This is a genomic window from Paenochrobactrum pullorum (assembly GCF_041929845.1).
Lineage (GTDB): Bacteria > Pseudomonadota > Alphaproteobacteria > Rhizobiales > Rhizobiaceae > Paenochrobactrum > Paenochrobactrum pullorum.
The window spans coordinates 115,344-173,014 of the sequence record NZ_JBHEEH010000003.1; the positions used below are offsets into that span (position 1 = coordinate 115,344).

General features: G+C 48.6%; 54 protein-coding genes and 1 riboswitch (2 of these 55 cut by a window edge). Of the genes, 30 read left to right on the top strand and 24 right to left on the bottom strand.

What is annotated here, in order from left to right; translation table 11 throughout:
• The 5 genes in view from JNC77_RS08230 to JNC77_RS08250 are tightly spaced (at most 35 nt apart) and all read left to right on the top strand, a layout consistent with a single transcriptional unit that may run on beyond the window.
• On the top strand, window positions 1-165 hold the final stretch of the coding sequence (locus JNC77_RS08230; RefSeq protein ID WP_374831338.1) for an MATE family efflux transporter. The gene continues 1,239 nt to the left of window position 1, outside the view; 165 of the gene's 1,404 nt are visible here — the last part of the coding sequence; its start codon lies beyond the left edge, outside the window; its stop codon occupies window positions 163-165.
• A 16-nt stretch (window positions 166-181) separates the two neighbouring features.
• Entirely contained in the window at window positions 182-1,150 is a 969-nt protein-coding gene (locus tag JNC77_RS08235) for an ABC transporter substrate-binding protein (protein ID WP_374831340.1), read from the top strand.
• Between the two features lie 35 nt (window positions 1,151-1,185).
• Window positions 1,186-2,181, top strand: coding sequence for a FecCD family ABC transporter permease (locus JNC77_RS08240; RefSeq protein ID WP_374831342.1), 996 nt, complete (start codon window positions 1,186-1,188; stop codon window positions 2,179-2,181).
• Window positions 2,178-3,197: a FecCD family ABC transporter permease gene (locus JNC77_RS08245; RefSeq protein WP_374831344.1), complete on the top strand. Its 1,020-nt coding sequence runs from the start codon at window positions 2,178-2,180 to the stop codon at window positions 3,195-3,197. Before JNC77_RS08240 ends, JNC77_RS08245 begins: the two co-directional genes overlap by 4 nt.
• 6 nt (window positions 3,198-3,203) lie before the next feature.
• Window positions 3,204-3,989: an ABC transporter ATP-binding protein gene (locus JNC77_RS08250; RefSeq protein ID WP_374831346.1), complete on the top strand. Its 786-nt coding sequence runs from the start codon at window positions 3,204-3,206 to the stop codon at window positions 3,987-3,989.
• A 440-nt stretch (window positions 3,990-4,429) separates the two neighbouring features.
• Here JNC77_RS08250 and JNC77_RS08255 read toward each other — a convergent pair whose 3' ends face one another.
• Both JNC77_RS08255 and JNC77_RS08260 read right to left on the bottom strand, forming a co-directional pair.
• Window positions 4,430-5,212 (bottom strand): acetoin reductase, encoded by a 783-nt coding sequence (locus tag JNC77_RS08255; RefSeq protein WP_374831348.1) that lies wholly within the window; start codon window positions 5,210-5,212, stop codon window positions 4,430-4,432.
• A 219-nt stretch (window positions 5,213-5,431) separates the two neighbouring features.
• Window positions 5,432-6,853 (bottom strand): amino acid permease, encoded by a 1,422-nt coding sequence (locus JNC77_RS08260; protein WP_374831350.1) that lies wholly within the window; start codon window positions 6,851-6,853, stop codon window positions 5,432-5,434.
• A 559-nt stretch (window positions 6,854-7,412) separates the two neighbouring features.
• On the opposite strand from JNC77_RS08260, the gene JNC77_RS08265 reads away from it, so the two are divergent.
• A complete protein-coding gene (locus JNC77_RS08265) occupies window positions 7,413-8,810 on the top strand; it encodes an amino acid permease (protein WP_374831352.1) in 1,398 nt (465 codons plus the stop codon).
• A gap of 55 nt (window positions 8,811-8,865) precedes the next feature.
• Here JNC77_RS08265 and JNC77_RS08270 read toward each other — a convergent pair whose 3' ends face one another.
• The 8 genes from JNC77_RS08270 to repA form a co-directional block, all read right to left on the bottom strand.
• Window positions 8,866-11,526 carry a TonB-dependent receptor domain-containing protein gene (locus JNC77_RS08270; protein WP_374831354.1) on the bottom strand — a complete coding sequence of 887 codons (2,661 nt, stop codon included), beginning with the start codon at window positions 11,524-11,526 and terminating at the stop codon, window positions 8,866-8,868.
• 189 nt (window positions 11,527-11,715) lie between these two features.
• Window positions 11,716-12,696 carry a FecR family protein gene (locus JNC77_RS08275; protein ID WP_374831356.1) on the bottom strand — a complete coding sequence of 327 codons (981 nt, stop codon included), beginning with the start codon at window positions 12,694-12,696 and terminating at the stop codon, window positions 11,716-11,718.
• Window positions 12,693-13,229 (bottom strand): RNA polymerase sigma factor, encoded by a 537-nt coding sequence (locus JNC77_RS08280; RefSeq protein ID WP_374831358.1) that lies wholly within the window; start codon window positions 13,227-13,229, stop codon window positions 12,693-12,695. The genes JNC77_RS08275 and JNC77_RS08280 overlap by 4 nt, the downstream gene beginning before the upstream one ends.
• A 115-nt stretch (window positions 13,230-13,344) precedes the next feature.
• Window positions 13,345-13,734: a MobA/MobL family protein gene (locus JNC77_RS08285; RefSeq protein ID WP_510186617.1), complete on the bottom strand. Its 390-nt coding sequence runs from the start codon at window positions 13,732-13,734 to the stop codon at window positions 13,345-13,347.
• Window positions 13,706-13,831: a hypothetical protein gene (locus tag JNC77_RS17655; RefSeq protein WP_510186618.1), complete on the bottom strand. Its 126-nt coding sequence runs from the start codon at window positions 13,829-13,831 to the stop codon at window positions 13,706-13,708. Before JNC77_RS17655 ends, JNC77_RS08285 begins: the two co-directional genes overlap by 29 nt.
• A 169-nt stretch (window positions 13,832-14,000) precedes the next feature.
• Window positions 14,001-15,188, bottom strand: coding sequence for a plasmid replication protein RepC (gene repC / locus JNC77_RS08290; protein WP_374831362.1), 1,188 nt, complete (start codon window positions 15,186-15,188; stop codon window positions 14,001-14,003).
• Between the two features lie 202 nt (window positions 15,189-15,390).
• Complete coding sequence (gene repB / locus JNC77_RS08295; protein WP_374831364.1) at window positions 15,391-16,398, bottom strand: plasmid partitioning protein RepB; 1,008 nt, start codon at window positions 16,396-16,398, stop codon at window positions 15,391-15,393.
• Entirely contained in the window at window positions 16,395-17,576 is a 1,182-nt protein-coding gene (gene repA, locus JNC77_RS08300; RefSeq protein WP_374831365.1) for a plasmid partitioning protein RepA, read from the bottom strand. Before repA ends, repB begins: the two co-directional genes overlap by 4 nt.
• A 277-nt stretch (window positions 17,577-17,853) precedes the next feature.
• Window positions 17,854-18,046: riboswitch (cobalamin riboswitch) on the top strand.
• Between the two features lie 95 nt (window positions 18,047-18,141).
• Between repA and JNC77_RS08305 the strand changes: the two genes are divergently transcribed.
• The 6 genes from JNC77_RS08305 (at window position 18,142) to JNC77_RS08330 (ending at window position 23,940) form a co-directional block, all read left to right on the top strand.
• Entirely contained in the window at window positions 18,142-18,936 is a 795-nt protein-coding gene (locus JNC77_RS08305; protein ID WP_374831367.1) for a (2Fe-2S) ferredoxin domain-containing protein, read from the top strand.
• Window positions 18,937-19,000: 64 nt separating this feature from the next.
• The gene (locus JNC77_RS08310; protein WP_374831369.1) at window positions 19,001-20,491 is read left to right on the top strand and encodes an ABC transporter substrate-binding protein; all 1,491 of its coding nucleotides are present in this window, start codon (window positions 19,001-19,003) and stop codon (window positions 20,489-20,491) included.
• A 9-nt stretch (window positions 20,492-20,500) separates the two neighbouring features.
• The gene (locus JNC77_RS08315) at window positions 20,501-21,421 is read left to right on the top strand and encodes an ABC transporter permease (protein ID WP_374831371.1); all 921 of its coding nucleotides are present in this window, start codon (window positions 20,501-20,503) and stop codon (window positions 21,419-21,421) included.
• A gap of 2 nt (window positions 21,422-21,423) precedes the next feature.
• On the top strand, window positions 21,424-22,233 hold the full coding sequence (locus tag JNC77_RS08320) for an ABC transporter permease (protein WP_374831373.1): 810 nt from the start codon (window positions 21,424-21,426) through the stop codon (window positions 22,231-22,233).
• Between the two features lie 97 nt (window positions 22,234-22,330).
• Window positions 22,331-22,585 (top strand): helix-turn-helix domain-containing protein, encoded by a 255-nt coding sequence (locus tag JNC77_RS08325; protein WP_374831375.1) that lies wholly within the window; start codon window positions 22,331-22,333, stop codon window positions 22,583-22,585.
• On the top strand, window positions 22,585-23,940 hold the full coding sequence (locus JNC77_RS08330) for a type II toxin-antitoxin system HipA family toxin (RefSeq protein WP_374831377.1): 1,356 nt from the start codon (window positions 22,585-22,587) through the stop codon (window positions 23,938-23,940). The genes JNC77_RS08325 and JNC77_RS08330 overlap by 1 nt, the downstream gene beginning before the upstream one ends.
• Before the next feature lie 51 nt (window positions 23,941-23,991).
• Here JNC77_RS08330 and bioB read toward each other — a convergent pair whose 3' ends face one another.
• Window positions 23,992-24,969, bottom strand: coding sequence for a biotin synthase BioB (gene bioB, locus JNC77_RS08335; RefSeq protein ID WP_374831379.1), 978 nt, complete (start codon window positions 24,967-24,969; stop codon window positions 23,992-23,994).
• Complete coding sequence (locus tag JNC77_RS08340) at window positions 24,966-25,487, bottom strand: biotin transporter BioY (RefSeq protein ID WP_374831381.1); 522 nt, start codon at window positions 25,485-25,487, stop codon at window positions 24,966-24,968. The genes bioB and JNC77_RS08340 overlap by 4 nt, the downstream gene beginning before the upstream one ends.
• A 562-nt stretch (window positions 25,488-26,049) precedes the next feature.
• Between JNC77_RS08340 and JNC77_RS08345 the strand changes: the two genes are divergently transcribed.
• Entirely contained in the window at window positions 26,050-27,195 is a 1,146-nt protein-coding gene (locus tag JNC77_RS08345; RefSeq protein WP_374831383.1) for a calcium:cation antiporter, read from the top strand.
• A 36-nt stretch (window positions 27,196-27,231) separates the two neighbouring features.
• Here the strand turns inward: JNC77_RS08345 and JNC77_RS08350 are convergent, their stop codons facing one another.
• The 3 genes from JNC77_RS08350 to mtnK all read right to left on the bottom strand — a co-directional run bounded on the left by JNC77_RS08350 (window position 27,232) and on the right by mtnK (window position 30,236).
• A complete protein-coding gene (locus tag JNC77_RS08350; protein WP_374831385.1) occupies window positions 27,232-28,185 on the bottom strand; it encodes a succinylglutamate desuccinylase/aspartoacylase family protein in 954 nt (317 codons plus the stop codon).
• The gene (locus JNC77_RS08355; protein ID WP_374831387.1) at window positions 28,186-28,782 is read right to left on the bottom strand and encodes a L,D-transpeptidase family protein; all 597 of its coding nucleotides are present in this window, start codon (window positions 28,780-28,782) and stop codon (window positions 28,186-28,188) included. It abuts the gene before it with no gap.
• Between the two features lie 179 nt (window positions 28,783-28,961).
• Window positions 28,962-30,236 (bottom strand): S-methyl-5-thioribose kinase, encoded by a 1,275-nt coding sequence (gene mtnK / locus JNC77_RS08360; RefSeq protein ID WP_374831389.1) that lies wholly within the window; start codon window positions 30,234-30,236, stop codon window positions 28,962-28,964.
• A 244-nt stretch (window positions 30,237-30,480) separates the two neighbouring features.
• Between mtnK and JNC77_RS08365 the strand changes: the two genes are divergently transcribed.
• The 16 genes from JNC77_RS08365 (at window position 30,481) to JNC77_RS08440 (ending at window position 48,312) form a co-directional block, all read left to right on the top strand.
• Window positions 30,481-31,254: a FadR/GntR family transcriptional regulator gene (locus tag JNC77_RS08365; protein ID WP_374831391.1), complete on the top strand. Its 774-nt coding sequence runs from the start codon at window positions 30,481-30,483 to the stop codon at window positions 31,252-31,254.
• A gap of 115 nt (window positions 31,255-31,369) precedes the next feature.
• A complete protein-coding gene (locus JNC77_RS08370) occupies window positions 31,370-32,404 on the top strand; it encodes a s-methyl-5-thioribose-1-phosphate isomerase (protein WP_374831393.1) in 1,035 nt (344 codons plus the stop codon).
• 4 nt (window positions 32,405-32,408) lie between these two features.
• A complete protein-coding gene (locus JNC77_RS08375) occupies window positions 32,409-33,227 on the top strand; it encodes a CoA transferase subunit A (protein ID WP_374831395.1) in 819 nt (272 codons plus the stop codon).
• A complete protein-coding gene (locus JNC77_RS08380; protein ID WP_374831397.1) occupies window positions 33,224-33,970 on the top strand; it encodes a CoA-transferase in 747 nt (248 codons plus the stop codon). The genes JNC77_RS08375 and JNC77_RS08380 overlap by 4 nt, the downstream gene beginning before the upstream one ends.
• A 44-nt stretch (window positions 33,971-34,014) precedes the next feature.
• Window positions 34,015-35,238: a CaiB/BaiF CoA transferase family protein gene (locus tag JNC77_RS08385; RefSeq protein WP_374831399.1), complete on the top strand. Its 1,224-nt coding sequence runs from the start codon at window positions 34,015-34,017 to the stop codon at window positions 35,236-35,238.
• Window positions 35,239-35,295: 57 nt separating this feature from the next.
• Window positions 35,296-35,955 carry an L-fuculose-phosphate aldolase gene (locus JNC77_RS08390; RefSeq protein WP_374831401.1) on the top strand — a complete coding sequence of 220 codons (660 nt, stop codon included), beginning with the start codon at window positions 35,296-35,298 and terminating at the stop codon, window positions 35,953-35,955.
• 53 nt (window positions 35,956-36,008) lie between these two features.
• Entirely contained in the window at window positions 36,009-36,560 is a 552-nt protein-coding gene (locus JNC77_RS08395) for a TRAP transporter small permease (protein WP_374831403.1), read from the top strand.
• Window positions 36,557-37,819, top strand: a complete 1,263-nt coding sequence (locus JNC77_RS08400; RefSeq protein ID WP_374831405.1) for a TRAP transporter large permease — start codon at window positions 36,557-36,559, stop codon at window positions 37,817-37,819. Before JNC77_RS08395 ends, JNC77_RS08400 begins: the two co-directional genes overlap by 4 nt.
• Window positions 37,820-37,919: 100 nt before the next feature.
• Complete coding sequence (locus tag JNC77_RS08405) at window positions 37,920-39,470, top strand: acetolactate synthase large subunit (protein ID WP_374831511.1); 1,551 nt, start codon at window positions 37,920-37,922, stop codon at window positions 39,468-39,470.
• Between the two features lie 42 nt (window positions 39,471-39,512).
• Window positions 39,513-40,949, top strand: coding sequence for an NAD-dependent succinate-semialdehyde dehydrogenase (locus JNC77_RS08410; protein ID WP_374831407.1), 1,437 nt, complete (start codon window positions 39,513-39,515; stop codon window positions 40,947-40,949).
• Between the two features lie 27 nt (window positions 40,950-40,976).
• Window positions 40,977-41,981, top strand: a complete 1,005-nt coding sequence (locus tag JNC77_RS08415) for a TRAP transporter substrate-binding protein (protein ID WP_374831409.1) — start codon at window positions 40,977-40,979, stop codon at window positions 41,979-41,981.
• A 185-nt stretch (window positions 41,982-42,166) separates the two neighbouring features.
• The gene (locus JNC77_RS08420) at window positions 42,167-42,745 is read left to right on the top strand and encodes a peroxidase-related enzyme (protein WP_374831411.1); all 579 of its coding nucleotides are present in this window, start codon (window positions 42,167-42,169) and stop codon (window positions 42,743-42,745) included.
• A gap of 30 nt (window positions 42,746-42,775) precedes the next feature.
• A complete protein-coding gene (locus JNC77_RS08425; RefSeq protein ID WP_374831413.1) occupies window positions 42,776-43,771 on the top strand; it encodes an MDR family oxidoreductase in 996 nt (331 codons plus the stop codon).
• A 70-nt stretch (window positions 43,772-43,841) separates the two neighbouring features.
• Window positions 43,842-45,479, top strand: a complete 1,638-nt coding sequence (locus JNC77_RS08430) for an acyl-CoA synthetase (protein WP_374831415.1) — start codon at window positions 43,842-43,844, stop codon at window positions 45,477-45,479.
• A gap of 292 nt (window positions 45,480-45,771) precedes the next feature.
• A complete protein-coding gene (gene aztD, locus JNC77_RS08435; protein WP_374831417.1) occupies window positions 45,772-47,010 on the top strand; it encodes a zinc metallochaperone AztD in 1,239 nt (412 codons plus the stop codon).
• A gap of 108 nt (window positions 47,011-47,118) precedes the next feature.
• Window positions 47,119-48,312 (top strand): GTP-binding protein, encoded by a 1,194-nt coding sequence (locus JNC77_RS08440; RefSeq protein WP_374831419.1) that lies wholly within the window; start codon window positions 47,119-47,121, stop codon window positions 48,310-48,312.
• A gap of 6 nt (window positions 48,313-48,318) precedes the next feature.
• On the opposite strand, the gene JNC77_RS08445 is transcribed toward JNC77_RS08440, so the two are convergent.
• From JNC77_RS08445 to JNC77_RS08460, 4 genes are read right to left on the bottom strand one after another with little or no spacing between them, the layout of a single operon-like run.
• Window positions 48,319-49,866 (bottom strand): TolC family protein, encoded by a 1,548-nt coding sequence (locus JNC77_RS08445; protein ID WP_374831421.1) that lies wholly within the window; start codon window positions 49,864-49,866, stop codon window positions 48,319-48,321.
• On the bottom strand, window positions 49,863-51,767 hold the full coding sequence (locus JNC77_RS08450) for an FUSC family protein (RefSeq protein ID WP_374831423.1): 1,905 nt from the start codon (window positions 51,765-51,767) through the stop codon (window positions 49,863-49,865). The genes JNC77_RS08445 and JNC77_RS08450 overlap by 4 nt, the downstream gene beginning before the upstream one ends.
• Entirely contained in the window at window positions 51,751-52,803 is a 1,053-nt protein-coding gene (mdtN, locus tag JNC77_RS08455) for a multidrug transporter subunit MdtN (RefSeq protein ID WP_374831425.1), read from the bottom strand. The genes JNC77_RS08450 and mdtN overlap by 17 nt, the downstream gene beginning before the upstream one ends.
• Window positions 52,804-52,805: 2 nt before the next feature.
• Window positions 52,806-53,018 carry a YtcA family lipoprotein gene (locus tag JNC77_RS08460; protein ID WP_374831427.1) on the bottom strand — a complete coding sequence of 71 codons (213 nt, stop codon included), beginning with the start codon at window positions 53,016-53,018 and terminating at the stop codon, window positions 52,806-52,808.
• Window positions 53,019-53,477: 459 nt separating this feature from the next.
• Here JNC77_RS08460 and JNC77_RS08465 point away from each other — a divergent pair, with 459 nt between their 5' ends.
• On the top strand, window positions 53,478-54,290 hold the full coding sequence (locus JNC77_RS08465) for a hypothetical protein (RefSeq protein ID WP_374831429.1): 813 nt from the start codon (window positions 53,478-53,480) through the stop codon (window positions 54,288-54,290).
• 57 nt (window positions 54,291-54,347) lie between these two features.
• Here the strand turns inward: JNC77_RS08465 and JNC77_RS08470 are convergent, their stop codons facing one another.
• From JNC77_RS08470 to JNC77_RS08490, 5 genes are all read right to left on the bottom strand, one after another.
• A complete protein-coding gene (locus JNC77_RS08470) occupies window positions 54,348-54,878 on the bottom strand; it encodes a MarR family winged helix-turn-helix transcriptional regulator (RefSeq protein ID WP_374831431.1) in 531 nt (176 codons plus the stop codon).
• 162 nt (window positions 54,879-55,040) lie between these two features.
• Window positions 55,041-55,715, bottom strand: coding sequence for an ABC transporter ATP-binding protein (locus JNC77_RS08475; RefSeq protein WP_374831433.1), 675 nt, complete (start codon window positions 55,713-55,715; stop codon window positions 55,041-55,043).
• Entirely contained in the window at window positions 55,715-56,458 is a 744-nt protein-coding gene (locus tag JNC77_RS08480) for an ABC transporter ATP-binding protein (RefSeq protein ID WP_374831435.1), read from the bottom strand. The genes JNC77_RS08475 and JNC77_RS08480 overlap by 1 nt, the downstream gene beginning before the upstream one ends.
• Complete coding sequence (locus JNC77_RS08485) at window positions 56,455-57,387, bottom strand: branched-chain amino acid ABC transporter permease (protein ID WP_374831437.1); 933 nt, start codon at window positions 57,385-57,387, stop codon at window positions 56,455-56,457. Before JNC77_RS08485 ends, JNC77_RS08480 begins: the two co-directional genes overlap by 4 nt.
• A 3-nt stretch (window positions 57,388-57,390) precedes the next feature.
• A protein-coding gene (locus tag JNC77_RS08490) for a branched-chain amino acid ABC transporter permease (protein ID WP_374831439.1) crosses the window boundary here: on the bottom strand, window positions 57,391-57,671 show its end. The gene runs 619 nt beyond the window's last position; only the last 281 of its 900 coding nucleotides appear in the window; its start codon lies beyond the right edge, outside the window; it ends in the stop codon at window positions 57,391-57,393.

The window sequence follows — 57,671 nt, forward strand, 5'->3', positions numbered from 1 at the left end:
CCTGTCATGTTTATGAGCAACCATCTGACCCTGTGGGGTGCCTATGGCATCTGGGGCGGTTTATGCCTCAGTTTCGGCGTCACCAGCCTGTTACTGTGGTGGCAATTTTCACGACAATTACAAGAAATGAAAACATTTCCAACCACTATTTCATCGTTTATTTAAGCAGGATTTTAATCAAATGATATTTAAAAACTTATCCCCACTTGCTCTCGCTGCCATAACAAGCATTGTTGTTGCCACTGCCGCCCATGCCAATATTGAAAGGCCGGTGACCATTACCGATGATCGCGGCGTCAATATCACTTTTAGGCGCCAACCTGAACGCCTTGCCGCCGTTTCATATCTTGGCGTCGATATTGCTTTTGCTTTGGGCATCCAGCCTGTTGCTACCACTTATATGGAAAAAGGCCGTGAACCGGAATATCTGATGGGCAAAACCAAAGATATCCCGCAAATTGGCCAACGGGCAAAGCCCAATCTGGAATTGCTCTCGCAAGCAAAACCGGACGTGATTGTCGCCATGCGCCGTTACACAGTGGCCAATGCTGCCCAATTTGAAAAAATTGCACCTTACATCGCCTATAATATGGAACTGCTCGACGAGAGCTATAAAGAAGTAAACGATCTCGCCACCCTCTTTGGCAAACAGCCGCGCGGCGAAGAATTAAACGCCAATTTTAAAGCCCATTTGCAAGAATTTGTGGCGAAAGCACCAAAAGACAAACATCCGCGTTTTCAAATTATGTGGGCGGGTGATACGCCTTTTTCCTTCCATACTGAAAACACAGCCGCTTCAATTGTGGCCGCTCTTGGCGGTGATAATATATTGGGACCTATGACTACAAGCGGTAAATTTGGCGAGGAAGTCAGCCTTGAAACCATGCTGGAAAAGGATCCGGAAGTGATCTTTGTCTATGATAGCGGCCCTGACCGTCCGCATGAAAACAACCCGATCTGGAACCAGCTTTCTGCCGTCAAAAACCACCGTGTTTATTATGTCGGCGATCATTGGGTGGAAACAAACGGGCCTATTGCCCGTGAAATAGTTTTGCGGGAAGCAGCTCATTATCTCTACCCGGATACATTTCCCGCCATTGATGTGAAAGAAGAAGCCGCCAAATTGATGCCGGCCAAAGACGGATCATAATGTCCGCTCTCGCCCCAAAAACAGGACATGCGCATATGCAACTATGCGCAGTCTTTTTGCTGCTGGCTACCTTTAGCCTGATCATCATCACCGCCGGTTTGATGGTTGGGACGCGATCGTTAAGCTTACAGCAATTATGGCCGGTTCTGAACCGGCCGGATGGTCATGTGGAATCCATTCTGGTCTGGAAATTGCGTCTGCCGCGCTCTCTGGCGGCATTTTTCGCCGGTGCGGGATTGGCGCTTTCGGGTTATATCTTGCAAGCGCTTACCCGCAATCCACTGGCAGGTCCCGGTTTAACCGGCGTAAGCGCCGGCGCGATAACGCCGATCGTATTTTGTTTTGTCTATTTGCCCGCTATTTCATCCATTTATTACCCGTTTATCGGCATGATCGGCGGCTTGGCAGCTGCCAGCATTACTTTGCTGATCGCTCGTGGCGGCAACGAGCATCCCTTGCATCTGGCTCTTGGCGGCATCAGTGTCTCACTCTTTTTAAATGCGGTCATCACCTACATTATCCTGGCAAGCGGGGCACAAGTGCCTTCTTTATTATTTTGGCTCACCGGTGGCTTGCAAGGGCGCTCATGGCCGCAATTACTCTATATGCTGCCTTGGGTCATCATTGCGTTATGCGGCATATGTTGCTGCCAACGAATTTTAAGCCTGTTGTCACTTCCTGAGCAGGTGGCTGCCGGCATGGGTTTGCAAACAAATATTTGGAAACCTTTTCTGCTGCTTTTAGCCGTATTGCCTGTTGCAGGCATTGCGCCGGTTGCAGGGCCTGTAGCTTTTGTCGGGCTGGCGGCACCTCATATTGCCCGCCTCTTAAGCAGAAACAACCAAACCCAAACTATTCTTCTATGCTTTTTTCTCGGCGGCAACATGGTGTCTCTGGCCGATATTATTGCGCGCACAATTGCTGTCCCGCAGGAACTGCCAGTCAGTATTGTCACCGCTTTGACAGGCGGGCCCGTCTTTATCTATCTGGCTCAAAAACGCTCTGTTTCATCACAAGGAAATTGCCGGTGAAACAGCAAAATAATCCTTTATGGCTGCTTTTATTTTGGGGGCTGGCAGCAATTCTGACACCACTGCTGGCTGTTTTTCTAGGGGTTGCCGATATTCCTTTGATTGATGTATGGAGCGCAATTACCGGCAATGGTTCTGCAAACACGCATTCCATTATTTGGGACATCAGACTACCGCGCATCATTACAGGCGCATTAGCCGGCATCCATCTCGCTGTCGCCGGATTAATTTTGCAAAACATCACCCGCAATCCACTGGCCGATCCCTCCATTATGGGTATTTCGCAAGGTGCAACTTTTGCTGTCAGCCTGTTTTTGCTGCTGGCCATGTCGCAAGAGTATCATGGTTCCGCTGCATTACCCGCTCTGCCGCTTGAATATTTGCCGACAATCGGTCTTGGCGGCGGCTTGTTGGCCGGCCTCATCATTTATTATCTTGGTAGCCATGCAGAGTTATCCCCCTTGCGTCTCACTTTATGCGGCATTGCAGTGGGTGCCGTTCTGCATGCGCTCGCTATCGGCATGATTGCCGGATGGGGCTCAAACCGCATGGAAATCATGCTGGAGTGGCTGACCGGCAGCCTCTATGCCCGCAGTTGGGAGCATGTACGCTATCTCTTGCCTTATACAATCATCGGCCTTTGTGCCTTAATTTTCATACGCCGCCCGCTCAACTTATTACAATTTGATCCGCTAAGTGCCGCATCCTTCGGTCTTCCCTATCAAAAACACTTCACAATCGTGTTGGCGTTTGCTTGTCTGATGGCGGCCAGTGCTGTTGGCACGGTCGGACCAATTAGTTTTATCGGGTTGGTTGTGCCCCATCTTGCCCGCTTTTTAAGCCGCAAAAGCGGACAATTCATATTACCCCTCACCATTTTTCTCGGCATGATCACCATGACGCTTAGCGATCTTGCCGGGCGCCTGATCGGTCAGGCTGATGATATTCCGGTGGGTGTCATGTCCGCTTTTTTCGGGGCTCCGATTTTCATTGTTTTACTGCGCAAAATCCCGTGAGATATCATGCAATTAATCTGTGATCATCTGTCCATTCACTATAAAACCCGAAAAGCCCTGAATGCTTTCAATTTGCAGCTAAAAAGGGGAGAAATATGTACACTTATCGGCCCCAATGGTTCAGGAAAAAGCACGGCTCTCCAAGCGATTGCCGGTTTAATCCCCCCCACACAAGGCAAAAGTTTTTTAGATAATTATCCTGTTCAGTCCATGTCGCGGCGACTGCTTGCGCGCAAACTTGCTTTTTTGCCTCAACAGCCACTCGCACCCGATGAAATGCGCGTCTGCCAATTGGTGCGGCAAGGACGTTTTGCCCATGTCGGCTTGTTGCGCTCTTATAAAAAAAGCGACGAAGAAGCCATTGAATGGGCCTTGCACAGCACAGGATTGAGCGGCTATGGCGAACGCTTTTTAAACGAGCTTTCAGGTGGTGAACGGCAAAGGGCATGGATTGCCGCTGCCATAGCACAGGAAGCCGAAATTCTGTTGCTGGATGAACCGACGAGTTTTCTGGATATCGGTTATCAGGCCGAAGTGCTTGATCTGGTTTATCAATTAAGCCGTGAATACGGCACCACAATTTTAATATCTATCCACGATATCAATCAAGCAATGGCAATCTGCGACCGCATTGTGTTGCTTGACGGAGGCAAGCAGATTTTTAACGGCACAGCAGATATTTTGGCGCAAAGTGGACTGATTGAAAAAACCTTCCGTGTCAAAGGTCAATTTGTGTCGCTCAGAACAGATGCCCCACCGCATTTTGATATTGAGTGGTTAACAAGTAAATGAAATCATTGATTTAAAAAACGATAAGCTCGGCCAAGCTATGCTCACCCTTATCTTGTTCAATCGCAACTAATATCTGCCCCCTCATAATTGGAATTGGTCACGAATAAAAATCTAATATAATCAAGCCATATAGTTGATTTTTTTAAGAAAGGATCATTTTATGAAAAAGTTCGTAGCCTCTGCAATTATCGTAATGGCTGTCATGAGTTCTGGTTCAGCTTACGCTTTGACATGCGGAACGAATAAAGATTGTCTGGACAAATGCACCCAAGGTTTCCAAATTTTAATTCCGATTTGCCTCTAGTCAATTTTACCCATTATGACAGCCCCACATCCATAGCGGGGCTGTCAGTCAATGTTTATTACAAAAAGCACAGCCTTTAGCATTAACTGATCTTGTAAGGAAGAAATGAAAAAAACCATTACTCCCAATACAGAATTTAACGGTAGACAATACCACCATCGGTCAAAATAGCCTGACCTGTGATGTAATCGGAATCCGGACCTGCAAGGAAGGAAACCAACGAGGCGACATCATCAGGGGTTTGTGCACGGCCCAGTGCAATGCCTTCAACATATTTTTTGTAGGTTTCACCTATCGGTGCTCCGGTCAATTGGGCAAAACGTTCATCAATTTCAACCCACATATCTGTACCGACAATGCCAGGGCAATAAGCATTGACGGTAATACCGGCACTGGCATATTCCTTAGCGGCTGCTTGTGTCAGTGCACGTACAGCGAACTTGGTCGCAGAATATACACCCAACATTGCAAAACCATCATGCCCGGCGATCGAAGAAGCATTGATAATCTTGCCCTTCTGTTTGCGCGCGATAAATTTTGCGGCAGCAGCCTGAATACCCCACAACACACCTTCAATATTGACTTTGAAGATACGTTCAACTTCCTCAGGCTTCACCTCCGAAATAGGCTGTACCTGTGCGATGCCGGCATTATTGACAATCACGTCAAAACTGCCGAGATCTTTTTCTGCCTTATCAATTGCGGCATAAATATCATCACGATTACTGATATCAGCAGAAATGGTCGTTACTTTACGGCCAAGTTGCTCGACTTCTTTTTTAACACTTTCAAGTTTCTCTGCTTTCAAATCGACCAGAGCGAGATTGAATCCATCCTTAGCCAAACGCAAAGCAATACCACGTCCGATACCTTGGGCAGCTCCGGTAACCAGGGCAACTTTATTCTCAAGCGTTGTCATAATCTGATCCTTCTCATCAGTGTTTGATAGATAACCAACTCATAAAGCCGGATATTCAAATTATAGTTTAACGAGCATTTTACTAAAGGAGAATGATTACAATCAAGTGTGATACAAACATTGAAAGATTGCATCACATTTGATTGACAATGGCGATTATATTTCCACTTTCCAAAGCTTTGTTGTTTCAATTCTTGATTATTGGATTTTACAAGATTTTTATTTTGCCAGCCGATAAATACGATCACGCATATAATACCAACCAATGACCAGTGCCGGTATAATGATAATCAATGAACCAACCGTCCATGAGCCAAGCGGGTAATCGACCGCCATCAAGACCACAACGCCAAACAAAAACAAAAGCGTCAAAAGACCCGTGTAAGGCGCACCACACATCCGGAATTCAGTCGGGGCTATTACTTTTTTGCGCACCAAAAACCACAATTTGAGTTGGCATAAAATAATCACACCCCATGCCGTAATAATTCCAAGTGATGCCATATTAAGAGCAATTTCAAAGGCCGCTGCCGGGACAACAGCATTGAGCACCACCCCGATGGCTGTGACTAAAGCCGTCATGGCAATACCGACATAAGGAATGCCGTTTTTGCTCATTTTACCCAAAGCGGAAGGTGCAGAACCGGAAATAGCCATCGAATGTAAAATCCGCCCTGTCGAGTAAAGACCGGCATTGAGTGATGACAGAACTGCCGTGAGCACCACGAGATTCATAATAATATCAGCCCCGTCAACACCAATCTTGCCAAAGAAAGTAACAAACGGGCTTTCACCGGCGCTATAACTGCTAAAAGGTAACAGCATGGTCAATAACAGCACGGAACCAACGTAAAATATCACCAACCGATAAATCACTGTACGAATGGCGCGCGGCATAATTTTGCGGGGATCTTCCGTTTCACCAGCTGTTGTGCCGATCAGTTCCATCGAGGCATAGGCAAAAACCACCCCTTGTATCACCACAAGAGCAGGTAATATGCCGTGAGGGAAAAATCCGCCACCTTCAAGAATGAGGTTGAAACCAGGCTGATGTCCGTCAATAGGCGTGCCCGTCACAACAAAATAAATGCCGATGCCAAGAAACAAGACGAGCGAAAGCACTTTGATCAGGCTCAGCCAGAACTCCAGTTCGCCAAAGACTTTGACCGACAATAAATTCATCGACAGCACGAAAATAAGAGCTGTCATGGCAAACATCCATTGATCAATGCTTTGCAGCCAAGGTACATAATGTTTGAAGAAATTCATATAGAGAGCCACGGCTGTCACATCGGCGATTGATGTCATGGCCCAATTGAGCCAATACATCCAGCCTGCCACAAAGGCCATTTTCTCACCATAAAACTCGCGTGCATAAGAAACAAAAGAGCCGGAACTGGGGCGATGCATGATCAACTCGCCCAAGGCACGCAGAACCAAAAACGCGAAAAATCCGCATAAAGCATAGACAAAAACCAATGAGGGGCCGGCCTGTGCCAAACGCCCGCCAGCGCCCAAGAAAAGCCCCGTACCAATTGCGCCTCCCATGGCAATCATCTGGATTTGTCGCGGCTTCAGCGCTTTATGATAGCCGTGATCTTCTTCTTTAAAAATTTCATTTTTAATATATTCTCTTGTCATCAAGCCTCCCCGAAAGCCGGGTTTGATGACACCTTTTAGCAATATAGGTTGTATTTTTATTTTATACTTCAACAAGCTCAAGTAATAAACTGAAATGCTAATTGGTATCATTATCATTAATAAAAATATTTCAGTTTCTTTTATGCATTTAAAATGAAAATAAAAATCCTAATAAATTGCGGGTAATTTTATTTGTTACCAGTTTAACTAATTATTTCTTATGAAATTTCTTTTTATTTGGTGTAATCCAATTGAAATGCATATTTGCACGTCTTAGATTTCTGCACAGTGAAATCGATTAATTTTGCTGTGTCTGCTTTGTGTACGATATCTGACGCAAACAGCCAGAATATAACAAAACAATTTCAAGGTTATGCTACATTAGTCTAGCCTTATGCAAATTCTCTTTAACTCACCGGCACACAGGAGTAATCGCACAGAGTGTTTGTCTGTGCGAGAGAATCATATTTCACCGGCATGCATGCAGAAAACAAAACAGAATATTTCTTTAGATTTTGGAGGGGAAATATTCTGGCAGATGAATTGTGAGGCATACTGAATGGATACTGCATCAGGACACTCCCGTGCTCATTCCGGTGAGGAAGAACCACATCTGGCGCGAAATCTGAAAAACCGACATTTGCAATTGATCGCTATCGGCGGTGCAATTGGTACGGGGCTTTTCATGGGCTCGGGAAAAACAATTTCACTTGCAGGTCCGTCAATCCTGCTGGTTTACGCAATTATCGGCTCCATGCTGTTTTTTGTGATGCGCGCTTTGGGCGAATTGCTGCTTTCAAATCTGAATTATCGCTCTTTTGCTGACTTTGCCGGTGACTATCTTGGTTCATGGGCACAATTTTTTACCGGCTGGACTTATTGGCTTTGCTGGATTGTAACCGGTATTGCCGATGTGGTTGCTGTTGCTGGCTATATGTCCTTCTGGTTTCCGGAACTGGCATTATGGATACCAGCTTTAGGCCTGATTGTAGCACTTATTGCATTGAACCTGCCTAATGTACGCAATTTCGGTGAAATCGAATTTTGGTTCGCACTCATCAAGATCGTCGCCATCGTCGCTTTGATCATTACCGGGGTGGTTATGCTGACATCGGGTTATACATCACCCAATGGCACTAAAGCTTCCGTTGCCCATTTGTGGGATCAGGGCGGTTTCTTCCCGAATGGCTTCTTTGGTTTTGTAGCTGGTTTCCAGATTGCCGTTTTTGCCTTTGTTGGTATTGAACTTGTCGGTACTGCTGCAGCTGAAACTGAAAATCCGGAACGCAATCTGCCGAAAGCAATCAATTCGATCCCTGTTCGTATTGTGCTGTTCTATCTCGGATCGCTCTTCGTTATCATGACGGTAATGCCGTGGAACCAGATTGATCCAAGCAGCAGTCCGTTTGTTGCCATGTTCTCGCTGGCAGGTCTGGGCATCGCGGCTCATGTGGTCAATTTCGTAGTATTGACCTCGGCAGCATCAAGTGCGAATTCCGGCATCTACTCAACATCGCGTATGATTTTCGGTCTTGCCAGCTATGCTTTGGCGCCCAAAACACTTGGTAAACTGAACCGTCGCAAAGTGCCGGTCAATGCGCTGTTTTTCTCCTGCACCTTCCTGCTCGCAGGTGTTGTGCTGCTCTATGCCGGACAGAGCATTATTGAAGCTTTCACCATTGTAACCACAATCTCAGCATTGTTGTTTATCTTTGTCTGGTCGATCATTCTGGCGTCTTACGTACAATATCGCCGTAAACGCCCTGATCTTCATGCAAAATCAAAATTCAAAATGCCGGGTGGTTATGCTGCTGTCGTAATGGTGTTTGCATTCTTTGCCTTCATTCTCTGGGCCTTGACACAGCAAGCGGATACGGCGCAGGCTCTGCTGATTACACCGGTTTGGTTCGTGCTTTTGGCAGTCGTTTATTTCATAATGCCTAAGAAAAAAGCTTAAAAATAAAAAGGCCACTCAACTGAGTGGCCTTTTTAAATTGTACATGAAACAGCAATCAGAAATTCGCAGTCAACGACGCATAGAATGTGCGGCCGGGGCCTGGTTGCAATACAAGGCTGAGCGGATCAACATAATATCTGTCTGTCAGGTTTTCGATACGCAAACTTGCGGTGTAATTATCGTTGATTTTATATTCGGCGAATACATCCACAAGCGTATAAGGTTTCCAGTCAACCAATGTGATGAATTGAGACATGCCTTGTCCGGTAACATCGCCATGACCAACCGCACGCGACGACGTATATGAAATACGACCGCCAACGGTAAGCGCATCTTCAAGCAGTTTTTGCGACAGTGTCAGATCAATACCATATTTAGGCGGGATCTGGTTGGTTGCATAATCTGCATAAAGAGACTTGTTTTCGCATGTGCCTGCATCGCGACAGAATTCAACATTGAGATAATAATTGGCGGCCAATGTCGCTTCAAATCCGCCGACCGTGTAATTTGCCGACAATTCAAGACCTGCAAAACGGGCTCTGTCGATATTGCGGATACCAACATTTTGCGAATTGGCATATTTACGAAACTCGCGGGCGATATAATCTTTGACGTCCCAGTTGAAATAGCCAATTTTCACCATTGTGCGGTCATCATCGGCGAATATATCATCGTGGATGAAATTCGCTCCGATTTCCCAATTGCTGGAACGTTCCGCTTTGGTGTCTTCATTCACCGTCATATTGAAAGCAGAAACTGCTTCCATAATACTTGGTGCACGCAAGGTGCTTGAATAATTGGCATAAAGCTGAGTGCCTTTAAATGGCTCTACAGTCACACCCAATGACGGGCTCCAGCCATCCTGTTTGAGACGTGCTTTACCATAGACCATATCAGGATGATCCATATGCATCGAGCTTCGATCACGTGACCACATTGATGAATAACGTAAACCGCCATTGATGGTCAGCCAGTCAATCGGCTTATAGGCTGTTTTGATATAGGCTGCTGCTTCCTCGCGTTTGCCATCACGCAAATCCAGCCAGCTGTCATATTTTTTTGTATCCGCAGATGGCTTGGTGGATTCCATCTTATATGAACCGCCAAAAGTAAGATCAAAATCACCTAGATCTGTTTCAAATTGCGAGCGATTGCTGACATCACCACCCCATGTCCAAAGATCAGGCCCTGACTTGAACCCTGGAGGAGGATTGTTGCTGCCGCCATAAGCTGTCGGGCTTCGTTGTTTGAGCTTGGTGCCCCAAAGATTGGCCTTGAGATTGATCAGGTCATTACCTGCCGGATCCCACCGATATTTGAATGTACCCGTATGGGCATCAACATCTGTTGTAAGTTCTTGCTGGACAGCTTGCTGGGTTAGCCCTTTGAAATTTGATGCCATCCGGTCACCGGCTTCGCTTGAAAAGCCGGTATAGCCAAGTTGGATACTATGACCATCACCAAACATCACCTTGCCTTTAAGCAGGGTTGATTTGGTTTCGAGCTGGGTGTTGAGCACCTGCTCGCCAGCGCGGTAATTAGCTATTCCTGTATTCTCAATATAGTTTGGAAACCAATTGTGATTAGACGGATTATCGCAGTAATAGAGACACGCGACCATGCCGCCGCGATCAATTGCCTCTGCCGCAGGGCCATGCTTACCGGCATGATAATTACCGCGTTTGCGATAGGCATAACCGGCTAATAATTCTACATGCTCATCCTGCATGGCTGCAACAATGCTACCTGAGCCATTGGTTGGCTTGAGAAAAGCCGGACGGTTCATTGTTGCGTCAGATGCCTCCGCAGTTGAATGATAATATGGATCAAGGTCAGGATTTTGCGGGCCGGAATAGCCCCTGTTGTTGATTAAATATCCTGCTTTCGTGTCTGCTTCCGGCTTACTGGAATTTGTGCCAAAGCCGCCCTTAACACGCAGGCCGAAGCGGTTGCCTTCCTTGACAATATCACCCGCTTCAAGGGTGCGCATAGCAATTGTTCCGGCTATACCGCTGGAGGCAGCATCCGAGCCTTTTTGAATATCAATACCGCCGAGAAAATCCGGATCGACAAATGTACGGTTCGAAATGCCCTGATAGCCCTGATAGACATTGACAGCGTTTTCCGCACCATCAATCGTGGTGGCAACACGTCCCATGCCCTGCATGCCGCGAATATTGACGTCAATTGAGCCCGCACCATTACGCGATTCACCTGATGAAACTCCGGGTGTACCGCGGAAAATATCAGCAGGACTTGAACCACGGAAACGTTCAATATTCTGCTCTGAAATATAGGCTGTCGGTGCTGCGGTATGATAAGGGGCATCAACCGCTGCTGTTGCCGCATTTGTCACGGTAATTGTATTAAGCAAAAGGCTGCCGTCAGGAGCTGTGGTATTTTGCGCATTATCGGACGGATCTCTGACAGTGAGTGTTGATCCTTGTATGCGATACTGCAGATTGGAGCCGGATAAAAGTTGGCGCAATGCCTGATCACGGGTCAGATTGCCTTGCAGCGTGGGACTGCGTTTACCGGCAATCATATTTGACTGCATCAAAAGTTTAAGTCCGGCACGATCTGCGAAAGCAATCAGCGCTGACCCCATATCTTGTGAGCGGATATTGAAATTTATCGTTTGCGGTGCGGATGTTTGAGCATTTGCAATGCTTCCCGAACCAAATTGAAGAATTGCGATAAATGCAACAGAGGTCATAAGACCAATTTTTTTAGTCTTTTGGGATAGAGAAAACTGCTTTGCTTTTATCATGCCCTGCATAAAACTTACCGCCTTTTCATTATTATTTCCGGTCTCCGCACAAGCAGATTTTCCGGCCTCATAATTTAAAGACGAAAGGAGATGCAGAAGATGGAACCTTAAAAATAAAAAATTTGACCTTTTTAATCATATTTTTCTGAAAGCTGAATTCGGGCGTATAATTGTTACATATGGCAGACGTGTAACATAGACAGGAAGCGTGTTTTCAATTGCCTGAAGAATTTCTTCAGGCTGTGTCAAATCGAAGATACCCGTAATTTGTAATGCATATAATTGGTCACTGGCGAGAATGATTTTTCCAGAGCGGTAACGTTCCAATTCGGCAATAACATCACCAAGTGGCTTGGCATTAAAAATAAGTTTGCCTCTGCGCCAAGCCGTTTCCATTTCGACATCCACATAATCCTGTAAAGATACAGCACCATCTTCCAGATAGAAAATACGGGAATTGGCCTGCACGACCATCATATCACGGTCTTTGAAATGATGATCGACATTGGTTGTGACACCGACTGTCCCTTCAATAACAGTTACCGAAACCTGACGTGGACGAATATCGATATCAAATATAGTGCCCAATGCGCGGGTCTGCCCGTATAGTGCATCCACAATAAATGGACGTGTGCGATCCTTGGCAACGCTGAACAAAGCCTGCCCCTCATACAAGGTCAGGCGTCTCTCTTGCTCAGTAATTTTGACAGATAATGCTGAATTGGCATTCAGTGTAACAACTGAGCCGTCCACAAGCGTTACAGCACGTTGCTCGCCTGTGCCGGTGGTATAATCGGCAAAAAGGCGTGGCCCGATAAGACCGGTTTGATAAAGAGCCGCACCGCTCACAAATGCCATTGAAAGCCCAAGCAAGGAGCGTCTTGTCAAATGGCGCTGTTTGGCGGTTTTGTTGATGCGTTTACCGGCCGAGCCAATGCCGTACCACAAGCTTTCAGCTTCTTTTGCCGCCATTTCATGCTGCGGGCTTTGGCGACGCCAATTGTTAAATTTTTGATAGTCTTGTTCGGTTGCACGCCCGGAACTTAAATAAACAATCCAGTCGATTGCTTCATCGCTTAAGCCAATATCCGCTGAAGATTGATTATTTTTAATCATAATGCGCTGTTGATTTGGCGGAAATGATCGCGGCAATGACGCAAAGCTTGCGTCAAATAACGGGTGACCATTCTTTCAGATACATCCAAGCGCCGCGCAATTTCATAATGGGTCAGCAAATCACATCGCGCCATCAATAATGCGCTACGCGGTTTGGGTGGCAGTTGCAATAAAGCATAGACCAACTGACGCAATTGATCGCGGTCTATTGCATGTTTTTCAGGGCTCGGCGCGGTATCCGCGACTGTTACAAGAATTTCTTCATCGCTCAGACAGGCTTTGGTGTGGCGCTGCTCGCGGCGTAACAAATCAATGACAATATTATTTGCAACGCGCAGAATAAACGCGCGATTATCGCGAACCTCGTAAGGGCGGCTTTCTATATTTGACAACCTGACCCATATTTCCTGAATAGCATCTTCCGCCAATTCATGAGAATTGGTTCGTTTTTTCAACATGTCCCGAAGATATTTCAGCTGTTGAAAATAAACGGACATCAGATCTTCAGAATTTTCGGCGGATTGAATGCTCATCATATGGTCTGTTGTTCGATTCAGGTTGACCGAATAATACTAGACCAAAAAACTCAAATTTAATAGCGGGATTTTTTTATCAAAATAATCGGAATCATCACAGCTCCTGCCTCACTCAATTCCTACATAAATTCATATGATAACTCATCAGATGTGAAAAAAATGCGACACAATCGGCTTGCCAGCACATAAACGGTATGGACGGTTGCACCCTGACTTTTATGGATGGTCGCCGCATAGCCATAATCTGTTGACGGCGCTGCACCTCAATATCGGCATTACCCTTGATACGATCCGATTGCTCTCCCTTTCGATCGATACCATCAGCAGCCGGGCCGCGGTGCATCGCGGGTTTGATAGATATGCCACGTTCCGAATAGAAACGATGATCAACGCGGAAATCAAAACCATGCTGCGCAAGGTGTTGATTTTGTGTTTCCGCCCAAGACTTCCGAAGAGCTGGAATAAGCTCTTTGTCAACGCCCGAATTGCCGATAGAGCACATGTCCGTTCTTGGAGAATTTCGGATTGCCTTCAGCATCCAGCGAACGGATATTTTTAGTCCCATTGCCATGTTCGGCAAGAGGGCGCAATACCGACATTATGTGAACGTGCGGATTGCTTCGGAGGTGAGGTTCACAATTTTTTTCCACAGTTTGCCAGCACAACTGGCTCCATCATGGCAATTTCCAGAATTTCGCTGGAGGGGTGTTCATATCTAAGATATGAAAATTGTTTCGTGTTTCCATTCTTATTTTTAATTGAGTTTCACTAAGTTTTTTTGTTTATATTTGCCATCACCATTGCCTGAATGGATAACTCCCCTGCCCGCGCTTTTGATGTGAGTGTACGCAGATATCCGCCGGCTGATTGGATATGGTTGCAGCGTTGTAAAATGCACGCAATTGCAATTGCTGTGTCTTCATGCCCCATTTGATCCAGAGCATCCTGATAGGCTGATGTGGAAATATTCAAATAATTTCGTACTTGTGCGGTGGTTTTGATAAAATCACGCCAATTTTTAATGCCATCAACGGCATAATCTGCAATTTCAGGGCAAGCTTTTAAAACAAGATTGAGTGTTAAAAACGGATGTCTTGTTTGAGATTGAGGATTTAATCCAACTTCTGTTTCAATCTTTTCTAAAGCTGATTCAGATTCAATATAGTAATCAGTATTGGATTCATTATGCTGCCGCTCATTTTGGCAGTCATTGCCGCTCATATTTTTGGAATTTTCATTTAATTTCAGTGTTTTATCAACATCCGTCCGTAGTGCGTTCAATTCTGTCAGAATGGTTTCAAGCTGATTGAGTGTGGCGCGGCGTGGCAGAGCGTCTACAATTGCTCTAAATTTGTTGAAAAGCCCCTCCCAATTACCCGACATAGTTTCAGTCAATGCTACATCAATGAGCTTTCCGATGTCACGACGCTGAAGGGTAATGCGCTCTCTGGTGCGTTTCAGTTTGAGATTGCTTTCAGCAACACTTTCAGCTGCTTGCACGATTTCATCATAGCGTACCAGCAAAGGAGCCAGCGAAAAGCCGAAAGCTTCCTGGACAGCACCTTGTTTGTTTTTATGGGCATAGCGTTTGCCGTTCGGGCTGTCACGTCGAATGATAAGGCCTGCATTGACCAATGCTGCCAAATGACGGCGCAAAGTCGGGTCAGGCATGCCATGCGCGCGCAGCGACAATTGCTTGTTGGAAGGAAAGACGACGAGACCGCTTTCTTCATTCAAACTTATTTCGGGATAAAAAGACAATAGAGCGCTGAGCACTGATAAAGAACGATCGCTGATATTGAAATGCGAACGGCCTTCACAAAGCGCTTTATAAAGTTGCCATTTATCGACTTTTTTATCTTTTAAATTGGATTTGCGGGCAAAATGTTGCGCTGACAAAAGGTCAAACGACATCACCCGCCCCCCGAAAGGGGTCGTTGCAAACTGCACATCCATGGTTCTTTACCCTTTAAATTCAGGCAAAAGAAATTTGTTCGCCAAAATGACGTTCCCACACTTGACAGGGATTCATGGAAATGCGATTCTAAACGTGCTTAAGGTTTGAGAAGGGCTTCCATGACGGAAACGTTTTGGTGGCCTTTTTCTTTTGCGGTTGCGCTCCTGGTTACATCCTGATATTTAAACGATTTTCACCGTTTTATTGTCGCTTGAAGGCTTCGTATAAATCATCCAGCTGATTGGTTATAAAATCAGCGAATTTTGTACTGTCAGCGGCTTCAATCGATAATGTCGTTTTCTTCAGGCTCCTCTTCACCGACACATTCACGGCCCTATCTATAGCATCCCACCGGGTGCTGTTGGATAAGTTTTTTGGTTTTTGTATGGGTTGCGCCTGTGCTTTTTGGCGAGCAATGAGTTTGCTCGAGAGTTTCAGGAAGCGCTCATCAGAGCTAAGTGCTTTAAAATCACTGTGTGAAAGCAGAGTTTCGATTGTTTGATCGGGCGTGACTTGCTGCCATAATTTGGCAAATTCTTCCCAGCGGCCGCGGCCAATGCCCGGTGCTTTGCCAATCGCATATAAAACCGGTTTTGGCAGCGTCTGACCAATGCGGATCATCTCGGAAATATGTGATTTGCCGGTGGAAAGGGAAGCGCAAATGGTTTCACGCTTAAAGCCTGCTTCTTCCTGCGCCACCGCAAACAAACATTTTTCGATGAAAGAGAGATCTTCACGGGCGGTGTTTTCCTCACCCTGAAAGATCACCGCTTCTTCATCGCTTAAACTGCGAATGGCAGTTTTAAACTTGATGCCCAGTTGTTTAGCGGCGGCAAGACGCCTGCGACCATAAACAATCTGAAATTTACCTGGTTGATCATCAAGCGGGCGCACGAGTCCTGGAACAATCTGGCCGCGCTCTTCAATGGATGCCACAATTTCGGCAATGGCGGCATCATCATAGGCGCTGTCAAAGCGGTCATCGATGGTGGACGGCAGAATGCGTTCCGGCTCCATCTCGACGATCTGATCGGCGTTTTTCAGCAAACGTTCAGCCAGTTCACTGCGTTCTTGCATATGGCGTACACCGGCAGCCACTTTCATCAGATGTGGCGAAGCCGAACGCGCGGTAGCTTGTTCGGTTGTTGCTTCTTCATCCAATTTGCCAAGTACGGCGGCAAACATGCCTTTTGAATCTTTTCGGCTCATAATTCACGTCCCCATGCAGTTACAATGAGGTTTTCAATTTCTGCATTGGCAGCATTGATCGATTCAATTGCGCGGTCATAGGTTTTAGGTGCAGAGAAACGCGACCGCTGCACTTCATAAAGACTTTGCTTCCAAGTCAGAGCATCTGAAACGGCTGTGGATTTGGCGACAGCATTGAGCAGCAAATCCTCACCAAAGACCTGCCGCATCAAAGCCTGCATATTCGCTTGCGGATGATCATTGGCTTCAAATTTGGTGATCAGGAATTTAGCAAAATCCCATTGCGCCCCTGCCCCGGCTTCATCAAGAATTTGCATGTATGATGCAGCCAGCTCCAAAAACTTGGCGGTGGAATCGACATCCAGCATTTGCGCCGGCACTGGAATGAGAACACCGGTTGCGGCTGTCAGTGATGACAGAGTGAGGAAGTTGAGCGAAGGCGCACAGTCCAGCAGGATAACATCATAATCATGCGCCACTTGTTCCAGCGCTTGCGAAACGCGCAGCAAGAAACCGGTGCCGCCGCTTTTGCGCATTTCCAACGCCACAGATGTTTCAAACTCGGTGAGTTCCAGACCGGCACAGATGACATCAAAACCGGCAATATGGGTTTTGCGCACGATCTGTTGTGTCGGTATCGGCTCATCAAAGCGGATGGATGAATAAAGCGTATCGCCATCGCGATAATCAAAATTGGGCAAAGCACCATGCAGACTGGTCAGAGACGCCTGCGGATCCATATCAACGGCTAAGACACGATAGCCACGCAAAGCCAGCCAATGACCTAAATGGATGGTGGTTGATGTTTTGGAAGAGCCGCCCTTAAAATTGGTGACCGCAATGATCTGACATTCCTCGCCTTCAACGCGGCGCGGATTGATCCATTTTTTGCGACCGTTCTCGGCCAGATACATCCGCAGCTCCAACACTTGTTCCAGTGTATAAAGACGGCGGCCATTGGCGAGTGTTTCAGGTTCCGGCCCCTGCCCCTTTAAGGAGACCTGACGAATATAGGCTTCGGTGACACCCAAGAGCCCCGCCACTTCGGTGGAGGTGAATTTGCGCATAGTGCGGAAAGCATTTGGCGGGTATTGTGCAAGGGATAAATTATTCAGCGCCTTGTCGAGCTTGCTCGAAAAGGTGTTCATAAAATGCAAACTGCTTAAATGACGAGACAACCGATTTTCTCCTTAAACCGTATATTGCTCTAGACCAGATATGGTTAACAAGCAGTTAACGACCCTCAAAATACGCAAACTTTCCGAAATACGACAATTTAGCGTAGCTTCAATATGGCCGATTCTGATCATAAGTGCAAATGCCCATTTTCAGATCAGTTCCCAGCTGGGAACTTTTCAAATTCACCCTTCAATTTGCGCTTCCTCAATTGATAGTTCCCTGCTGGGAACGGTTTGAAAGACACTTCATTCTTGCTTGACTTATAACTGTCTCTCTATAGTTTCACACCGTCATGGTTTTCCGGTTGACGCCGGAAGCTTAAGAGGGAATCCGGTGCGAGACCGGAGCTGACCCGCAACTGTGAACGGCGAGCATAAAGCCAATATGTCACTGACAGGAAACTGTCGGGAAGGCGGCTTGAAAGCATTGACCCGTGAGCCAGGAGACCTGCCCTGACGCGATGAATTCTGTGGTCGGGGTGTGCCGCAAGAATGCGCCAATGGGTACAAGCAAACCATATGCGCATTTTCTGTCCGCCTCATTTGCATTCGGGGTGGAGATTAAATGGATCAGTGCAGTGTTAAAGACAATCAATCCCCTGCAGCGCCTGTCGCGCAAGAGGCGGTGATTTTGCTGGCTAAATCCGCCTTTGCCGCCGCCCCGCATCAGGACATGCAAAGATTGGCTGAACTTGCAGCCGTGCAATATCCGCAGGCTCACATTATCTATGCCTTTAGCGAGCAAGGCCGCCCTTCATTCAAACAAGCTTTGTTGGAACTTAGTCGCCAAAATTTCAAACAGATTTTAGTGCTGCCGCTTGTCTTGCCGATGGAGCCTAGCTTTCAGCTTTGGATCACCAAGATGCTGCGCCGTTGGCAGCAGGAAAGTGACCTGCCGTGGCCGGAAATCAAGTTGGGAGCAACGCTGGATAAAAGCCCGTATTGGGCAGCACTTTTGAAAGGCCTGTTGCATGAGACGGCGCAATCCGTTCCCCTCCCCCCAATGGAAAAACCATTTAATGAAGGTTCGCTGATACCGGCGCAAAAATATCGTATGCTGGTTTGCGAAGGACGCGCTTGTCAGGCGGCCGGTGCTGACGCGATATGGTGCCATTTGCGCAATGAGCAAGAGCGGCAAAAATTGCGCATTGTCGGCGAGGGCATGATGAGCGCGCAGACCAGTTGTCTGGGGCCGTGCAATTTGGCACCGGTGGTGCAGGTTTTTCCTGATGGTACTTGGTATGGCGGCGTCACTGAACAGGCGATTGACCGCATCATATCCGAGCATTTGCTGCAAGGTTTGCCGGTTAATGATTTTGCCTATAGCGCTACGGGTAAAAAACAACGCTTGCGCGGATGATGACAAGCACTTTGATTTTTCTTAACAACTTGATCCTGCAATCGCATTCTCAATGGAGATCTATATGCGTCTGACTTTAAAAAAATGGCTGGCTTCGCTATTGGTGGTGTCGGCACTTACGGCGGTCAGCACTGTTGCTTACGCGGCCGAAACTTTGCGCATTGGTCAAAGCTTTATGACCAATGGTCTTGATCCGGCGAAAGGCTCCAACGGCTGGGCGCTGGCAAGTCATGGTGTGGGTGAAAATTTGTACACCGTCAATCAGGCTGGTGAATTGGTGCCGGAATTGGCAGATAAAGCCGAGCGCATCGATGATCTGAACTGGAAAATCACGCTTAAAAAAGACCGGTTATTTTCTGATGGCACGCCGGTGACATCGAAAGCGATTGCGTCCGGTTTCGACAATACTTTTAAACTCAATAAAGCGGCACATGCCACCGGTGGTCTGATTGCTTTTGAAGCACCGGATGATTTGACCCTGATGGTTAAAACCGAAAAGCCGGTGGCGCTCATTCAGGCATTATTTGCCGAATGGCCGCTGATTGTTTATAAGCTCAACGATAAAGGCGAGGCGATTTATACCGGCCCTTATGCGATTAGTGATTTTAAGGCCGACACATCGCTTGATCTGATTGCCAATCCGCATTTTGAAGGCGCTGAAAAACGTTCACCTGTTCACTTGCAGAAATTCGGCGACAGTCAAAGCTTGGCGCTGGCATTTGAATCCGGCGAGCTGGATTTGGCCTTTGGTTTGCCGTCTGAAATAGTGCCGCGTTTGAAAAACAATACGGATTTGACCCTTAAACCTTTTGATGTCGGCTATCAGTATTTTGCTTTCCTCAATACAGGTCGCCCTGCTCTGCAAGATGTGCAGGTGCGTCGCGCCATTGATCTGGCGCTTGACCGCACACAGCTTATTCAATCGATCAATGCTGGCAATATCGCCACCGGAGCTTATGCGGCTTATTTCCCGTTTGCGTTGCAAGAGCCGCGCTTTACTGATTTGGATGAAGCCGAGAAAATTCTTGATAGCGCTGGCTGGGTTAAAAACGCGTCCGGTGTGCGTGAAAAAGACGGCAAGCCTTTGTTGTTGCTGGTTGCCACCTACTCGCAGCGTGCCGATTTTGTCACCATGTTACCGGTGATGAAATCAGCGCTGATGGCAATGGGTGCGCAGGTGGAAACAAAAATCGTTGAAAATGGCAATGAATATGGCGCCGAAGGCGATTTTGATGTCTTCTTATGGGCACAACATACCGCGCCAACCGGTGATCCGGCCTTTTTCCTTAATTCCATGTTGCGTTCTGGTGCATCGCTTAATTTCAGCCGCTACGCAAGTGCCGAATTCGATAGCATCATTGATGGTTTTGCCAACGAGACCGATATGGCAAAGCGTGTAGACATAGCACGTTTGGCGCAGGAGAAACTCTTTGAAGATGTTCCGGCCTCTTTCCTCGTTTCGCCGGTTTGGACAGTTGGCCTTTCCAAGCGGTTGGAAAACTACCAGCCATGGGGCTCGGATTATCATGTTTTGCGCGCGGATATGGGCGAGTAAAACAGGATCATGATAAAGGCAATCATCCACCGCGTGACGCGTAGCAGTTTGAGCCTGCTCGTTATTTCACTGTTGGCATTTTACATCATTGCATCTATGCCCGCCGATCCGGTGATGATTGCCATCCGCGCTTGGAACTTGACGGCGACTGATGAAACAGTCGCCGCATTGCGCTCCCAATGGGGGCTGGATCTGCCACTGTTCGAGCGTTATCTGATTTGGCTGAAAGGTTTTGTCAGTGGTGATTGGGGCCGCTCTTTCCGTACCGGCGAGCTGGTTCTGGATGAGTTTATGCGCCGCCTGCCCGTGTCATTGGCACTGGGTCTAAGCGGTCTGACACTAGCCATTTTATTGGCCATTCCTTTCGGTTTTTTTGCTGCTCTTAAACCAAAAGGCGCGGTTGATCGCGTCAGCCGTTTTTTATCCATCTTCGTGCAGACAATGCCGGGCTTCTGGATTGCGCTTATTTTATTATGGTTTTTCGGGGTTTATTTTAAAATCCTGCGTCCATTTTCTGGTAACAATAGTGCCTATATTTTGCCAATTATCATTATCAGCCTGCACTCGCTTGGTGTGCTGACGCGTGTTTACCGGCGTGATTTGATTCATACCCGTGAACAGGCTTATTTCACCACTGCGCTTGCCAAGGGGCTATCGATGCGTCAAGCCTGTTGGCATCACGGCCATCGCTCAGCCCTTTATGCGATGCTCAGCGCTGTTCGTTCAGAAGCGGGCTGGGTGATCGGCAGCACAGCGACAATGGAAATTTTGTTCAACCTGCCGGGCATTAGCCAGTTTTTGGTGCAGAGTATTTCGGCGCGCGATCATATGGTGCTAGTTGCCTATGTGATGGTGGTGGCACTTTGGATGATGGTGCTCAACGCGGTTATTCTCACTCTATTGAACCGCTTGGATCCGCGTGCCGCATGAGAGTGTCGCGTCTTATCCCTTACTGCCTGCTTGGTGCTTTAAGCCTGTTTTTTGTGCTTGGCTTTTGCTGGCAGCCTTATGATCCGGATATGGTGGATTTGGGCAATCGTTATGCTTCATCGTCATGGACACATTGGCTTGGTACTGATCATCTGGGGCGAGATTTGTTTTCGCGCATTATGGTGGGTGGCTGGCGCACCGGCAGTGTGATTGTCTGCGTCATGCTGGTGGGTTTTACGGGTGGTGCGTTGCTTGGCACCACCGCTGCGGTTTTGGGTGATTGGCGCGGCAATGCGCTTTTGCGGCTATGCGAAATGTCGATTGTTATCCCGACACTCATTATTGCGCTGACAGCGGCGGCGATCTTTGGCCTAACCCCATTAAGTGCGAGCTTGGCCTTGGGGTTTGCTGGTGTCGGCCCGCATGCTTTATTGGCGCACACACTTACACGGCGTATTTTGGGGCGGCCCTTTGTGCAGGCAGCACATGCCTTGGGAGTAGGGCGGATAAGGCTGATATTCCGGCATATTTTGCCCAATAGTCTGCCGGTGATGCTTACTTATGTTGGCAGTCAGGCAGGTATGGCGGTGGTGGCTTATGCCTCGCTTGCTTTTATCGGTCTTGGCGCTGATCCGTCAAAGCCGGATTGGGGTTCGATGTTGTTTGAATACCGGATGTTTATCTTTGATTATCCGATGCTGATGATCTGGCCGGGTGTGGCGATTGCGGTGACAACTGGTTTGCTCAATTGGATTTTTGATCCGGAAACGGATACAGAAAATAGCCTGAAGCCAGAGCATTCTATACGATAGATTGTATAAAACGACATTATACGGCAATTGGTATATTTTGAAATTATACGCTTAAACGTATATTGCTTGAATATCGCATTTAGCGTATAAATAACCGATGAAACAATTAGCCCGCAGTCCGGAACAGATAGGTAACCTTATTCGCCGCGCCCGCAAAAAGCAGGGGCTCAGTCAGGCAGAGCTTGGCGAGCGCACAGGTTTGCGTCAGGCGAGTATTTCGCTGCTTGAAAGCGGAAATCCGGCCATTCGGCTGGATAATTTGCTAAGCGTTTTAGCGGTACTTGATCTCGATATGAGCATCGGCATCCGCAGCCAAACAAGCCTTAGCGATCTGGAAGACTGGCTCGTTTAATGGCACGGCGCGCGCAATATCGCCCGCTTCGGGTGCTTTTGAACAATCGTCTGGTTGGTTTTTTACGCAAATTTCCAAGCAATGCCATTGAGTTTCAATATGATGTTTCATGGCTTGATCGCCCAAATAGTTTCCCGATATCGCTTTCGCTGCCTTTGCGCGAGGATGCTTATCGCGGCGAGGTGGTGAGTGCGGTTTTTGACAATCTTTTGCCGGATTCACCGCATTTGCGCCGTTTGGTAGCTGAAAAAACCGGCGCGCGCAGTGCTGATGCTTATGGGCTTTTACAAGCAATCGGCCGCGATTGTGTCGGAGCCTTGCAGTTCTTGGATGATGATGCTGATCACAGCCTTGAGCACAATATTGAAGGCGAGGTGGTGGATGACAGCCAAATCGAAGCGATTTTAAACAATCTGGCTTTGGCACCTTTGGGGTTGGGGCGCGACAGTGATTTTCGCATTTCGGTGGCAGGTGCGCAGGAAAAAACCGCACTTTTGCGCTATCAGGATCAATGGCTTAAACCCTTTGGCACCACGCCAACGACGCATATTTTCAAAACGCAAATCGGCACTTTGCCCAATGGCATCAATCTCAACAACAGTGTCGAGAATGAGTTTTATTGCATGAGCTTGTTTAAAGCTTTCGGCTTGCCGGTTGCCAATGTGGAAATGCAGCACTTTGGTAGCACAAAAGCTTTGGTGATTGAGCGTTTTGATCGCGCTTGGCGGGAAAATGCCTCAAGCAAGAGGGCGGGGGAGGGGAGAAGAGGGGAGCGCTTGTTGCGTCTGCCGCAAGAAGATATGTGTCAGGCTTTATCTTGCCCGCCGAGCCTTAAATATCAGGCCGATGGCGGGCCTGGCATTGTGCAGGTGCTCAATTTGTTAAAAGCAAGTGATAATCCGCAACGCGATCAAACGCGTTTTATGATTGCGCAAATCCTGTTCTGGATGATTGGCGCAACCGACGGGCATGCGAAAAATTTCAGCATTTTCATGCTGCCGGGCGGCGGTTTTAAAATGACGCCGTTTTACGATATTTTGACAGTCTTGCCCAATCTGGCGCAGAGGCAAATTGAACGGCGACAGATGAAGCTTGCAATGTCGGTGGGGCAAAATAAGCATTATCTCTGCCATGAAATCCAGCCGCGCCATTTTATGCAAAGTATTGCTAAAGCAGGGCTTGCAAAAATCATTGTGCGCGATGCGTTTGACTATATCATGGCCCATTTTGATCAGGCATTTGAAAATGTAGTGCTGGTTTTGCCGGATGATTTTCCGTTTAGCTTGCATGAATTGGTCAAAGCTTCAGCCATTGAGAAGCGAAAGCTGATTGAGCAATATTGCCAAGAACTTTGATCTAAAAACGGGCAATCGTGAAAGCGACAAATCTTTCACGATTGCAAAAGTTTATTCAGCCGCTTCTGCACAAAGTGCTGCATTGGCGGGTGCAAAACGCATGCCTAAACGGTCAATCATGGATTGATCCTGCCATGCTGCGGGATTGCCGGTTGTAAGCAAAACATCACCCACAAAGATGGAATTGGCCCCAGCTAAAAAGCATAAAACCTGCAATTCTTCGCTCATGCCGGTGCGGCCGGCCGATAGGCGCACCACGCTTTGCGGCATTAAAATCCGCGCCAAGGCAATGGTTCTGACCAGAGAGAATGGCTCCACCGGTTGCGCGCGTTTTTGCACCGGTGTTTTGTCGATCTCGTTCCAGAGATTGATCGGCACACTATCGGGATGGGCGGGCAGTGTGGCGAGTGTCACAAGCATGGAGATGCGGTCATCCAGCTTTTCACCCATGCCCAGAATACCGCCACAACAGACTTTGATGCCGCCTTTGCGCACCTGTTCCACGGTCTGCAAGCGATCTTCCATGGTTCGGGTGGTTGCAATTTCGCGGTAATAGTCGGGCGAGGTATCAATATTATGGTTATAGAAATCAAGCCCTGCGCTTTTAAGCTGTGCAACCTGCTCCGGCGATAACATGCCAAGCGTCATGCAGGTTTCCAAGCCCAACTCGCGCACACCTTTGACCATGGCGCAAAGCTTGTCCATGTCTCGGTTTTTGGGGCTTCGCCATGCAGCTCCCATGCAAAAACGCTGCGCGCCGGATGTTTTGGCGCGTCTTGCCGCCTTTAAAACATCATCGACATCCATCAGCTTGGTGGCTTTGACACCGGTATCGTGATGCACACTTTGCGAGCAATAACCGCAATCTTCCGGACAGCCACCAGTTTTGATCGAGAGCAGACTTGCTGTTTCAATGGTGATAGGGTCAAAATATTGACGGTGGGTTACTTGCGCGCGGTGCATCAGATCGGGGAAGGGCAGTGCATGAATGGCACGCGCTTCTTCCATTGTCCAATTGGTGCGGATCATGGGTTTGTCACCTTGGCGAGGTTTTTAAAGCCATAAAGAAGCGCGACACCTAATGCCACTTTAAGCAGATCACCTAACAAAAATGGTGTGAGGCCGATGGAAAGGAGATTGGTGGCTGGTACAAATGCTGTCAACCAGAGCAGGCCGCAGATATAGGTCACAGCCAGACCGCTCAACATGGCAGCGCTTGTGCGTAGGAGATTACCTTTGGCGGCAAGTGTTGGCGTGAGCCAGCTAGCCAATAAATAGCCAATCAGATAGCCGCCGGTTGGCCCCATTGCATAGGCAAAGCCGATGCCCCTCTCCGGCGATCCCGAAAAAACAGGCAGCCCGGCAAGGCCGGCTGCAAGATATGTGGCCATTGCCGCCAGCCCCAAACGCGGCCCAACAGCAACTGCCAACGTTAAAACCGCCAAAGTGTGCAAAGTCATAGGCACCGGCCAAAACGGGATCTGAATTTTTGCCCCGATTGTAATAATCGTCGCTCCACAGATGACGAGGGCCGTTTTTTTGACCATATTTGATGGCCGAAGCCGTGAATTTGCTGTTGCCTGCATTATTAAAAATCTCCAAGTAATTCGATTTATCTATAATAATGGAGTGAAATTTAAAATTGCAATAGTAATATAGATTATTTTTATAGATTTTATTATATTATAGATAATTTATTTAAGTATCTGTAATCGTTTGATTAATGCTGATGCCATTTTAAATGAAAATGAAATTTCAGCACCAATTCATATGGTTTTAATTTCAAAGAAACACAGCACTTAGGATGCAAGGCCAAAACAATGAGCGACTCAAATATTATTATCTATAATTATTAGTTCTTGATAAGTGGGATTTATCATAAAGGAAAAGAGAAATTGTAATGCTCATTGCTGGACATCTAGATGGTTGAAAACCGTGTTTGAAATGTGCGGCGTTTTTCTATATAGGCCTATAAAGGCTTGAGCCTTGCTCGGTTTATTGAACATTATCTCTGGCAGATAATAGATCACTGCTTTTTATGAAGCCGCATTCGGGACGACCCGAAACGTGTAATTCAGGCGGGGACGACCCCAAAAGTGGTTGTATAAAATGTCCCGACTGAAACATTCTCCTCAACTTGTTACTGCTTTCAAACTCATCGCAATTTGGTGTGTTGTAGCGGTGTTTTTAGCGTTTGGCACTGATTGGCTGAGCGCGCAAATGCCCCTTGGAACGGCGCTGATCGGTTTTGTAATTCTGTTCGCCACCATTTTGGCCGCATCTTTTGGTGTGGTGCATGAAGCGGATGAATTGGCGCAACGATTGGGTGAGCCTTACGGCACGCTGATTTTGACGCTTTCGATTGTTTTTATCGAGGTGATTTTGATTGTCTCGGTGCTTTTAGGGCCGGGTGAGGCGCCTACCATCGGGCGTGACTCGATTTTTGCGGTGATGATGATCATCATGAATTTGGTCACCGGCCTTTGTTTGCTTGCAGGCGCATTGCGCAATGGCGAGCAGGAATATAATGCCCAAGGCTCGCTGTCTTATCTTTCGATGATTATTGTGCTGGCTGGCATTGCGTTTTTGCTGCCCAATACATTGGCGCAAAATTCAGGCAGTTTTTCTGCCATACAGGCCGTTGTCATCGCGAGCTTGACGATATTGCTTTATGCGAGCTTTTTATATTTTCAAATGGGGCAATATAAAACGCATTTTCAACAGCCGCCAAAAGGGGCGATGTCGATAGCCCGCGTTGAAAGCACTCAAGTAGAACAGGCTGAAAAAGCGCCGCTTGATATGCGCAAAAACATCGGCCACGCTATCAAGCTAGTGGCTTTCATGGTGCCGATTGTATTGCTGTCCAAATATCTGGCAATCATCATTGATTATGGCGTGGCAACCAGTGGGGCGCCGATTGCGCTTGGCGGTTTGTTGATTGCGATTATTGTTTTCACGCCGGAGTCGATCACCGCGATTAAAGCTGCGCTCAACAATGAAACGCAGCGCGCGGTTAATCTCTGTTTGGGGGCTTTTGTTTCGACAGTCGGTCTGACAGTTCCGGCAGTTTTGGCAATTGGTCTTCTGACCGGAAAAACCGTCACCTTCGGCATTTCAGTCACTGAAACTGTGCTTTTTGCTATGACCCTAGTTTTAAGCACTTTCACCTATCTGGGCCAGAAAACCACTGCCATTCAGGGGCTTTTGCATCTGGTGTTGTTTGCGGTTTTCACGCTGACATTGCTGAGCGCATAAAACAACAAAGGCAGCATTTGATGCTGCCTTTTATTATTATTCTTTTAAACGATCGCTGTCTTTGCAGAGGAAACAAAGCTCCTCATGAGGATCGGCGGAAAGTGACGCGAAAATAATTGCGCCGTCATACGGCATGATAATATCGCGCCCATCGGCGCGCTTGCCGATAATCTCGCCAGCTTTCACCGCTTCGCCGGCGGTAAAATGTTTCACCAAACGGTCATCAGGATGCTGGCTTAAAATCGGATCACAAATTTCCAAGGTGCGCGGAGCGGGAACTTTGGGTTGCGTATCTTCTATCATGCCAAGGGTCATCATACCATTAACGACACAATCATAACCGACCTGCGGCCCTTGCGGATCAAGATGCTGGCCGCATTCAACTGTAATGGCATAGCCACCGGAAAAACGCATATATTCTGTAGTGCCAACACCATGCAAAGAGGCCAAGCCTTCGGATACACCTGCTTGGCGTTTCATTTCCAAGGCCTTTTCATGGGCGGGAAGCCAGCCATAGGCCACCATTGGCAGGCCGAAGGATTTGACCAGCTTTTCTTCAGCCTTTGCATGTTTGAAAGGCTCAAGTTCACCATCATTGTCATGCGGGCCGATCAGTGCAAAAGCATGGCCTTGTGAATTGAATGAATGAAGATCAATCAGCACATCTGCGCCACGGAAAAGCGGGCACAAGACATTGGCGACACGGTCTTCATTATCTTGCGGGATGGCGCTTTCGGCCAAGTTGCGGTTGAGATTACGGTCGCCGATGCGGGTATTATTATGACGCGCCAACGCATTGACGACAGGCACGAAAGTCACCTGACCATGCAACAATTGCCGTTTGCCGGAGCGAAATTCTTCTATCAGACGTGCAATCGCCAAAGGCCCTGCGGGTTCATTGCCATGCACGGAACCGGTGACAATCAGGCGCGGACCTTTATGCAATCCGTAAAAACTGACCGTTTCAATAGATGTGAGATTGCTTTGCATTTAGTTGCCTGCCTCATTATTTGCCGAATTGGCTGGCTGAATATCGATCATCATGCCTGGTTTTAAACGGCGGGCGAGTTCTTCCAGATGTTCATGTGCCACAACCACACAACCGGCAGTACCGCTATAATCAGGGCGTGCGGCATGGATAAAAATCGCAGAGCCTGCACCTTTAACCGGCACGGCATCATTCCAGCCCACTGGAATGAACATATCAAACAGCCTTTCGCCACGGCGTGAAGGCTGGCTTTCATCCGTTTCAAATACCAGCTGATTGTAAAATTCGCTCGAAGGATCTTCGCTCCAGCGATAATTTTCAGGCTTAGGCAAAAAAGGGAAATCAAAGCTGCGAAAAGCACCACTGAAAACTGTCGGGTCATAAAAACCATAACGCAGCGGATAGCGGCCAATTGGCGTTTTGGCGTCGCCCTCGCGTTTATCAGCAGGCTGAGCCAAGCCATTGCGACCGGTGGCACATTGCACGCTCCAATCACCAATGGACAATGTGCCGATATGCGGGTTTTGCGGATCTTGTCCGGTGCGTACAACAATAACCGGCTGTGAAAGCGTGGAGCTATTTTCTGAAACTGATGACATGGGTGCAAATCTTACAGGTTTAAGGCTGATATAAATTGACCTGACAATTACATGCTTTGGTTAAAAAACCAATCTATAAGAGAGACTGAAATGAAACTGGCTTTTAAATGGCAAAAAGCCCGCTGCATCGTAAAATTTCAATGCAGCGGGCTATCGTCTAAACTTTGGATATGAGCGGCTTATTTACCCTGTTTTGCCAGTTCCAAAAATTCGGTGATGGAGCCGTATTTCTTCGGGCTTTGCAAAACCTGAGTGGCAAATTGCAGGATTTTCTTCTCGATGCCTGCACGCTTTTCATCATCTTCAATCATATCAACATCAATGACATGGGCGCGGCCAATAGTGCGGCGGATCATTTCGGTTGCGGCATAGCCGACGCTATCCTGCAAGAGATTGTCGAGATAATCATGCAGCACCGAATTGAGCGCGGCAGTGGCTGCACCATTTGGTTGGGCAAAACCGGCATCTTGATAAGCGCCACCTGTGCGACCTTCATGCCAAAGGGCTGTAAATTTTTGGCTAAAGCCTGTCCAGATATCTTCAATCATTTTTAGCACTGCAAGACGATAGGCGGCGCGGTCATTTTCCGTTGATTGATACGCTTCCTGCGCATAATAATTGATCAGTAAATTGCCGATCAGAATGCCGATATCAAAACCCATTGGCCCGAAAACGGCAAATTCCGGATCAATCACTTTGGTTTCATCAGCCGTCAGCATGATGGAGCCGGAATGGAGATCGGCATGGAGCAAAGCTTCTGATCGAGTGAGGAACTTATATTTGAGATCCGCAACACGCAGTTTCAGCGCCAGATTATTCTGGATAGCGTGAACGGTTTCGTCCAAAGCCGGGCTTGTCCAGCGATTGTTTTCGGATGCCGTGAACGGCTCGTTGAAGATCAAGCGCTCTGTGATTTCGCACAGTTCAACATTACGCGCGAAATAGGCCACCATTTCGCGCTTTTTTGACGGATCAAGTGCAAAATCCGATGTGCCATAGAGGCATTTGGCCAGATAGGTGGAAATATGATCGGCAAATTTTGGATATTCAACACCATCAATCATGCCTTTGCGCATGATGATGTGGGGCGATAAAAATTCCATTACCATCAAAGATTGTTCGGTATCAAAATGATGGATATGCGGAATATAATCCGGCGCAAGGCGGGCAAATTCGCGTAAAGCCGCAGTTTCAAAAGCCAGCCGCTCGCAGGTTAATGCGCGCGCGCCGCCTGACATACGCGAATAAGGCAGCGCTTGTTTGAAGGCAAGAGCGGCCATTTTATTGGTGACAAAGAAAACGAAATTCAAATTGCCGTCGCCGATTTCATCAACGCGCACATCGCTTAAATCATTGCCAAATATTTGATGAAGATGCGGCTGCGATGCGATGTAACTTTTAAGCGTCTCTTCATTAAAAGCTTTCGCCAATAGCTGATTGGCTGCGTTCGTCATAATGCCTCAGTTTCCGGAAGAGGTTCTGTCAGATATTTTGCTTATGTGTTTGAGTTTCCTCCAAATGGTTTTCTCAAACAGCAGCAAAATGTGTTTGATCTGACTAGTCTCCCATTCGTCAGATCAAATTAATATACGCATTCGTCTAATTATCATATCACAATTTAGAAATTCGCTGTCAATATCTATTGTTATATCAAATATATTACGGCATGCTGCACCGGTGGGAACGAAGAAGGTAGCTATGAGTGATTTAAAAAACGACCTGACGGTTGAAAATTCTGCGGATACGACAACACCGCGCAATATCACGCGCCAGATCGCTGATGACATCCGCGATAGTATCTTGAACGGTGATCTCAAAATCGGTGAACGCTTGCTGACGGAAGAGGAACTGGCGGAACATTATGGTGTTTCGGGGCCAACCATCCGTGAAGTGTTGAAACGTTTGGCTGCCCAGCATTTGGTACGCTCCAAGCGGGGGCCGGGGGGCGGCACTTTTGTCAATCGTCCAAGCTTTGAGCAGGCACGCGAAAACATGGTCGGTATCATGATGCTGCTTAGCAGTCTTGGCTCGTTTTCCTTGGTCGATATTGCCGAATTTCGCCACGATACAGGGCTTATCTGCTTATCTTATGCGGTGCAAAGGCGCACCGATGAAGACCTGATCAATATGGAAAAACTGTTGCTTCAGCAAGAAGATGCCTCGATCAGCGATGTGGATTTTTGCGCCGCCGATGTTGGTTTTCATCAGGCAATTGCGGCCGCCACGGGCAATGGTGTCTATAGTTTTTTCCTGCAAGGTTTGCTGGAAGTGCTGATTCCGCCTGCCAATATGGTGATGTTTAAATTCCGCGACCGTATGATTATTTGCGGGCTTCATCGGCGTATTTTGATGGCAATTTACAGTCGCAATATTCGCGCTGCGGAAGAAGCGTTTATTGAATTAATGGATTATTTGCGCGTCAAATATGCAGAAGCGCAGGACTGGCGTTCCAGTCACGAGGCTGCCAAATAGCAATGAGCGACTTAAAAAAATTTAGATATTGCAATTATTAAATTTTGATATGATAATATCTTTCAAGCAGGCAAATAACATATCGGGAAAGATATGAGCCTGCTTGGAGGAAATTATGCAAACGATCACCATGCCTACCATTATGCGCGAAAGCGTTTTGCTTGAGCCGGATTGCGTCCGTATACTTGACCGGCGCGTTTTTCCTTTTGAGACAACATTCGTCACCTGCAAGACGGTTGAAGATGTTGCCGTTGCCATTGAGGAAATGGTGACGCAGAGCGGCGGCCCTTTTTATGCAGCAAGTGCTGGTATGGTATTGGCAGCGCGTGAAGCTGCAAAATTGAAGTCAGCTGACGAGCGTCTGGCCGCCATGCAAAAAGACGGGGCGCGCTTGGTTGCGACCCGCGCCACCAACAATCACATTGCCCATGTCATTGCGCAGCTTTTGAAAGATGCAAAAGCATTGGTGCTGGATGGCGACCGGTTCGTAAGCGCTTTTGAAGCGCGGGTGCAGGAAATTTGGGCGGCCAAACGTCAGACTGCGCGCAATTTGGGCGAATATGGTGGCCGTGTGATTGAAGATGGTGATGCAGTTTTGACCCATTGCTGGGCAGAATCCACCATTGTTGAAACCGCTGCGGCAGCGCTGCGGATGGGTAAAAAATTTCAGTTCTATTGCTCTGAAACGCGGCCCTATTTGCAAGGCGCTCGTTTGACCGCGCATAGTCTGGCCGAAATGGGCATCGAGGTGACTGTCATCACCGATAATATGGGGGCTCATGCGATGAGCCTTGGCAAAATCAGCCGTTTGATGACAGCTGCCGACCGTGTTTCGATGTCCGGCCATGTCATCAACAAGGTTGGTACTTTGCAACATGCGCTTTCGGCCAATCATTTTGGTCTGCCCTATTTTGCGATGGTGCAGACACCGGATAAATCCGCCAAAACGGCTGCCGATGTGCCGATGGAAGATCGCGACCCGCAGGAAAGCTTGCATTGCCTAGGTCAGCGCACCGCTTCACCATTGGCCAAAGGCTGGTATCCGGCTTTTGACGTGACGCCGCCGCATTTAGTGTCGGGTGTTGTTACCAGTCGCGGTATTTTTTCAGCTTTTGATCTCGCCGATTTTTACAGCGCGGATGAGGGATAAAACTATGACAGAGCGTCTCGAACTGTCAGAACTGATTGCGCGTATCCCGTCAGGCACGAAGCTGGCGGTGCCAGTGGATTATGCCGGTGTTTCGATGGCGGGAACTGCCGAGATCATCCGCCAAAAGATCGGTGGTTTGCATCTTATCTGTGTGCCGACCGGCGGCATGCAGGTGGATATACTGGTAGGTGCAGGTTTGGTTGCTTGTGTGGAAACCAGTGCGGTCAGCCTTGGTGAAGCAGGCGGTGCGCCCTGTTTCAACCGCGCGGTCAAGCAGGGCTCGATCAGGCTGGTGGATGCCACATGTCCGGCCATTCATGCCGGATTGATCGCCGCGCAAAAAGGCGTGCCGTTTTTGCCGATCCGTGGCCTTATCGGTTCTGATGTGTTCAATAATCGCGCTGATTGGAAGTTAATCGACAATCCTTTCGGCGAAGATGATCCGATTGTGCTGATCCCTGCCATTCAGCCGGAATATGCGCTGTTTCATGCGCCATTGGCTGACAAATTCGGCAATGTCTGGATTGGGCGGCGGCGTGAATTGGCGACGATGGCTTATGCAGCCAAACACACGCTGATTACGGTTGAAAAAATCACAGACGATAATCTGCTCGATGATGAAGTAATGGCAGCAGGCGTTTTGCCGTCGCTCTATGTGGATGCTATTGCTCATGTGGCCGGTGGTGCCACACCTTATGGTGTCTGGGGTGAATATCCTGCCGACAGTGAGGAAATCGCAAAATATGCCAAGGCTGCGCAAACGCAAGAAGGCTTTGCTGAATATCTAGCAAGTGCGGCTTGGATACAGGAGACATATTCATGAAACCTGTAACAGATCGTGAGCGCTTGATTGTCACCATTGCCGGATTGCTGCAAGGCGTGCGCCATGTAGCGGTGGGAGCTTCATCGCCAATTCCGGCGGCAGCATCAATGCTCTTGCGAGCGCGTGAAAAAACCGCCGGTAATGCGCCGGTTCGTATTTCCATCCTTGGTTCTGTCAAACATAATTTCTTCACCAATGGTAGTGTGGAACTGTTTGATTGTGCAGCACAAGGGCGCATTGATGCGTTTTTCTTAGGCGGTGGACAGATCGACGGCCAAGGCAATATCAATCTGGTGGGTGTGGGCGATTATCCGCAGAGCAAAGTGCGCTGGCCAGGTTCCTTCGGCTCCAGCTTTCTTTATTTTCAGGTGCCGCGCGTTATTTTGTTTCGGGAGGAACATAGTCCGCGCGTGCTGGTAGAGAAAGTGGATTTCATCAGTGCGCCCGGAACATCCGAACCGAATGTCGAGCGTCATGGCGGGCCGTATGCGCTGTTGACCAGCCGTGCCTTGTTTCATTTTGACAAAGATAAAGCGCGCTTTGTGCTGAAAAGCATTCATCCGGGGCAGACACTAGATGATATCCGTGACGCGACCGGTTTTACCTTTGATATCGCCGATGATTTGGGCGCAACGCCTGATCCGGATGCTGAGACTTTGAAATTGTTACGCGGGGAGGTGCTGGAGGAGCTGGCAGAAACCTATCCGCAATTTGCAGAACTGATGGCGGCTGATCTTCAGTAGCAGTTTCAGTTCGGCGATTTTTTAAAGAAATGTGAGGGGGCATAATGACCAATTCGGAGAATCAAAGCCAAGGCCAAAGCCAACATGAAAATCCGGTGCAGGGTGCGTTGGCAGGTTTGCGTGTGATTGATGTCAGCCGTGTTTTGGGTGCGCCTTACTGCACACAAATTTTGGCCGATCATGGCGCGGAAGTGATTAAAATCGAGCCACCGCAGGGGGATGAAACCCGTGGTTGGGGGCCTCCGTTTTTGGGCGATGCAGCCAGTTATTTTTTGGGGCTGAACCGCAACAAAAAAGGCATGTCGGTTGATTTTTCGCAAGAAGCGGGACGCGAACTGCTTCTGCACATGCTTGAAACCGCCGATGTGTTCGTTGAAAATTTCAAAACCGGCACATTGGAAAAATGGGGCATCGGGCAGGAGATGTTGACTCAACGCTTCCCGCGTTTGGTGCATTGCCGTGTTTCCGGCTTTGGAGCGGATGGCCCTTATGGCGGACGTCCGGGCTATGATGCGGCCATTCAGGCGCTCAGCGGTATTATGAGTGTGAATGGCGAGAGTGGCGGCGAACCTTTGCGTGTTGGTCTGCCGGTGGTGGATATGGTGACGGGCTTGAATGCTGCAATCGGCGTTTTGCTGGCACTGCAAGAGCGCAACACAAGCGGCAAAGGGCAGTTTGTTGAAGCCGCTCTTTATGATTGCGGCGTTTCATTGCTGCATCCGCATCTGCCGAATTTTTATCTCAATGGTAAAGTGGCAAAGCCTTCTGGCAATGCGCATCCCAATATTTCGCCTTACGACACTTATGCCACCAAAACCGGCGCTTTGTTTTTGGCTGTCGGCAATAATCGCCAATTCGTGAACTTATGCAAAATTTTAAATATTGCGCATGTGGCGGATGACCCACGTTTTGCAAACAATGCCGAGCGTAATAAAAATCGTGATGCGCTGAAAGTGGAACTGGAAGCAGCACTTGGCTCCCACGAATGCGCGGTGATTGCTGAAACTTTGGTGACATCAGGCGTGCCATGCGGAGCGGTGCGCAGCATTGATGAAGTGGTCAATGATCCGCACACGCATGCACGCGGTATGATTGTCGATATTGAAGATTATCGCGGCACGGGCAGTCCGGTGAAACTGTCACGCACACCGGCAAGCTACCGGATGAAACCACCATCATTTGCCGAACATACGGATGAATTGCTGGCGCAAGCAGGGCTGGATATTGAGGACTATGCAGCTGTTTTGCCACGCGAAATCATCAGCTGAGGCGTGCCACGAGAGTTTAAGCGCGTTTCAAATACAGACACAAAAGGGAGAGCGAAAATGTCATTTTCGCCGGAGGAGAGAGCACTCAGACAAGAACTGATTGATGCTTGTTGCAATATGAACAAGCTCGGCATCAATCGGGGAACGTCAGGCAATATCAGTGTGCGCAATGGCAATGGTTTGCTGATTTCGCCCACCGGTATTCCTTATGATCAGCTAAAACCTGAACATATTGTGCAGCTGGACTGGGAGGGGAATTTTGAAGGCGACATTCTGCCCAGCAGCGAATGGCGTTTTCACCGCGACGTTTTACAAGCGCGCGCCGATCTCAATGCTCTGGTTCACACCCATTCCACCCATGCCTCCGCTTTGTCGGTGATGGGAAAATCCATTCCGGCCATTCATTATATGATTGCAGCAGCTGGCGGCAAAGATATCCGCTGCTCCGGCTATGCCACTTTTGGTACGCAAGACTTGGCAGATGAACTTCTTATCGCGATGGAAGACCGCCGTGCCTGCTTGATGGCACATCATGGTGTGCTGGCGGGGCATGTTTCGATTGCCCGTGCTTTGGCATTGGCAGTGACAGTAGAAGAACTGGCAACGCAATATCTGCTTTGCCTGCCGCTTGGTGAACCGCCGGTTTTAAGCGACGAAGAGATCACTACTGTTTTGCAAAAATTCCGTAACTACGGACAACAACCACGCAAAATGTGAGCCGCGATCAATATACGTCAATATATTTTTCCGCAAAAATTTGAGATTGAGCGATGGAAAAAACAGAAAATCTATCATCAATGAGCGAGGCGGGCAGGCCAGTTTCTCCTGCATTGCGTTGCTTGTATAATCTGATTGTCAAAATCGAGACGATTGTTTGTTACGTCTTTTTTATCCTTGGCACTGTGGCGCTAGTGGTTGATATTTTCGGCCGCGAAGTGCTGGGGCAAGGGGTTTTTGGTGCTCAGCGCGTGGCCGTTTACTGCATGGCAGTTGCCGGTATCATGGGCTTTTCCTATGTGGTTTCGCATGGCGGCCATTTGCGCCCGACAGTGCTGGACAAATTGGTGCCGGAAAAATTCGATGCTTTTACTGCCCGTTTGGCCGATTTTCTGTCCTGTCTTTTGTGCTTCGGCCTTGCTTATGCAAGTTATCTCTTCATCTACAGTACCTATTCCATCGGCGAGCGCGACATGACGCTACCCGTCAATATCTGGACTATCCAGAGCGTGCTGATTTTTGCCTTTGGTTTTGCAGCGATCAAATTCCTGATGTTTGTTGTGTCTCCGGCTCTGCGTCCACGAGATGGTGGGGGTGATATATGACCGGTTTTCTGATTACAGCGGGCAGTCTCGCACTTGTAGTGTTGCGTCAGCCGATGGTGCTGGTGCTGGCCTTTGCGGTGATGTGTGTTCACCAGTTTGTGGCGCGCAATTCCTCCGTTGAATTCTTCATTCAGGATTTGTGGTTCACCGTCGACCGTGACGTGTTGTTGCCAATTCCGATGTTTATTTTGGCCGGTAATATTATGAGCCGCGGTGTGATTGCACAGCGCCTCATCGATATTATGATTGAACTGACCGCCAATATTCGTGGTGGTCTGGCGGTTGCAACCATTCTGGCTTGTGCGGTTTTTGCAGCGATTTCCGGTTCGTCCATCGTGACGCTCGCAGCTATCGGTTCGATCATGTATCCGGCATTGCTGCGTGAAGGCTATTCCAAATACCTGGCCTTGGGGCTTTTGTGTTCGGGCGGCACATTGGGCATTCTCATTCCGCCATCCATTCCGATGATGCTTTATGGCATTATCACCGATACTTCGATTGTAAAATTGTTCATGGGCGGCATCGGACCGGGTCTGTTGATGACAATTTTCTTCGTGGTTTATTGTGTGATTGTGGCGCCGATCAAAGCACGCGGAAAGTTCTCGTTCCGACGTTTGCTGACGGCCTTGCGTCGTGGCGGCCCTGCAATTTTCCTGCCAATTTTGTTGCTCGGCGGTATTTATACCGGTTATTTCACCGCAACAGAAGCTGCTGTTGTTTCGCTCGTATACGCATTGGCGGTTGAAGGTCTGGTCTATCGTGATCTGACTATGAAAGACTTTTCCGCTATGTTGGGCGAGTCTGTGCGCTTGTTTGGAACCTTGCTCCCGCTACTGGCGATTGCCGGTAGTTTCAACACCATTCTCGACTATGAAGGCATTCCGAAAATGCTGGTCGAGTGGCTTAGCCAGTGGATTACCAATCCGGTTTCCGCCGGTATCACCATGAACATCATCTTGCTCATTGCAGGTTGTTTCATGGATGTGGGTTCGGCTATCCTGATCTTGTCGCCATTGTTGCTGCCATTGATGGAAGCACAAGGTTTTGATCCTGTGCATGTGGGTGTGATCACCACCGTCAACCTTGAAATCGGCTATATCACCCCGCCGGTTGGTATGAACCTTTTCGTGGCGATGAGTGTCTTTAAAGAAAGCTTTGCGACCATTGTGCGCGGGGTTTGGCCATTCGTGCTCTTGATGCTGATCCCGCTATTGATCACCACTTTCGTGCCGCAAATCGTGTTCATGTTTATCCCTTAATTGGTACGGATTTTAACAATCAGACATGCCGCGAAAATATTGCGGCATGTCATCAAACAAGAAAAATATCTGCCTTGGTAAGTTAGGACATAAGATGAAAATGAACGGTGCTGACGCCCTTTGCGACACATTGCTTGCGCATGAAATTGATGTCTGTTTTGCCAATCCGGGCACATCGGAAATGCATTTTGTGGCAGCTCTCGACCGTAAACCGGAAATGCGCTGTGTTCTCGGCCTGTTTGAAGGCGTGGTGACCGGCGCAGCAGATGGCTATGCCCGCATGGCCGATAAGCCGGCGGCAACACTGCTTCATTTAGGCTCCGGCCTTGGCAATGGTATTGCGAATTTGCACAATGCGCGGCGTGCTTTTACGCCGATGGTCAATATTGTCGGCGATCATGCCACCTATCATTTGCAATATGATGCACCGCTGACAAGCGACATTGAAGGCATTGCCAAACCTGTTTCCGCATGGCTGCGCACCACCAAATCCGCCGATGATGTGATTAATGATGCAAGTGATGCGATTGAAGCGGCGAGTAGCAAGCCGGGACAAATTGCAACACTTATTCTGCCAGCCGATACGGCTTGGAATGAAGTGCAAAATACGAAGATCACGCCAAGACAAAAACGTTCCCCCCAGCAAGTGGGCGAAGAAGCCGTGCGTGAAGCAGCAACTGCAATTCGCAACGGCAAGCGCACAATGTTGCTGCTTTCGGGCATGGCGCTGCGCGAAGAAGGGTTAGCCATTGCAGGCCGCATTGCTGGAAGTACAGGTGCGCGCATTCTCGCCCAACAATCCAACGGTCGTATGCAGCGCGGTGCAGGGCGTGTGGCGATTGACCGCGTCAAATATCGAGCCGAAGATGCAACTGCAGATCTGGCCGATGTTGAGCAGATGATCTTGATCGGTGCGAAAGAACCGGTGGCGTTTTTTGCCTATCCGGGCAAGCCGAGCACATTTTTGAAACCGGAAGCAACGGTTATTCCATATGCCAGCAATGGGTGTGATCTGATCCATGCGCTGCAATGGCTGGCTGATGAGTTAGGCATTCCGGTAAATGCACCGGTGACGCTCAACAAACGTGAAACCGCAATCTTGCCGACCGGCCATTTGAACTCCAACAAAATCGCCACCGTGATTGGGGCGTTGATGCCGGAAAATGCCATTGTGGTGGATGAATCCATTAGTTCTGGGCGTGATTTTTTCAATTTCACCCATTCATCTGCGGCGCATGATTTTCTGCAATTGACCGGTGGAGCGATTGGTATCGGCCTGCCATTGGCAACCGGTGCGGCGATTGCCTGCCCAGATCGTAAAGTGGTGGCTTTGCAGGCTGATGGCAGCGGTATGTATACGCTACAAGCACTGTGGTCGCATGCGCGTGAAGAGCTGGATATTGTCACCGTTATTTTTGCCAATCAGCGTTATGCGATCTTGCATCATGAATTGAAAAATGTCGGAGCAGGGGTTGCCGGACGCAATGCCACCCATATGCTGGATTTGGTCAACCCGACACTGGATTGGGTGAGCCTTGGCAAAGGCATGGGAGTGGAAGGTGCACGTGCGACCACAGCTGAAGAATTTGCCGATCTGTTTTCTTATGCTTGCTCGCGCAAAGGCCCGTTCTTGATCGAAGCCTTTATCTGATTTTTTGCATGGAAATGCTCTTGAAATTGAGTGGAGATGAAAATGTATTCTGAAAAACTGCAACTTCTGATCAATGGCCGATGGATTGGTGAAGAAGGAGGCCGCAAGGGTGAAGATGTTTTCAACCCTGCCGATGAGCAGGTGCTGGCCCGTTTGCCGCATGCCACCCGCGATGATCTGGATGCGGCCTTGGAGGCTGCACAAAAAGCATTTCGTAGCTGGAAGAAAAGCTCGCCGATGGAACGTTCCAAAATCATGCGCCGTGCCGGTGATCTGATCCGCGAACGCGCGGATGAAATTGCCCGCAACATGACGCTTGATCAGGGCAAGCCGTTTGTGGAAGCGCGCGGCGAGATCATGGCTTGTGCCGATTTGCTTGATTGGCATGCCGAAGAAGGCCGCCGCATTTATGGCCGTGTTATTCCGGCAAGAACTGAAAATGTGCGTCAGCTTGTTGTGCGTGAGCCGATCGGCGTTTGTGTCGCCTTCACCCCGTGGAACTTTCCGGCTAATCAGGCGATCCGCAAAATTGCGGCAGCGATTGGTTCCGGCTGTACGCTTATTCTCAAAGGCCCTGAAGAAACGCCAAGTGCGGTTGTGGCACTGGCGCGCGCCATGCAAGATGCAGGCCTGCCGGATGGCTGTCTCAATCTGGTCTGGGGTGTGCCATCCGAAATTTCCAGCTATCTGATTGCCTCGCCAATCACCGCAAAAGTCAGTTTCACCGGTTCGGTGCCGGTTGGCAAGCAACTGGCCTCATTAGCATCTCTCCATATGAAACGCTCGACGATGGAACTTGGCGGCCATGCGCCGGTGCTGATTTTCCCTGATGCGGATGTGGAACGCGCTGCCGATATTATGGCTGCTTCAAAGGTCAGAAATGCCGGTCAGGTTTGTGTTTCGCCAACACGCTTTTACGTGCATGAAAAAGTGCAGGAGCAGTTTTTGGAACGCTTCAGCGCCAATATTGCCAATGTAAAAGTCGGTAATGGTCTGGATGTGGACAGCCAGATGGGGCCACTGGTCAATGCGCGCCGACTGGAAGCGATTGACGGTTTTGTGCAAGAAGCACGCGGCAATGGTTCCAAGATTATGTGCGGCGGTGAGCGTATCGGCAATCGCGGGCATTTTTATGCGCCGACTGTAGTGTTTAACCCGCCGGAAGATTCACGTTTGATGACCGAAGAGCCGTTTGGGCCGATTGCAGCCGTCACATCGTTTAATGATACCGATGATGTGCTGCGCCGTGCCAACAGCCTGCCTTTTGGTCTGGCGTCTTATGTGTTTACCCAATCCAGCAAGACAGTGACACAAGTGTCGGATGGTTTGGAAAGCGGCATGGTGACCATCAATCATTTAGGCCTTGCACTGCCGGAAACACCATTCGGCGGCATTAAAGACAGCGGCTATGGCAGCGAAGGCGGAACGGAGGCTTTCGACGGCTATCTGAACACCAAATTCATCACGCAATTTGAATAAAACCATCATAGTTCGGGAGGGACTTGAATGAAAAAACTAACAACTCTGGCCGTATTTTCGGCACTTGCTGCCACGGTGTCGTTCAGCGGCACCGTCCAGGCTGCGGAGAGCATGCGCATTGCAGGCTCGCTGCGTCCGGGTTCGATGATGGAAGGGATCATCCAGACATTCATCACCAATTTCAACGAAAAAGCCGGTGAAGAATATCAGATTAAATATCAGTTGGTTGCCAATGATCAGGAAATGACCCAGCAGGTTATCCGTGGGCGTCTGGAAATCGGTACCACCGGTCTTGCCGGTTCTGCAGTTTCCATTCCTCCGGCGGCGGTTCTGTCGTTACCTTATCTGTGGGATAATGATGCACAGCGCCGTTGGGCAACCGACAATGTCGTGCGTCCGGCTTTGGAAAAAATCTTTGAGGAAAACGGGCTCGTTGTTATTGGCCTTGGTGATGCTGGTTGGTCGCATATGTTTTGTAAAAGCACTTGCTCGACACCGGATGATATAGCAGGGCAGCGTTTCCGCATTCCGCCAGCCGCATCTGCTCGTGCCTTTTGGCAAAATGTTGGTGTAAACGGTGTTCAGCTTTCATTGCCGGATTTCTTCACCGGTTTGGAACAGGGCATGGTTGAAGGCGGCGATTTGCCATTTACATTCTATGTCACCACCCCTGCGGCGCAGTTTGCCAAAACCTATACAGAGACCCATCAATATCATCATGAGCAGATTTTTTTCGTCAACAAGCGGTTTTATGACAGCTTGCCTGCTGAAATTCAGGCGCTGTTGAAAAGCTCGATGCCTTCAACCGATGAAATGCGCCAACGTCAGGATGATGATGAAAAAGCGCAAGTCAGCAAGTTTGAAGCGGATGGCGGTAAATATGTGCCGCTGACCGAAGAACAGCAAAAAGTCTGGGCTGACAAGGTTGGCGACACGCATTCCGATCTTCTGAAAGACCTGCCTGCTGCCGCCACTACGCTTTATGAAGCGGTACAGGAAGGCAAACGCCAATATGCCGAGAAGAATAAGTGAATAGAGCATGTCTTCCAAAAGTGGATACCGTCTGCGCAGGGAAATCAGTTCACTGGATTGATTTCTGTTCCTGCTTCGATGGGACAAAGACATGCGTCAAGATAAACCCCAGTTTTGCGGGTGGGGTTATCACCCGCAAAAGCTGATTGTTTAAGCCTATAAGAGTGCTATGAATGGAGCCTGTTATGACTGATAAGCCTATCAGCCGCTTTCCTGTGCCTGATTTAAAAGATCTGCCGGAAGATATTGCTGCCCGCATCAAAGATGTAAGCGATAAATCCGGCTTTATTCCAAATGTGTTTTTAGTGCTGGCGCACCGCCCTGATGAATTCAGAGCTTTCATGGCCTATCATGATGCTTTAATGGAAAAACCGGGCAATCTTACCATTGCCGAACGTGAGATGATTGTGGTTGCCACCAGCACCGTCAATCAGTGCCAATATTGCGTGGTTGCGCATGGTGCAATTTTGCGTATCCGCGCTAAAAATCCGCTGATCGCCGATCAGGTTGCGCTTAATTTCCGCAAAGCCGATATTACACCGCGCCAAAAAGCGATGCTCGAATTTGCATCAAAAGTGTCGGCACGTGCTTATGAAGTTGGTGAAGATGATTTCGATGTTTTGAAATCACATGGCTTCACGGAAGAAGATATCTGGGACATCACCGCGATTACTGCGTTTTTCGGTATGTCAAACCGCATTGCCAATGTCACCAGCATGCGCCCGAATGACGAATTTTACATGCTTGGCCGTGTCCAGAAATAAGCCTGTAACATCAAGACGGAAGAGTACGATATGACAAATTCATTCAATGCGATGGTCATTGAGGATGTTGATGGCAAGCCTCGTGCTCACATCAAAACATTGAGCCTTAACGACCTGCCCGATCACGATGTGCTGGTGGAAATTTCTCATTCCAGCCTCAATTATAAGGATGGTTTGGCAATTTCCGGCAAGGGACGCATTGCACGTCGTCTGCCTATGGTTGGTGGTATTGATCTGGCCGGAACCGTGGTGGAAAGCCGCTCCGACCTGTGGAAAGCCGGTGATCGTGTGGTGGTCAATGGCTGGGGTCTGTCGGAAACCGAATGGGGCGGTTATTCTAAGTTTCAGCGCATCAAACCGGAACATCTGACCCGTCTGCCGGATGCTTTCACACCGGAACAGGCGATGGCAATCGGCACCGCCGGTTATACCGCGGCCCTTTGCGTCAATGCGCTGGAAGATTGGGGCATGATTGAAAGACAAGGTCGCGAAGTACTGGTTACCGGTGCCGCCGGTGGCGTGGGCTCGGTATCGGTCGCACTTCTGGCAGCCCGTGGCTATAATGTTACCGCTTCAACAGGGCGCCCTGAAACTCATGATTATTTGAGCAAACTTGGCGCTTCTTCTTTTGTTGACCGCGCGTCTCTATCAGAAAAAGCAGGTCCGTTGCAGAAAGAGCGTTGGGGCGGTGCGGTGGATTCTGTTGGCTCCACAACTCTTGCCAATGTGCTGGCACAGACTGTTTATGGCGGCGGCGTTGCTGCTTGCGGGCTTGCAGGTGGCGCGGATTTACCGGCAACGGTTCTGCCGCATATCTTGCGCAATGTCGCGCTTTTGGGCGTGGATTCCGTGATGGCTCCCACCAATAAGCGCGAACGCGCTTGGAAACTGTTGGCGGAAAGTCTCGATCATAAGCTCTTGGCTGATATGACAACGGTTGAGCCGATGTCTGCCTTACCGCGTTTGGCTGATGATATTTTGGCCGGAAAAACGCAAGGACGTGTGGTGATCAAAATTGATGGTTAGTTTATAATCATCAATATGATGCCCGAGCATGGCTTGTGCGGGCCTGGGGAGGGCCCAGGGGAGAGTATGAATGAACGCGTTTGAAATGAACTTGGATAGATGTGCTGCCAATTATCAGCCGCTGAGCCCGATCGGCTATCTGGAACGGGCGGCAATGACCTTTCCGGATCAGCTCGCTGTGGTGCATGGCAATACCAGACACAGTTATCGTGATTTTTGGAAACGCTGCAAACAGTTAGCTGCTGCCTTGCATCATCAAGGGCTTGGCAAGGGCGACACGGTTTCGGTCATGCTCTCCAACACGCCGCCGATGCTTGAGGCACATTATGGGGTGCCAATGGCAAAGGCGGTGCTGCACGCAATCAATACCAGACTTGATGCCGCTTCCATTGCCTTTCAGCTTGATCATGCGGAAACAAAAATTCTCATAGTTGACCGTGAATTTGCCGATGTCACCGCTAAAGCGCTGTCTTTGGCAAAGACCAAGCCGATTGTGATTGACTATGATGATGGTGAATATCCGTCTGATGCGCCGCAGCCCAAAGGGGCTAAAATCGGTACGCTTGATTATGAGGCTTTTGTCCGGGCAGGCGATCCGGATTTTATCTGGTTGCAGCCGGATGATGAATGGGATGCGCTGTCGTTAAATTACAGTTCCGGCACCACCGGCGACCCGAAAGGCGTTGTCTATCATCATCGTGGTGCAGCATTGATGTGTTTCGGCAATACGCTCAACACCAATATGCCCCGCCATCCGGTTTATCTCTGGACATTGCCGATGTTCCATTGCAATGGCTGGTCGTTTCCGTGGACGATAGCTTTGCAGGCAGGCACACATATTTGTTTGCGTTGGGTGCGGGCAAAAGTGATTTATGAAGCGATCGCCAAATATAAAGTAACGCATTTATGCGGCGCTCCGGTGGTGATGTCCATTCTCATCAGTGCCAAAGATGAGGAACGCACAAATTTCGACCATACGGTTATTTTCAATACGGCTGCTGCCCCACCACCCGAAACCGTGCTGACGCGTATGGCGGAAGCAGGCTTTAACGTCACCCATATTTATGGTCTGACCGAAACCTATGGTCCAAGTGTTGTCAATGAATGGCATGCAGATTGGGACCATCTGACCTCATCCGAACGTGCCAGCCTGAAAGCACGCCAAGGTGTGCGCTCGCCGGTGCTGGATGCTTTGTCAGTACGTGATCCGGAAACGATGGAAGTTGTTCCCGCAGATGGTGAAACATTGGGCGAGATCATGTTACGCGGCAATGTGGTGATGAAGGGCTATTTGAAAAACCCCAAAGCCACCCAAGAAGCTTTCAAAGGCGGCTGGTATCATACCGGTGATCTGGGCGTGATGCATAAGGACGGCTATGTGCAGCTGAAAGACCGCTCGAAAGATATTATTATCTCCGGTGGCGAGAATATTTCTTCCGTGGAAGTAGAAGAGGCACTTTATAAGCATCCCGCAATCAGCCTTTGTGGCGTGGTGGCAAAACCGCATGAGAAATGGGGCGAAGTGCCGGTGGCCTTTGTCGAGTTGAAGGCGGGTGTGACCGTGACGGAGGCCGAGCTTTTGAGCCATATGGCAGAATTGCTGGCACCGTTCAAACGGCCCAAAGAGATTTTCTTTATGGAAATTCCCAAAACTTCGACCGGAAAAATTCAAAAATTCCAGCTACGCTCTTTTATTGCACAGAAATAAACGAAACCAATTGTAGATTGATTTGAAGCCCGAGCTTTTATGCTCAAGCTTTTTCAGTTTTGTGGGTGCAATTCTGCCTTGACAACAAAGCACGATGTAATATTGTAACGTTGTTGAATGTAACGTAATAACATTATGTGCAGATGAGCGCACAGGCATTTCATAATGCCTGTGCGATTGAGAGATCGTGTCTGGAGGCTCCTTTTATCGCTCAATATGTAATGTTAGCACGTATCGATTTTAAATTTTGGTCATTGATGGCCAGTGACAGTTAATTATGGAGAACCCGCATATGGGCGTGCCCCTTATCCGCAAACATCTGCTGGCAGCAGCTGCATCCGTTTTTGTTTTTGCAGCGCCCCATGCGCTCGCACATGAGAGCCATGACAGTAATGAAGCATGGCGTTTGTTCATTGCTGATCATACTAAGCCGGTTGTCCGTGCGATTGATTTCAGCACTGGTAAAGAGCTTGGTAGTTTTGAAACCAAAGGCCCTGCCAGCCTGACGGCAAGTGCTTCAGGGCAGATTATTTATGGCACTCAATCCGACGATGATTTCGTCAATGTCATTCAATCCGGCATTAAATTTTCCGATCATGGCGACCATCGCGATCTCGATGTTTCCGATGTCAGATTGTCGGGCGTGACATTTGAAGGCAAGCGCCCGTTCCATGTGGTTCCGCATGGTGATCATGCGATTTTGTTTTATGATCGTGGCGGCAAAGCCGAGATCATCAATGAAGCCGCATTGCTGGAAGACAAAGCGGATGTGCGGGAACTGGATACATTGAAACCCCATCACGGCGTGGCAGTAACAATGGGACGCCATGTTTTAATGTCGGTGCCAAATACGGAAATTGAAACCAAGCCGGATGCCTTGCCGCCACGTGTGGGTTTACGTATCTTGGATGAAAATAACCAACAGGTTGGCGGCGTGGAAACATGCACCGATTTGCATGGTGAAGCCATATCTGCCCGTCTGGCCGCTTTTGGCTGTAAAGAAGGTGTGCTGATTGCCAAGCCAAATGGCTCGGATGCACCGAAATTACAGATGCTGACCTATCCGAAAGACTTTCCGGAAGGCTATACCGGCACATTGCTGGGTGGCAAGAGCATGCAATTTTTCCTCGGCAATTACGGCGAAGACAAATTGGTGCTGATTGATCCGGAAGATGCAAATCCTTATCGTTTGGTGGAACTGCCAACGCGCCGTGTGGATTTTATCCTTGATCCCGCCAATCCGAAAAATGCTTATATTCTGACCGAAGATGGCAATCTTCATGTGATGGATGTGTTGAAGGGTGAGATTGCCCGCTCCGCCAAAGTAACTGAGCCATACAGTAAAGATGGTCATTGGCGCGATCCGCGTCCGCGTCTGGCAGTGGCCGATGGTGAAATTGCCATCACCGATCCGCGTCATTCCTTGGTGCGGGTGGTTGATCCGGAAAGCTTGAAAGAAACGCGCACTATTGCCGTGGCAGGCATGCCCTTTTCTATCGTGGCAGTGGGCGGTTCCGGCGCATCGCATTGATATGACGATTTATAGCCTGCGCTCATCATATCTGATTTTATGTTGAGAGCAGCCGATTGGCCCCCGTTTATCGGGGGCTTAATATCTTTGACAGATTGAAGATTTGAAATGGTCAAAAAATTACCCGTAACTGTGCTTTCCGGCTTTTTAGGAGCTGGAAAAACCACTTTGCTTAATCATATTTTAGCCAACAGAGAAGGCATCCGTATTGCACTGATCGTCAATGATATGAGTGAGGTGAATATTGATGCTTCCCTTGTACGCAATGGTGAGGCCAATCTTTCCCGTACGCAGGAACAATTGGTGGAAATGACCAATGGTTGCATTTGCTGCACCTTGCGCGATGATCTTTTGACCGAAGTGCGCGGATTGGCGGAGCAAAACCGATTTGATTATCTGCTGATTGAATCCACCGGCATTGCCGAGCCTCTGCCTGTCGCGGCCACGTTTGATTTTCGTGATGAAAATGGTTTTAGCCTTTCTGATGTGGCAGAACTCGACACGATGGTGACGGTGGTGGACGCGGCCAATTTATTGAAAGATTATAGCTCTGCCGATTTTTTAAGTGATCGTGGCGAAACGGCGGGAGAGGGAGATGAGCGCACACTCGTTGACTTGCTGGTGGAGCAGATCGAATTTGCCAATGTGATTGTGCTCAATAAAGCCGGTCTTGCATCACCACAGCAATTGGATGCCGCGCGTAAAATTATCATCTCGCTCAATGCGGATGCACGTATTATCGAGACGGATTTTGGCCGTGTGGCGGTCAAAGATGTGCTGGGTACCGGCCTGTTTGATTTTGCCAAAGCCGAGCAAAACCCATTATGGTTTAAAGAGCTGCATGGCTTTAAAGATCATATTCCTGAAACAGAAGAATATGGCATCCGCTCTTTTGTTTATCGTGCCAAGCGGCCCTTTGATCCGGTGAGGTTTCAGGCTTTCATCAACCGGCCGTGGGCAGGTGTGGTGCGTGCCAAAGGGTTTTTTTGGTTGGCGACCCGGCCAAACCGGGTGGGTGAAATCAGTCAGGCGGGTGCCTTGGTACGCACAACAAAATTGGGGCTTTGGTGGGCAAGTGTCCCGCGCGAGCGCTGGCCGGATGATCCGCAATTTGAGCAATTGATGCAGCCATATTTACATCCTGTTTGGGGCGACAGGCGGCAGGAAATTGTCTTTATCGGTACTGATCCTATGGAAGAGGCTCAAATTTGTGCCGAATTGGATGCTTGCCTGTTGGAAACAGACAGTTTCACACCAGACTTGTGGCGTGATCTGCCTGATCCGTTTGGTAGCTGGAACTGATCCTGCTCAGCGTGAAGTCACACCGGGCAAGTGCGAAAGATTGTTGGCCTGATCGGATGAAGTAAGCGCACCGGCAAAAAAGCCAAGATTGGCGGCGGCGATCAAAGCCGCCGCTTTTGCATCTGCCTGCGCAAGTCGTGCATCCAGCAGCGCATTATTGGTTTCATTGACGACAGTAATGGTGCCGAGGCCGTTCTTATAAGCCTCCAATGAAGCGTCAAATGCAATATTTGATGTTTGTACAAGGGTATTGGCGGCAGAGTTGGCCGCGAGCGCTGTTTTCAACGCATTGGAAGCCATGACTATTTCGGCCACCGCATCAAGCTGCATTTTGCGGAATGTTTCGGATGCAACATTGGCAACGCTTTGAGCATTTTTAAGTTGGGCTGCGCGCAAACCACCATCGAAAATCGGCATGGATGCGCCGACAATCACACCTTTTGACGACGACTGGCTGTTGAGATCCGGCAGCGCGCCTATGTTGAAATCACCCGACGGCTTGGACAAGGTGGCGGCGATAAAGACCTTTGGCAAAAATTCGGCTTTCGCCACTTTAATCCCTGCCTGACTTGCTTGCATGGCGGCATAGCCTGCCTGAATATCCGGTCGGCGCGCCAACGCTGCCACGATGACATCTTGCGTCACACCATCAAAGCGGTTTGGAATTTTACGGTCAAGCGCGCCTTTAATTTTAAGATCAAGCGTTGCATTCACACCCATGCCTGCAAGCAGGATCTGATAGGTGTTTTGTTGTTGTCCGCTGGCACGCACGATGCGTAATTCTGCTTGTGCCACCTGCTGACGGGCAAGCGCCAGTTCAACCGTTGTGGCGCGCCCTTCATCAAGTTTTGCCTGCACGGCTGCAAGAACTGCTTTTGAATTGCGCAAAGTTTGTTGCGCAATTTGATGTCCGGTAACAGCCGCCGAATGCTCGTAATAACGGCGCGTGACATCAAAAATCACCTTTTGATGCAAGGCGTTAAAGGTAACATTGGCAGCAAAGGACATTTCACGCGCGGCCTCGCTCAAAGCAGCACGCTGACCAAAATCAAAAACCAGCCATTTCAATGCCAGTGCCGGCACGACACCTTTAACCGTCGTATTGATATCATTGTCACCGATAATCGGCACATCGACAGGCCGTTTGGATTTCTGATAGCCGCCGATCACATTGGCGGAAATCATTGGCAGCATGACGGCTTCCGACATGCCGACAGCAAGGGCTGCCTGTCTGGCGTGTTCCCATGCGTTGCGCGTGGTCGGATTACTCCGCTGTGCCAGATCAATCAGAGCCGGCAGATCGTAAACGCGGCGATTATCCACTTCAACCGGCGTATTGATCAGCGCCATCTCCGGTTTGGCAGCGATGCCGAAATCGGCCGCTCCGGATGATGTTGTTCCGCCTTCCTTTGCAGTTTTATCTTTGTCGGCTGCAACCCATGGCTTATCCGGCGCGCTTGGTGCCAGTTCCAACGCATCAGTAGCGCAGCCTCCAAGCATCAGTAATGCACAAACCGGCAAAAATGGAAAAGCTGAAAAACGTCTGCCGGTCATATACTGCTGCCTGTTACTAAAATTTCTAAATCGGCGAGTTGTGCCGCTATATGTGCATTTTGATAGTGACCAACGGTCTCTGCCGGTGGGGTCGGGTTTGGTGCAGGTTTCAAATTATAGTTTTGGAGGTGATTTGCCAATCGGTGCAAACGACTGGCCACTTCCGGCATGGTTGTATCTGTAAAATATATGGCCTGAGCAAGCGTCGAAAGTCCATCCGTATAATGCATGCCAACTTCAGCAACTTTTTGCGCGGGACGCAAATGATGCGGTTCAAAGGGTAAAAGATAATAGCTATAACGAACATCAGCTAAAATATTCTCGATTTGAGCAATCTGAGCGATATGTTGTTGACGTTGAGTTGGAGAAACGAGCGCCAAATCTGCTAATTTTCCGGTGGCTTTGACGAGGTTGTCGCGTGCTGTTTGGCTCACTGTTTTTGGCCATAAAAATACGGAAACCAGATAAACTGCAAAATTACCGACCAAAATACCGATGACACGGTCACGGGCGGTGTCAAGATCGGTTGTCGGACCGAACCCTTGTAAGACACTGAGGGTGAAAGCCAGGCCGATTTGCACCCCCGCATAAGAAATTTTTTCACTGCCCGCGGCGACCCAGGCCGCTATCCAGCAGACGATAAAAACCAGCACCATCAATCCGCCGACTGTTTCCATTTGCGGCAGCAGATAGATGATGGAGACAGCGCCTAAAAATGCACCGACCAGACAGCCGCTGATGCGAAGTGCAAGCTTGTGTACTGTATCACCGGCGGTGCCAAGTGAGGCGACATAACATGTCACCATGGCGGTATGGATACCGTTCCAGTTGAGGGCGGAGTAAAACATATAGCATGCAATGGCAGCCAGCGTGGTTTTCAGTGCAAATTGTTGATAAACCGGATTGGTGAAAGCATCAGTTTTGAAAAAGCCGTCATTGTCGCTTTTGCTGTAATTTGGATTTTTATTTCCGGTGATGGCATTGATAGCTTGCTGAATAACCGAGCCTTTTGATGTCACTTGATCATTTTGGGTGTCTGCCGTTAAGGGTTTGTCTTGGTCTAATCCTTCTATGATCGTGGTGACTTGGTCGGCATAGTGCAAACACTCGGCTTTATTGCCTTCTTGCGCAAGCGCTGCGGAGGCATAAACCAGCTGATAAGAAGCGGGAATATCTATAGCGATTTGTGCTGATTTACTTTTTGATGTCTGGTGCAGAATCTTCGTCAATAATAATTTTTTCTCGGAATCCTCATTCCCTTCAGCCAGAAACTTGGCATATTTTTCTTGTGCATCACCGTTTTTGCCAGCGAGCAATTGTTGAGCCAGCATCAGGCGTTCACGTAATTGCTGACGTAATAAACTCACACTCCACTGGCCGAAAAACAGGCTGAAGCCGGCAATGCAAAACATCGGCAAAATTGACATTTCCCATGCATAGCGCAATGCCATCGAAATCACGCCATTGATCGGCACCATACTGATCAGCGTCAGGATAAAAGCAATAATCAATCCGACGATGCTGCCGCCTTCGCCCAGTTTGCTGGCAGCACCAATATAAATAAAAATAAAAGAAGAGATAATCATAACCAGAATACGCACCAAGGCGGATTCAACGGTTGCCTGTAAAAGCGGTATCATCAAAATGACGAGAATGGTAATCGCGATTACTGCGGCTGTTGCAACAATAGTATTTTCTGCACCATCTGGTTTCATCAAAAAGATAACCAGATAAACGGAGATTGCTGCTTCGGGAATGTGAAACAACATGGCGACGCCGCTAACGAGCGCGCAAACACAGGCCACGCGCCATGTGGTGGCGGCGCGTCCGGGAAACGGAGCGAGATCCGCTAAAGTTTGTTTAATCGCTGTTGTCAGCGAGGTTTCAGCACGCGTTGCCATTATGCACTGTCACAACTGCGGACGCACCGACGCGGGTTAATTCTGCAGGCGGATCAATTAGTTTTATCCGTACCGGAAAACGCTGGGCAATGCGCACCCAGTTCAGATTTTTGGGAATAAAGGGCAGATTGCGTGGGATATTGATCATATCTTCCGAGCTGACACCCCAACCGATGCTCTCGATTTTGCCTTTCACAACGAGATTATTGTTGGCAAGAATGCGCACACTGGCACAATCACCGATGCGGATACGATCAAGCTCTGTTTCAGGGAACGAAGCAGAGGCATACCATTGCGTTGTGTCGATCAGTGTGAAAAGCGATTGACCGGAAATGACGATTTGACCACTTGCATTGATCAGGCCGACCACTAGACCGTCATGCGGGGCATAGGTTTTGCTGTTATCCAAATTGTGCTGGGCAAGGGCAAAAGCTGCCTGACGGGCGCGCACCAAAGCCTCGGTACTATCCATATTCCCTACAAGCGCATTGGCGGCATCTGCCTGCTGTACGGCTTGGGTCAGGCTGATGCGGGCATCATTACGCAGCGTTGTGGCGTCATCAACTTGTTGTTTGGTCACATAACCTTTGGGGCTGAGCGCTTCCAGACGTTTAAGGCTTTTCTCGGCCAGTTCCAGATTGGTGCGGGCACGCACCACTTGGTTGTCGGCAATCAGTGCATTTTGGGTTTCCGCCTTCAAGGCGCGGCGCTGCGTATCCAATGTCGCTTCTGCTATTTGCAGATCTGCGGCCGTTTGCTCAAGAAGTAAAGTTAATGGTTTGGGATCAAGAGTAAATAATAAATCGCCTTTTTTGACGCGCTGATTTTCAGTTACATTGATTTCGATAATGCGTCCGGGCATCGTGGACGCGATATTGACAAGATTAGCACTGATGACAGCATCATCCGAATAAGGATTTTCTTGCGATTTGCGCAAATAAAACCAGGTCATCAAAACCGCTGCCGCCACAGCCAGAAGAAATATGATCAGGCCGACAGCGTTGATTGGTTTTTTAACGTAACTGTTTGTTTCCATTTTCAATGACCGTAAATCAGAAATGCGAGAGCAAATGCAATCGCCACAACCATGGCGGTGTAAGTTATCAGACGAAATGTGAGCAACTCTTCAAGTCCGGTGCGGATAAAGATCATTCGTATAATAAGCACAATTGCGATCGCTCCGGCCAAACATATCATCCAGGTGGGGAAAAATGCACCTACCATATAGAATGTCGGGCTATGCACCATCATGTTCGCTTTCAGCAATTATTATGTTTGATCAGGCAAAAGTTTCATGCAAAAGCTTCAGATCAAAGCCTTTGCATATACAAACTTTATTCCAATTATTTCAAACAAAGTCCATCCTTAAAGCTCGACGGATGTCAAACTCTACATAAGAATTTCACAACAGGCTTAACAGACAAAACAATCATTGCCTTATTTAAGGAACATTGGCGCGGGTTGACCCAGTTTTCATTGGAATAAAAACTGGATATGTTGATAAGAAAACATCAATTAAGATGATTTTCTTTATTTTATCAAGCTGTCAGGATGACTATTATTTTTGTCGGTTGCCAATTGTCTTTTCTGCATTAATAGTCATCGTACCATCTATAAAAATTTCTGTTCACAATAATCGCATCCAAATGCAGTTCCATAAATAACAAGAATTTACTATAGAAAAACAACGGATGATTTGAGAGAGACTAAATGCACAAGAAATTCCTTGCAGCTGCTGTGCTGACAACCGTTTTTAGCGCAAATGCTTTTGCGGCGGATGCTATCTTTATCGATAATCAGCCAGCAGCGGATATTGATCATCAAATCGCACCAGACTGGTCTTTACTAGTCACACCTTATCTCTGGGCTTCTGGTATCAAAGGCAATATTTCGCCTTTCAAGCGTGCGCCAAGCATTGAGGTTGAAAAAAGCTTTAAAGATATTGTCAAAGATTTGAATTTCGGTGGCTTTCTTGATGTCAGAGGCCGTTATGAAGATTTTATTTTCGCCGGTGATCTGATGTATATCAATACCACTGATATAGAAAATATCAGTAAATTGCCGGTTATCGGGCCTGTACAAGGTTTGAGTGCGCAAGTAGATTCAGCACAGTTTACTGCAACTTTAAAAGGTGGTTACCGCGTCTATAATGATGAAACATGGTCGCTTGATCTGTTGGGTGGCTTGCGTATCTGGCACATCTCGAATGATGTGACCATTCGGTATAATAATTTCTCGGAATCCCATAATGAGAGCTTTAGCTGGGTTGATCCGATCATCGGTTTCAGAGCTTTTATTAACTTTACGCCTTCTTTGTCATTGCAATTGCAAGGTGATGGCGGAGGTTTCAATGTCGGTTCCAAGGAAACATGGCAGGGCTTGGCGACACTGAATTATACGTTCACTAAGCATCTTTCGACATCGGTCGGTTATAAATATTTGCGTGTTAATTATAGTGATAAAGGCCATACTTTTGATACGACCCTGAAAGGGCCTGTCGTAGGTATGACCTATCGTTTCTAAGGATTGGAACACTATAGTTATAAGCTTTGCAGATGTGAAATTTGCAAAGCTTTTTTTCTATTCTGCGGCTTGGTTGCGTCGGCGTTCGTTGAAATAGTTTAACAGTGCCAGACCTTCATCAGTGCCGATCAGCAGTTTTTTGATGATATCGGCAAAACTCGCGCATTGATCCGCATCCAGTTTTGAAAAAATAGCATCATTAACTGGTCGCTGTGTGGCTGCCAGCTTTGCAAGCAGATCAGTTGCTTTTTGGGTGACCGACAGGCTGACACGGCGACGATCATGCCGGTTCGGTACTTTAATGATCAGCCCTTTTTTGACCAGTTTTGCCACTTCCAATGTTACAAAAGCGCCGGATTGATGCAAATGCTCGCTGACATGGGAAATGCCGATATCATCCTGTTTGGTTAGATGGTCAATCGCAATCAGAATGGAAAAAGCCGGACCGGTCAGGCTGATGCTTTCGGCAAAGCCATTGCGGATTTCGAGCAAACGAACACTGAAACCCAATGCGTCATGGATTGTCTGGCGAAAATTTTCATCTTTGCCGTCATGTAATAATTCGGGTCTGTTGACGGTCAATGCCATTTGCACGCTCCTGTTTGGCGTCAAATTAGCTTTGTTGGTTAGCTAAATCAACAGGAGAAACTTTCGAAACCGTGATTAACTGATTGATTTAACAGCACAGGAAATGGCGCAGCTTGCTGAATACAAGTAGCGCCGTTTGAAGGTGCGGTATGTATTGGCTTTTTATGCTCTTGTTTCCTGATCTTGGACTGTCACTGCACCGCGCTCGATCAGCAAGGTAACATCGGCAATCGCTTTGAGAAGATTAGGGCTTGATTCCGTAATCAACAGGGTCAGATCGCGCATGTTTTCGCGTAACTTGCCAAGGGTGCGGGCATATTCCAGTGCCAGTGCCGGAGCAAGCCCTTGAAAAGGTTCGTCGAGCATCAACACTTTCTCGGCCACCATCAGTGCACGCCCAAGCGCCACCATCTTGCCCTGACCACCGGAAACACCATTGCCCGGACGATCGCGCATCACCTGCAATTCCGGCAAAAGACCGTAGACTTTTTCAAGTCTCTTACGGATTTCGCTTTGGGAAAGTTTGATTGCCAGCCCCGGCAGAACGATATTGTCTTCGACAGAAAATTCAGGAATGAGCCTGCGATCCTCTGGCGCGTAGCCGATGCCGAGCGGGGCACGTGCAAAAGAGGGGAGCGGCAAGAGCTCGGTGCCGCTTAAAGCAATCGAGCCTTTTTCAGTCGGGATCAGCCCCATGATTGCGCGCAATAAGGTTGTTTTACCGGCACCATTGCGCCCGATCAGAACAGTTGTGGCGCCCGATTTCAGTTCAAAACTGACATCACGTAAAATAAGCGCACCCGCCAGAGAAACATTGATGGAAGAAACGGTCAGCATCATGCAACTCCGATCACATTCTGGATTACACGCTCATCTTTAAAGACGGTTTCCGGCTTGCCTTCCACCATCACTTTACCTGCTTCCCACACCACAACGCGGTCGGCATAACGTTCCACTACATCCATGTCATGCTCAACAAACAGAGCCGACACTTTGGCTTGGCGCAGCGCATGCATCAATGTTTCCATCAATTGGAAACGTTCGATAGCACTCACACCGCTTGTTGGTTCATCCAGCAAAACAAGGCGTGGTTTCAAGGCCATCGCCATCGCAATATCGACAAGCTTACGGCGACCTTCCGGCAGGGTGGAAGCCATATCTGTCGCGCAATCAGCGAGATTAAACATGCTCAAAAGCTCCATGGCTTCTTCGCGATACTCTTTGCGATCAAGTGCTTTAAGCGGTTGCCAAAGGCCTTCACGCGAGGCGATTGCCAACATCAGATTATCCAGTACCCGTTGATCGAGAAAGAGTTGCGGGATCTGGAATGCGCGCGCAATACCTTTGCGTGCGATAGTCCGTGGCGGCAATTTGGTGATCGGTTGTCCGTCAAGGTAAACTTCACCTTCGACTGGGCGGATATAACCGGTGCAGAGATTAAGGAATGTTGTTTTACCTGAACCATTTGCGCCGATAATCGCCAGAAATTCACCTTCATTGATGTGAAGATTAACGCCATTGGCGGCCTTTACACCACCAAAAGCGATGTGCAGATTTTCAGCTTTGAGAAGAACGCTCATGCGGTTTCTCCTTTATGCTTGGATTTAACAAGGCCGATCAATCCTTTTGGCAGGAAAAAGATCACGCCAAGCAATGTGGCCCCGACAATCATGTTCCATGCATCGGTAAAGCCTGCGGCCAATGTGTGAACGATTTCAAGGAAAACCGCACCAACAATAGGGCCGGCAACGCCACCAACACCACCAAGAACGGCAACCAGCACCAGATGGCCTGAATTTGTCCAGTAAGCCATATCGGGGAGAACATGACCGATAGTCATTGCGGCAAGCGAACCGCCAATGCCAGCCAGAAACGCTGAGACCGTATAGGCCACCAGCAGCACGCCACGCACCGGCACACCTAAATATTCAAGGCGAATTTCATTAGTGTGGACGGCAGAGAGAGCTTCACCGAGCGGACTTTTCAGATAGGCATGTACACCAATACCAACGATAATCATTATGACGATGGAAGCGTAAAACAGGAAGTTTTCAAACTGTGATTTTTCCATCAAAGTGCCAAAAACGGTAGGTGCTGCTACGCGCAAACCGTCTGTGCCGCCGGTAAAACCATAAAACTTCGACAAGAGCGAATAAAACACCATCGAGATTGCCAGATTAAGCATGGCGAAGAAGATAGCGCGATAACGCACAATGAAAGCGCCGATTAAAAGTCCTGCCAGAATGGAGACGAGGCCAGAAATAATCAGTAGGCCGAAGAAGTCGGTAATGCCGTAATCTCTGGCTAAAAATGCCGTTGCATAGGCACCAACCGCAAAGAACATGGCATGACCGAGCGAGATCAAGCCGCCACGCAGCAAAATGGCAACGCCGAGGGCGGCCAAGCCTTTGGCGATGGCGAGGGTTAAAATGAATTCAAGCCACGGGAACATTAAAGCGGCAATGACAAGCGCGATTATGGCTGCGGCGCCTGCGAGCAAAATACGCATGGATCAGATCTTTCTTGTCGAAGAGGAGCCGAACAAACCGTAAGGCCGAACCAAAAGTACAAGGAGCATCACGAGATAAGGAGCAACGGCATCGAGTTCCGGCGCATAATAAATGGCGAATACTTTTGCCAATGCGACAATGACGGCTGCAACTGCGGCACCTTCAATTTTGCCCAAACCACCAATTGCAACAACGGCAAAAGCAAGCACCATGGAATCTGCACCTAAGCCCGGTGAGACACCGGCTTGCGGGGTGGTCAGGGCACCGCCGAGCGCTGCCAAAA

What these genes read in the sequence shown, in the direction of transcription:
- JNC77_RS08235 (WP_374831340.1), top strand. Translation starts at nt 182, where the DNA reads ATGATATTTAAAAACTTATCCCCACTTGCTCTCGCTGCCATAACAAGC.
- JNC77_RS08240 (WP_374831342.1), top strand. Translation starts at nt 1,186, where the DNA reads ATGCAACTATGCGCAGTCTTTTTGCTGCTGGCTACCTTTAGCCTGATC.
- JNC77_RS08250 (WP_374831346.1), top strand. Translation starts at nt 3,204, where the DNA reads ATGCAATTAATCTGTGATCATCTGTCCATTCACTATAAAACCCGAAAA.
- JNC77_RS08255 (WP_374831348.1), bottom strand. Translation starts at nt 5,212, where the DNA reads ATGACAACGCTTGAGAATAAAGTTGCCCTGGTTACCGGAGCTGCCCAA.
- JNC77_RS08260 (WP_374831350.1), bottom strand. Translation starts at nt 6,853, where the DNA reads ATGACAAGAGAATATATTAAAAATGAAATTTTTAAAGAAGAAGATCAC.
- JNC77_RS08265 (WP_374831352.1), top strand. Translation starts at nt 7,413, where the DNA reads ATGGATACTGCATCAGGACACTCCCGTGCTCATTCCGGTGAGGAAGAA.
- JNC77_RS08270 (WP_374831354.1), bottom strand. Translation starts at nt 11,526, where the DNA reads ATGACCTCTGTTGCATTTATCGCAATTCTTCAATTTGGTTCGGGAAGC.
- JNC77_RS08275 (WP_374831356.1), bottom strand. Translation starts at nt 12,696, where the DNA reads ATGATTAAAAATAATCAATCTTCAGCGGATATTGGCTTAAGCGATGAA.
- JNC77_RS08280 (WP_374831358.1), bottom strand. Translation starts at nt 13,229, where the DNA reads ATGAGCATTCAATCCGCCGAAAATTCTGAAGATCTGATGTCCGTTTAT.
- JNC77_RS08285 (WP_510186617.1), bottom strand. Translation starts at nt 13,734, where the DNA reads ATGTGCTCTATCGGCAATTCGGGCGTTGACAAAGAGCTTATTCCAGCT.
- JNC77_RS17655 (WP_510186618.1), bottom strand. Translation starts at nt 13,831, where the DNA reads ATGTCGGTATTGCGCCCTCTTGCCGAACATGGCAATGGGACTAAAAAT.
- repC (WP_374831362.1), bottom strand. Translation starts at nt 15,188, where the DNA reads ATGGATGTGCAGTTTGCAACGACCCCTTTCGGGGGGCGGGTGATGTCG.
- repB (WP_374831364.1), bottom strand. Translation starts at nt 16,398, where the DNA reads ATGAGCCGAAAAGATTCAAAAGGCATGTTTGCCGCCGTACTTGGCAAA.
- JNC77_RS08305 (WP_374831367.1), top strand. Translation starts at nt 18,142, where the DNA reads ATGGATCAGTGCAGTGTTAAAGACAATCAATCCCCTGCAGCGCCTGTC.
- JNC77_RS08310 (WP_374831369.1), top strand. Translation starts at nt 19,001, where the DNA reads ATGCGTCTGACTTTAAAAAAATGGCTGGCTTCGCTATTGGTGGTGTCG.
- JNC77_RS08315 (WP_374831371.1), top strand. Translation starts at nt 20,501, where the DNA reads ATGATAAAGGCAATCATCCACCGCGTGACGCGTAGCAGTTTGAGCCTG.
- JNC77_RS08325 (WP_374831375.1), top strand. Translation starts at nt 22,331, where the DNA reads ATGAAACAATTAGCCCGCAGTCCGGAACAGATAGGTAACCTTATTCGC.
- JNC77_RS08330 (WP_374831377.1), top strand. Translation starts at nt 22,585, where the DNA reads ATGGCACGGCGCGCGCAATATCGCCCGCTTCGGGTGCTTTTGAACAAT.
- bioB (WP_374831379.1), bottom strand. Translation starts at nt 24,969, where the DNA reads ATGATCCGCACCAATTGGACAATGGAAGAAGCGCGTGCCATTCATGCA.
- JNC77_RS08340 (WP_374831381.1), bottom strand. Translation starts at nt 25,487, where the DNA reads ATGGTCAAAAAAACGGCCCTCGTCATCTGTGGAGCGACGATTATTACA.
- JNC77_RS08345 (WP_374831383.1), top strand. Translation starts at nt 26,050, where the DNA reads ATGTCCCGACTGAAACATTCTCCTCAACTTGTTACTGCTTTCAAACTC.
- JNC77_RS08350 (WP_374831385.1), bottom strand. Translation starts at nt 28,185, where the DNA reads ATGCAAAGCAATCTCACATCTATTGAAACGGTCAGTTTTTACGGATTG.
- JNC77_RS08355 (WP_374831387.1), bottom strand. Translation starts at nt 28,782, where the DNA reads ATGTCATCAGTTTCAGAAAATAGCTCCACGCTTTCACAGCCGGTTATT.
- mtnK (WP_374831389.1), bottom strand. Translation starts at nt 30,236, where the DNA reads ATGACGAACGCAGCCAATCAGCTATTGGCGAAAGCTTTTAATGAAGAG.
- JNC77_RS08365 (WP_374831391.1), top strand. Translation starts at nt 30,481, where the DNA reads ATGAGTGATTTAAAAAACGACCTGACGGTTGAAAATTCTGCGGATACG.
- JNC77_RS08370 (WP_374831393.1), top strand. Translation starts at nt 31,370, where the DNA reads ATGCAAACGATCACCATGCCTACCATTATGCGCGAAAGCGTTTTGCTT.
- JNC77_RS08375 (WP_374831395.1), top strand. Translation starts at nt 32,409, where the DNA reads ATGACAGAGCGTCTCGAACTGTCAGAACTGATTGCGCGTATCCCGTCA.
- JNC77_RS08380 (WP_374831397.1), top strand. Translation starts at nt 33,224, where the DNA reads ATGAAACCTGTAACAGATCGTGAGCGCTTGATTGTCACCATTGCCGGA.
- JNC77_RS08385 (WP_374831399.1), top strand. Translation starts at nt 34,015, where the DNA reads ATGACCAATTCGGAGAATCAAAGCCAAGGCCAAAGCCAACATGAAAAT.
- JNC77_RS08390 (WP_374831401.1), top strand. Translation starts at nt 35,296, where the DNA reads ATGTCATTTTCGCCGGAGGAGAGAGCACTCAGACAAGAACTGATTGAT.
- JNC77_RS08395 (WP_374831403.1), top strand. Translation starts at nt 36,009, where the DNA reads ATGGAAAAAACAGAAAATCTATCATCAATGAGCGAGGCGGGCAGGCCA.
- JNC77_RS08400 (WP_374831405.1), top strand. Translation starts at nt 36,557, where the DNA reads ATGACCGGTTTTCTGATTACAGCGGGCAGTCTCGCACTTGTAGTGTTG.
- JNC77_RS08405 (WP_374831511.1), top strand. Translation starts at nt 37,920, where the DNA reads ATGAACGGTGCTGACGCCCTTTGCGACACATTGCTTGCGCATGAAATT.
- JNC77_RS08410 (WP_374831407.1), top strand. Translation starts at nt 39,513, where the DNA reads ATGTATTCTGAAAAACTGCAACTTCTGATCAATGGCCGATGGATTGGT.
- JNC77_RS08415 (WP_374831409.1), top strand. Translation starts at nt 40,977, where the DNA reads ATGAAAAAACTAACAACTCTGGCCGTATTTTCGGCACTTGCTGCCACG.
- JNC77_RS08420 (WP_374831411.1), top strand. Translation starts at nt 42,167, where the DNA reads ATGACTGATAAGCCTATCAGCCGCTTTCCTGTGCCTGATTTAAAAGAT.
- JNC77_RS08425 (WP_374831413.1), top strand. Translation starts at nt 42,776, where the DNA reads ATGACAAATTCATTCAATGCGATGGTCATTGAGGATGTTGATGGCAAG.
- JNC77_RS08430 (WP_374831415.1), top strand. Translation starts at nt 43,842, where the DNA reads ATGAACGCGTTTGAAATGAACTTGGATAGATGTGCTGCCAATTATCAG.
- aztD (WP_374831417.1), top strand. Translation starts at nt 45,772, where the DNA reads ATGGGCGTGCCCCTTATCCGCAAACATCTGCTGGCAGCAGCTGCATCC.
- JNC77_RS08440 (WP_374831419.1), top strand. Translation starts at nt 47,119, where the DNA reads ATGGTCAAAAAATTACCCGTAACTGTGCTTTCCGGCTTTTTAGGAGCT.
- JNC77_RS08445 (WP_374831421.1), bottom strand. Translation starts at nt 49,866, where the DNA reads ATGACCGGCAGACGTTTTTCAGCTTTTCCATTTTTGCCGGTTTGTGCA.
- JNC77_RS08450 (WP_374831423.1), bottom strand. Translation starts at nt 51,767, where the DNA reads ATGGCAACGCGTGCTGAAACCTCGCTGACAACAGCGATTAAACAAACT.
- mdtN (WP_374831425.1), bottom strand. Translation starts at nt 52,803, where the DNA reads ATGGAAACAAACAGTTACGTTAAAAAACCAATCAACGCTGTCGGCCTG.
- JNC77_RS08460 (WP_374831427.1), bottom strand. Translation starts at nt 53,018, where the DNA reads ATGATGGTGCATAGCCCGACATTCTATATGGTAGGTGCATTTTTCCCC.
- JNC77_RS08465 (WP_374831429.1), top strand. Translation starts at nt 53,478, where the DNA reads ATGCACAAGAAATTCCTTGCAGCTGCTGTGCTGACAACCGTTTTTAGC.
- JNC77_RS08470 (WP_374831431.1), bottom strand. Translation starts at nt 54,878, where the DNA reads ATGGCATTGACCGTCAACAGACCCGAATTATTACATGACGGCAAAGAT.
- JNC77_RS08475 (WP_374831433.1), bottom strand. Translation starts at nt 55,715, where the DNA reads ATGCTGACCGTTTCTTCCATCAATGTTTCTCTGGCGGGTGCGCTTATT.
- JNC77_RS08480 (WP_374831435.1), bottom strand. Translation starts at nt 56,458, where the DNA reads ATGAGCGTTCTTCTCAAAGCTGAAAATCTGCACATCGCTTTTGGTGGT.
- JNC77_RS08485 (WP_374831437.1), bottom strand. Translation starts at nt 57,387, where the DNA reads ATGCGTATTTTGCTCGCAGGCGCCGCAGCCATAATCGCGCTTGTCATT.